50 protein-coding genes and 4 tRNA genes (2 of these 54 only partly in view) are annotated in these 56956 nt (G+C 71.6%); 23 read left to right on the forward strand and 31 right to left on the reverse strand.

Annotated elements, in window-relative coordinates; all coding sequences use genetic code 11:
• The 5 genes in view from APR04_RS10700 to APR04_RS10720 are tightly spaced (at most 9 nt apart) and all read right to left on the reverse strand, a layout consistent with a single transcriptional unit that may run on beyond the window.
• On the reverse strand, positions 1-753 hold the 5' portion of the coding sequence (locus APR04_RS10700) for a LytR/AlgR family response regulator transcription factor (protein WP_253869966.1). Its footprint begins 63 nt before the window's first position; 753 of the gene's 816 nt are visible here — the first part of the coding sequence; the start codon lies at positions 751-753; its stop codon lies off the left edge, out of view.
• A 4-nt stretch (positions 754-757) separates the two neighbouring features.
• Positions 758-2137, reverse strand: coding sequence for a histidine kinase (locus APR04_RS10705; RefSeq protein WP_253869969.1), 1380 nt, complete (start codon positions 2135-2137; stop codon positions 758-760).
• Positions 2124-3860 carry a solute symporter family protein gene (locus APR04_RS10710; protein ID WP_253869972.1) on the reverse strand — a complete coding sequence of 579 codons (1737 nt, stop codon included), beginning with the start codon at positions 3858-3860 and terminating at the stop codon, positions 2124-2126. The genes APR04_RS10705 and APR04_RS10710 overlap by 14 nt, the downstream gene beginning before the upstream one ends.
• A complete protein-coding gene (locus APR04_RS10715) occupies positions 3857-4204 on the reverse strand; it encodes a hypothetical protein (protein ID WP_253869975.1) in 348 nt (115 codons plus the stop codon). The genes APR04_RS10710 and APR04_RS10715 overlap by 4 nt, the downstream gene beginning before the upstream one ends.
• Positions 4205-4213: 9 nt before the next feature.
• Complete coding sequence (locus APR04_RS10720) at positions 4214-4639, reverse strand: hypothetical protein (protein WP_253869978.1); 426 nt, start codon at positions 4637-4639, stop codon at positions 4214-4216.
• Between the two features lie 320 nt (positions 4640-4959).
• Here APR04_RS10720 and APR04_RS10725 point away from each other — a divergent pair, with 320 nt between their 5' ends.
• The 3 genes from APR04_RS10725 to APR04_RS10735 all read left to right on the forward strand — a co-directional run bounded on the left by APR04_RS10725 (position 4960) and on the right by APR04_RS10735 (position 8751).
• Positions 4960-5307, forward strand: a complete 348-nt coding sequence (locus APR04_RS10725) for a DUF4212 domain-containing protein (RefSeq protein WP_253869980.1) — start codon at positions 4960-4962, stop codon at positions 5305-5307.
• Positions 5304-6974 carry a sodium:solute symporter family protein gene (locus APR04_RS10730; protein ID WP_253869983.1) on the forward strand — a complete coding sequence of 557 codons (1671 nt, stop codon included), beginning with the start codon at positions 5304-5306 and terminating at the stop codon, positions 6972-6974. The genes APR04_RS10725 and APR04_RS10730 overlap by 4 nt, the downstream gene beginning before the upstream one ends.
• Before the next feature lie 145 nt (positions 6975-7119).
• On the forward strand, positions 7120-8751 hold the full coding sequence (locus tag APR04_RS10735; protein WP_253869986.1) for an ABC-F family ATP-binding cassette domain-containing protein: 1632 nt from the start codon (positions 7120-7122) through the stop codon (positions 8749-8751).
• Positions 8752-8758: 7 nt separating this feature from the next.
• Here APR04_RS10735 and APR04_RS10740 read toward each other — a convergent pair whose 3' ends face one another.
• Positions 8759-9331: an NUDIX hydrolase family protein gene (locus tag APR04_RS10740; protein WP_253869989.1), complete on the reverse strand. Its 573-nt coding sequence runs from the start codon at positions 9329-9331 to the stop codon at positions 8759-8761.
• 114 nt (positions 9332-9445) lie between these two features.
• Between APR04_RS10740 and trxA the strand changes: the two genes are divergently transcribed.
• Entirely contained in the window at positions 9446-9808 is a 363-nt protein-coding gene (trxA, locus tag APR04_RS10745; protein ID WP_253869992.1) for a thioredoxin, read from the forward strand.
• A 162-nt stretch (positions 9809-9970) separates the two neighbouring features.
• Here trxA and APR04_RS10750 read toward each other — a convergent pair whose 3' ends face one another.
• From APR04_RS10750 to bcp, 4 genes are all read right to left on the reverse strand, one after another.
• Complete coding sequence (locus APR04_RS10750; protein ID WP_253869995.1) at positions 9971-10981, reverse strand: hypothetical protein; 1011 nt, start codon at positions 10979-10981, stop codon at positions 9971-9973.
• Between the two features lie 145 nt (positions 10982-11126).
• A tRNA-Leu gene (locus tag APR04_RS10755) sits at positions 11127-11208 on the reverse strand.
• A 31-nt stretch (positions 11209-11239) separates the two neighbouring features.
• The gene (locus APR04_RS10760; RefSeq protein WP_253869998.1) at positions 11240-12451 is read right to left on the reverse strand and encodes an acyl-CoA dehydrogenase family protein; all 1212 of its coding nucleotides are present in this window, start codon (positions 12449-12451) and stop codon (positions 11240-11242) included.
• A gap of 30 nt (positions 12452-12481) precedes the next feature.
• Complete coding sequence (gene bcp, locus APR04_RS10765) at positions 12482-12961, reverse strand: thioredoxin-dependent thiol peroxidase (protein WP_253870000.1); 480 nt, start codon at positions 12959-12961, stop codon at positions 12482-12484.
• A gap of 190 nt (positions 12962-13151) precedes the next feature.
• Between bcp and APR04_RS10770 the strand changes: the two genes are divergently transcribed.
• The 5 genes from APR04_RS10770 (at position 13152) to APR04_RS10790 (ending at position 19168) form a co-directional block, all read left to right on the forward strand.
• Positions 13152-13448, forward strand: coding sequence for a GroES family chaperonin (locus tag APR04_RS10770; protein ID WP_253870496.1), 297 nt, complete (start codon positions 13152-13154; stop codon positions 13446-13448).
• A gap of 102 nt (positions 13449-13550) precedes the next feature.
• Positions 13551-13626: transfer RNA gene (locus APR04_RS10775), tRNA-Lys, on the forward strand.
• A 107-nt stretch (positions 13627-13733) separates the two neighbouring features.
• Positions 13734-13806: transfer RNA gene (locus APR04_RS10780), tRNA-Lys, on the forward strand.
• 574 nt (positions 13807-14380) lie between these two features.
• Positions 14381-17899: a metallophosphoesterase gene (locus APR04_RS10785; protein WP_253870002.1), complete on the forward strand. Its 3519-nt coding sequence runs from the start codon at positions 14381-14383 to the stop codon at positions 17897-17899.
• A 30-nt stretch (positions 17900-17929) separates the two neighbouring features.
• Positions 17930-19168, forward strand: coding sequence for a HupE/UreJ family protein (locus APR04_RS10790; RefSeq protein WP_253870004.1), 1239 nt, complete (start codon positions 17930-17932; stop codon positions 19166-19168).
• An 85-nt stretch (positions 19169-19253) separates the two neighbouring features.
• Here the strand turns inward: APR04_RS10790 and APR04_RS10795 are convergent, their stop codons facing one another.
• Positions 19254-20255, reverse strand: coding sequence for an alpha/beta fold hydrolase (locus APR04_RS10795; protein ID WP_253870006.1), 1002 nt, complete (start codon positions 20253-20255; stop codon positions 19254-19256).
• Between the two features lie 87 nt (positions 20256-20342).
• Here APR04_RS10795 and APR04_RS10800 point away from each other — a divergent pair, with 87 nt between their 5' ends.
• A complete protein-coding gene (locus APR04_RS10800; protein WP_253870008.1) occupies positions 20343-20912 on the forward strand; it encodes a TetR/AcrR family transcriptional regulator in 570 nt (189 codons plus the stop codon).
• Between the two features lie 24 nt (positions 20913-20936).
• On the opposite strand, the gene APR04_RS10805 is transcribed toward APR04_RS10800, so the two are convergent.
• Genes APR04_RS10805 through APR04_RS10815 form a run of 3 tightly spaced genes read right to left on the reverse strand, consistent with a single transcriptional unit; the run spans position 20937 to position 21972 of the window.
• Positions 20937-21221 carry a hypothetical protein gene (locus APR04_RS10805; RefSeq protein WP_253870011.1) on the reverse strand — a complete coding sequence of 95 codons (285 nt, stop codon included), beginning with the start codon at positions 21219-21221 and terminating at the stop codon, positions 20937-20939.
• Between the two features lie 11 nt (positions 21222-21232).
• On the reverse strand, positions 21233-21658 hold the full coding sequence (locus APR04_RS10810; RefSeq protein ID WP_253870013.1) for a type II toxin-antitoxin system VapC family toxin: 426 nt from the start codon (positions 21656-21658) through the stop codon (positions 21233-21235).
• Between the two features lie 5 nt (positions 21659-21663).
• Positions 21664-21972: a ribbon-helix-helix domain-containing protein gene (locus APR04_RS10815; protein WP_253870016.1), complete on the reverse strand. Its 309-nt coding sequence runs from the start codon at positions 21970-21972 to the stop codon at positions 21664-21666.
• A 132-nt stretch (positions 21973-22104) separates the two neighbouring features.
• On the opposite strand from APR04_RS10815, the gene trmB reads away from it, so the two are divergent.
• The 3 genes from trmB to APR04_RS10830 all read left to right on the forward strand — a co-directional run bounded on the left by trmB (position 22105) and on the right by APR04_RS10830 (position 25057).
• Complete coding sequence (gene trmB, locus APR04_RS10820; protein ID WP_253870019.1) at positions 22105-22884, forward strand: tRNA (guanosine(46)-N7)-methyltransferase TrmB; 780 nt, start codon at positions 22105-22107, stop codon at positions 22882-22884.
• 191 nt (positions 22885-23075) lie between these two features.
• On the forward strand, positions 23076-23414 hold the full coding sequence (locus APR04_RS10825) for a DUF485 domain-containing protein (protein ID WP_253870021.1): 339 nt from the start codon (positions 23076-23078) through the stop codon (positions 23412-23414).
• 11 nt (positions 23415-23425) lie between these two features.
• Positions 23426-25057, forward strand: coding sequence for a monocarboxylic acid transporter (locus APR04_RS10830; RefSeq protein WP_253870497.1), 1632 nt, complete (start codon positions 23426-23428; stop codon positions 25055-25057).
• 68 nt (positions 25058-25125) lie between these two features.
• Here APR04_RS10830 and APR04_RS10835 read toward each other — a convergent pair whose 3' ends face one another.
• The gene (locus APR04_RS10835) at positions 25126-27450 is read right to left on the reverse strand and encodes an FdhF/YdeP family oxidoreductase (RefSeq protein ID WP_372496091.1); all 2325 of its coding nucleotides are present in this window, start codon (positions 27448-27450) and stop codon (positions 25126-25128) included.
• Between the two features lie 219 nt (positions 27451-27669).
• Here APR04_RS10835 and fdhD point away from each other — a divergent pair, with 219 nt between their 5' ends.
• Both fdhD and APR04_RS31000 read left to right on the forward strand, forming a co-directional pair.
• Positions 27670-28560 (forward strand): formate dehydrogenase accessory sulfurtransferase FdhD, encoded by an 891-nt coding sequence (gene fdhD / locus APR04_RS10840; protein WP_253870023.1) that lies wholly within the window; start codon positions 27670-27672, stop codon positions 28558-28560.
• Positions 28561-28786: 226 nt separating this feature from the next.
• Positions 28787-29773, forward strand: coding sequence for a helix-turn-helix domain-containing protein (locus APR04_RS31000; protein WP_253870025.1), 987 nt, complete (start codon positions 28787-28789; stop codon positions 29771-29773).
• A gap of 92 nt (positions 29774-29865) precedes the next feature.
• Here APR04_RS31000 and APR04_RS10850 read toward each other — a convergent pair whose 3' ends face one another.
• The 4 genes from APR04_RS10850 to APR04_RS10860 form a co-directional block, all read right to left on the reverse strand.
• Positions 29866-30420: a hypothetical protein gene (locus tag APR04_RS10850; RefSeq protein WP_253870027.1), complete on the reverse strand. Its 555-nt coding sequence runs from the start codon at positions 30418-30420 to the stop codon at positions 29866-29868.
• A gap of 177 nt (positions 30421-30597) precedes the next feature.
• Positions 30598-30732, reverse strand: coding sequence for an MFS transporter small subunit (locus APR04_RS30475; protein WP_301312354.1), 135 nt, complete (start codon positions 30730-30732; stop codon positions 30598-30600).
• Positions 30733-30734: 2 nt separating this feature from the next.
• On the reverse strand, positions 30735-32126 hold the full coding sequence (locus tag APR04_RS10855; protein WP_253870499.1) for an OFA family MFS transporter: 1392 nt from the start codon (positions 32124-32126) through the stop codon (positions 30735-30737).
• 156 nt (positions 32127-32282) lie between these two features.
• A complete protein-coding gene (locus APR04_RS10860) occupies positions 32283-33722 on the reverse strand; it encodes a serpin family protein (RefSeq protein ID WP_253870029.1) in 1440 nt (479 codons plus the stop codon).
• Positions 33723-33800: 78 nt separating this feature from the next.
• Here APR04_RS10860 and APR04_RS10865 point away from each other — a divergent pair, with 78 nt between their 5' ends.
• Positions 33801-36215 carry a Tex family protein gene (locus APR04_RS10865; RefSeq protein ID WP_253870031.1) on the forward strand — a complete coding sequence of 805 codons (2415 nt, stop codon included), beginning with the start codon at positions 33801-33803 and terminating at the stop codon, positions 36213-36215.
• A 128-nt stretch (positions 36216-36343) separates the two neighbouring features.
• The gene (locus APR04_RS10870) at positions 36344-37900 is read left to right on the forward strand and encodes a dihydrolipoyl dehydrogenase family protein (RefSeq protein ID WP_253870034.1); all 1557 of its coding nucleotides are present in this window, start codon (positions 36344-36346) and stop codon (positions 37898-37900) included.
• Positions 37901-37992: 92 nt separating this feature from the next.
• On the opposite strand, the gene APR04_RS10875 is transcribed toward APR04_RS10870, so the two are convergent.
• On the reverse strand, positions 37993-39024 hold the full coding sequence (locus APR04_RS10875) for a glycine betaine ABC transporter substrate-binding protein (protein ID WP_253870036.1): 1032 nt from the start codon (positions 39022-39024) through the stop codon (positions 37993-37995).
• A 118-nt stretch (positions 39025-39142) separates the two neighbouring features.
• Positions 39143-39964, reverse strand: coding sequence for an SDR family NAD(P)-dependent oxidoreductase (locus APR04_RS10880; protein ID WP_253870040.1), 822 nt, complete (start codon positions 39962-39964; stop codon positions 39143-39145).
• A gap of 63 nt (positions 39965-40027) precedes the next feature.
• Between APR04_RS10880 and APR04_RS10885 the strand changes: the two genes are divergently transcribed.
• Entirely contained in the window at positions 40028-40624 is a 597-nt protein-coding gene (locus APR04_RS10885; protein ID WP_253870043.1) for a TetR/AcrR family transcriptional regulator, read from the forward strand.
• A 45-nt stretch (positions 40625-40669) separates the two neighbouring features.
• On the opposite strand, the gene APR04_RS10890 is transcribed toward APR04_RS10885, so the two are convergent.
• Positions 40670-41353, reverse strand: coding sequence for an ABC transporter permease (locus tag APR04_RS10890; RefSeq protein ID WP_253870046.1), 684 nt, complete (start codon positions 41351-41353; stop codon positions 40670-40672).
• Positions 41350-42009: an ABC transporter permease gene (locus tag APR04_RS10895; protein WP_253870049.1), complete on the reverse strand. Its 660-nt coding sequence runs from the start codon at positions 42007-42009 to the stop codon at positions 41350-41352. Before APR04_RS10895 ends, APR04_RS10890 begins: the two co-directional genes overlap by 4 nt.
• A gap of 42 nt (positions 42010-42051) precedes the next feature.
• On the opposite strand from APR04_RS10895, the gene APR04_RS10900 reads away from it, so the two are divergent.
• The 5 genes from APR04_RS10900 to APR04_RS10920 all read left to right on the forward strand — a co-directional run bounded on the left by APR04_RS10900 (position 42052) and on the right by APR04_RS10920 (position 48143).
• A complete protein-coding gene (locus APR04_RS10900; protein WP_253870052.1) occupies positions 42052-43134 on the forward strand; it encodes an ABC transporter ATP-binding protein in 1083 nt (360 codons plus the stop codon).
• A gap of 67 nt (positions 43135-43201) precedes the next feature.
• Positions 43202-44098 (forward strand): ATP-grasp domain-containing protein, encoded by an 897-nt coding sequence (locus APR04_RS10905; protein ID WP_253870055.1) that lies wholly within the window; start codon positions 43202-43204, stop codon positions 44096-44098.
• 90 nt (positions 44099-44188) lie between these two features.
• Positions 44189-46291 (forward strand): MMPL family transporter, encoded by a 2103-nt coding sequence (locus APR04_RS10910; protein ID WP_253870058.1) that lies wholly within the window; start codon positions 44189-44191, stop codon positions 46289-46291.
• Entirely contained in the window at positions 46254-47513 is a 1260-nt protein-coding gene (locus APR04_RS10915) for a sensor histidine kinase (protein ID WP_253870062.1), read from the forward strand. Before APR04_RS10910 ends, APR04_RS10915 begins: the two co-directional genes overlap by 38 nt.
• Positions 47514-48143, forward strand: a complete 630-nt coding sequence (locus APR04_RS10920; RefSeq protein ID WP_253870065.1) for a response regulator — start codon at positions 47514-47516, stop codon at positions 48141-48143.
• Between the two features lie 75 nt (positions 48144-48218).
• Here the strand turns inward: APR04_RS10920 and APR04_RS10925 are convergent.
• From APR04_RS10925 to APR04_RS10960, 8 genes are all read right to left on the reverse strand, one after another.
• Positions 48219-48294 (reverse strand) — tRNA-His (locus APR04_RS10925).
• Positions 48295-48365: 71 nt separating this feature from the next.
• On the reverse strand, positions 48366-49001 hold the full coding sequence (gene orn, locus APR04_RS10930) for an oligoribonuclease (RefSeq protein ID WP_253870068.1): 636 nt from the start codon (positions 48999-49001) through the stop codon (positions 48366-48368).
• Positions 49002-49323: 322 nt separating this feature from the next.
• Positions 49324-49473, reverse strand: coding sequence for a hypothetical protein (locus APR04_RS10935; RefSeq protein ID WP_253870071.1), 150 nt, complete (start codon positions 49471-49473; stop codon positions 49324-49326).
• Positions 49474-50634: 1161 nt separating this feature from the next.
• Complete coding sequence (locus APR04_RS10940) at positions 50635-51558, reverse strand: FHA domain-containing protein (protein ID WP_253870074.1); 924 nt, start codon at positions 51556-51558, stop codon at positions 50635-50637.
• Positions 51555-52853, reverse strand: coding sequence for a vWA domain-containing protein (locus tag APR04_RS10945; RefSeq protein WP_253870076.1), 1299 nt, complete (start codon positions 52851-52853; stop codon positions 51555-51557). The genes APR04_RS10940 and APR04_RS10945 overlap by 4 nt, the downstream gene beginning before the upstream one ends.
• Positions 52854-52878: 25 nt before the next feature.
• Entirely contained in the window at positions 52879-53988 is a 1110-nt protein-coding gene (locus tag APR04_RS10950; protein ID WP_253870078.1) for a protein phosphatase 2C domain-containing protein, read from the reverse strand.
• A gap of 123 nt (positions 53989-54111) precedes the next feature.
• Positions 54112-56394, reverse strand: a complete 2283-nt coding sequence (locus tag APR04_RS10955; protein ID WP_253870081.1) for a serine/threonine-protein kinase — start codon at positions 56392-56394, stop codon at positions 54112-54114.
• Positions 56391-56956, reverse strand: partial view of a hypothetical protein gene (locus APR04_RS10960; protein WP_253870083.1) — the 3' portion only. It continues 538 nt past the right edge of the window; 566 of the gene's 1104 nt are visible here — the last part of the coding sequence; its start codon lies off the right edge, out of view — the gene reads right to left on this strand; the stop codon is at positions 56391-56393. Before APR04_RS10960 ends, APR04_RS10955 begins: the two co-directional genes overlap by 4 nt.

Genomic DNA, 56956 nt, shown 5'->3' on the forward strand with positions numbered 1-56956 from the left:
CTGCCGGTCGTTCATGACCACCACGAGAGCACCCTTGAAGTCCGGGACCAGCTCGCGCACGTGGTTCAGGTTCACCAGGTACGACCGGTGCGACCGGAAGAAGTGCCCGTGCAGCCGCCGCTCCAGCTCGTTCAGCGAGAACGTGACCAGCAGCCGCTCGTCGGCCAGCTTGAGGTACGAGTAGCCACGCGCCGCGCTCGCGTACACGATCGCCGACTGGTCCACCAGCACCGTGCGGCCGTCACGCTGCACGGGGACCCGGGCGAGCGGCTCCGGACCCGGCGACTCGTCGCCGCGCCGTCCCGCGGACCCACCGTTCGACGAGCTGCCCGACCCCGCACCGGCAGGGCTCCCCGGTCCGGGCAGACCCTCCTGCGCGTCGTCGGTGCCGGAATGCTCGAGCGCGCGCGCGACCGCACGGCACAGGCGGTCGGAGTCGAACGGCTTGACCAGGTAGTCCGCCGCGGCGAGGTCGAAGGCCTCGACGGCATGGTCCGGGTAGGCGGTGGTGAAGATGACCTTGGGCGGATGCGGCAGGTCGCGCAGCGCGGCAGCGACCTCGAGGCCGCTGCCGCCGGGCATCCTGATGTCCAGCAGCACGAGGTCGTAGGGAAGGGACCGCAGGAGGAGGAGTGCCTCCTCACCGTTCGCGGCCTCACCGACCACCTGGACCTGCCCGAGCTCCTCCAGCAGATAGCGCAGCTCGGTACGGGCCGGGGCCTCATCGTCGACGATCAGGGCGCGGGGGCGCATGCCGTCAGCGTAGCGGGACCCGCACCTCTACCACCGTTCCCCCGCCCGCCGTCGACTGGATGTCCAGGGTGAACCGCTCGCCGAACAGCGTCGTCAGGCGCTCGGAGATGTTCTGCAGGCCCACGCCGCCGCGTGCGCCCTCCTCGCCCAGGGCACCCTCGGTGCCCCGCGCCGCGCCGGCGCCGGTCCCGAGCCCGTCGAGCACGTCAGCGGCCATGCCGACGCCGTCGTCGGTCACCCGGATCGACGTCGTGCGGGTCAAGGGGTCCACCCGGGCCCTCAGCGTGACCGTGCCGCCCTCTACCTTGTTCGCCAGGCCGTGCTTCACGGCATTCTCGACCAGCGGCTGGATGACCAGCACGGGCACGTGCGCCGTGAGGACCTGCGGGTCGATGTCGTACCGCACGCGCAAGCGGTCCCCGAACCTGGCCTGCTCCAGAGACAGGTACGTGCGCACGAAGAAGTACTCCTGCGCGAACTCCGCGAGCTGCCCCTCCTGCCGCACGGCATACCGGAAGAAGTCCGACAGGCGCAGCAGCAGCTGGCGCGCCTCGTCCGGATCCGTCCGCGACTTCGACGCGATCGTGTTCAGGACGTTGAACAGGAAGTGCGGGTTGATCTGGGCCCGCAGGGCGTCGAGCCGGGCGTCCGAGGCCAGCTTGCGCTCGCGGTCCGCCTCCGCCAGCTCGAGGTGCAGCGACAGGATGCTCGCCATGTCCTCGACCTGGTCCCGTGGCGTGGGCTCGTCGTGCGTGCGGAACACGCCGATGGTGCCCACCACACGAGCGCCAACGACGAGCGGCACGACGACGCCGCTGCGCAGCGGGCAGTCCGGGTCGTCGCAACCCATGCTCGACGCCCGGCGGGACACCACGGTGCGGCCCTTGGCGATGGCGCTCCGCACGGTGGTGGCGCGCACCGGACCACCCGCCTCGTGGTGGTCGGAGCCAGGCCCGACGAAGGCCAGGTTCAGCTCCCGGTCGGTGATCACCACGGCGTCGCCGCCCAGCAGCGGGCGCAGCAGCTCGGCGGTGCGGCGCGCGGCGTCGGCGGTCAGGCCGGAGCGGAGCGGCATGCGGCGTCCGCCCGCCACGATCCGACGTCGGGAACGCTCGACGCCGCGGCCCTCGAGGCCGCGCTCCTCGGGCCCCGGCCGGGCGTCCGACCCGCCCCGCCGCCGGGACCAGCGCCACAGGGTCCCGGCAGCGCGCGGCCCGCGCAGCGCGGAGGGATAACCGAACACGAGCAGCACGGACGCCACGGTCCCCGCCGCCACGGTGGTGCCCACCCCGAGCGGCGGCGACACGAACACCTGGGTCACCAGGTACACCGCCGCCCAGGTGAGGCCGATCGTCCCGGCCAGGAGCGCGCTACCGGTCCGCATCGCGTTCCTCCTCCCGCCGGGCCGCACGGCCGCGGCCGCGCCTGCGTTGCGTCGGCTCGGCGCTCGCGATGGTGAGCCGCGCCAGCCGTTCGGCATGCCGGTCCGCGGCGGTGCCGTGCAGCACCAGCCACTGCCGTTCGACGTCGTCCGGCGGGGTCGTCGACCGCGACACGAGCCACGTGACCAGGCCGGCCAGCGGCGCGGCCACGAGGGTGGGGGTCATGAGCATCTCCCCGAGGCCCGGGCCGATCGGCAGGGCACCCACCACGAACATGGTCACCGACACCAGGCCGCCGACGACCATGCCTGCCGTAGCCCCGGCCGCGGTCGTGCCGCGCCACCAGATGGCGAGCACGAACACAGGCGTCAGGGCCGACCCTGCGATAGCGAACGACCAGGTCACCATGGCGGCCACGATCGAGGGGACGCCCGGCGTGATGTCCTCCGGCTGCATGGCGATGGCGAGCGCGCCGGCCGCGAGAGCCGCGACCACGGTGCTCGTGCGGCCGGCCCAGACTGCCTGGCGCTGGGTCGCGCGCGGGTTGATGTGCCGCTCGTAGACGTCGTGCCCCCAGGACGCGGCGGCGGCGAGCAGGAGCCCCGCGATCGTCGACATCACGGCGACCAGGGCGCCAGCGGCGACGACGGCGAGGCCGGAGTCGCCGCCGTAGATGCGGCCCAGCACGGGCAGGGCGTGCTCGGGCACGCGCAGCACGCCGTCGACGGTGAGCTCCTCGAGCCAGGGATGGCCCTCGACGGCCGCGGCGATCTGCTGCCGGGCGGCCGTGCCGAGCATGACGGCGAGCGCGTAGAACAGCCCGGCCAGGCCGAGCACCCACACCGTCGTCATGCGGGCCGCTGTGCCGGTGGGGCTGGTGAAGTACCGGTTCATGACGTGCGGCAGGCCGGCGGTGCCCATGACGAGCGTGAGGATGAGGGCGAACTGGGCCAGCGGTCCGTACGCGGCGCCGGGCTGGCCGAAGGTCGCCGGCTCGGTCGGGTCGAGCTGGTTGGTCTCGGGCTGCAGGTGCCAGCCAGCCTCGTCGTGCACCGGGTTGGCCAGCGGTTCGGCGGACAGGTCCGCGACGGCCCCGGAGTAGTGGAACCCCGACCCCGCGACGGCGACCGCGAGCCAGACGAGGGCGCCGAGCAGCAGGAGGAACTGGATGGCCTGGGTCCACGTGGTGCCGCGCATGCCGCCGAACGCGACGAGCGCAGCCACCACCGCCGTCGAGAGCAACACGCCCGTGGCGTACGCGGAGAGGCCGGGTAGCCCGTGCCCCACCAGGAGCTGCCACGTGATGCCGCTGCCCACCGCCTGCGGCACCAGGTAGGACAGGATGACGATCTGGACGACGCCGACGGCGACCAGCCGCACGCGCTCGGAGGCCAGACGCCGCCCCAGGAAGTCGGGGATGGAGAACTCGCCGAACCGGCGCAGCGGCGCGGCGACGAACAGCAGCACGGGCACGAACCCGGCGGCGAACCCGACCGCGTACCAGACGCCGTCGAGGCCCGAGACGTAGACCGCCGCCGCGACCCCGAGGAACGACGCGGCGGAGAAGTAGTCCCCGCAGATGGCCAGGGCGTTCGTGGCGACGCCGACCCGCTGCCCGGCGAGGTAGAAGTCCACGGTGGACACGCCGCGCGGCCGCATGACCAGCGTGACCAGGGCTACGGCGGCGAGGAGGATCGCCAGCGTGCCCGCGCTCGTGACGGTCACGGGAGCTCGCCGTCGGCCGGGTAGTCGTCATCGTCGTTCCGGCCGCCCAGCATGCGGGCCTCGACCGCCGACGAGAGCGTGGCCGCCGCCAGCCCGATCACCAGGAAGAACGCGTACAGCCCGAACGCCGCCATGGCGAAGCCAGGGCTCATCCCGCCGGCCAGGCGCCCGCCCGACCACCAGTCGAGCGTGAGCGACAGGGCGGGGACGCCCATCACCGCGGCGAGGAACAGCACGAAATGGGTGATCGCGACGCGCCGCAGCGTACGGAACGCCGCGTCGACCTCGGCCGGGGTGTCGTGCTCGTCGTCGTCGTCGTCGTCGTGCTCCATGGGACGATCCATGGAACGAGGCTATGCGTCGGATGCCCGGCGCAGGCGCCAGGCGGTGCGCAGCATGATCACCGCGCCGCCGGCGACCATGACGAGGCCCATGCCGGGCCACATCTTGCCCCAGGAGTCGGTGCTCGAGCTGACCTGGACCATCTGCACGATGCTCCACACGACGGCGACCGCGCCGGGTACGGCGACGACGAGGCAGTGGCCGATGGCTACCCGCCGGAACGGCAGCACCGCGCCGGCGAACGCGAGGGGCGCCACGGCCAGCGTCGCCCAGCCGAGGTAGCTCGCGTGGCCAGGGATGTGCCCCAGCGGCGTGCTGATCCAGGGCAGCACCGACCCGATCATGACGCACAGCCCTCCGATGACCATCGCCAGGCTGCCGGGGTGGAACGCGCGGCGGCGCACGGCGGTACCGGAAGTGCTCGACGTCGAGGACATAGGGCGATCGTAGGGCTGGCGGGGTCGTCCAGGGACCCCCGCAAGGGCACCGCACTGCCGAACGGCAGGTCGAGCTCCGCGAACGGTCAAGAATGCCCCCCGAACGGTCGGGTGAAGATGTCCGGCACCGTTCGCCGCCCAGAGCGACCGCTCGCGGGGTCGCGGCGACCGTCCGGCCGGTCGGCTCTTGCGCCGCGGGGGCGTCTGCCCCTTGGCTCAGGCTCGGGGGCAGTTGTGATCCGCACCACAGTGCGTCCCGGCACCGGCAGGCCGCAGAGGCCGCAGGGGTCGCACCACGACACGCAAAGGAGCGTCGAGACATGACCGACACGAACGAGAGCCCCCCCGGTGGGGCACCGCCGCCGGGCGGCGGCGGTGGCGCCGCGCTGCCGGACAACGGCTGGCGCAAGGAGTACTGGAAGAAGAACCTCCGCCTGATGGTGGTGCTGCTCGTCGTCTGGTTCGTGGTCTCGTTCGGCGCAGGAATCCTGTTCGTCGAGCAGCTCAACGAGATCGTGATCGGCGGCTTCCCCCTGGGCTTCTGGTTCGCGCAGCAGGGCTCGATCTACACCTTCATCCTGCTGATCCTCATCTACGCCCTGCGCATGGACAAGCTTGACGACCACTACGGCGTCAGCGAGCGCAACGACGACGGGAGCCGGTCATGAGTGACATCCAGACCTGGGCGCTCATCTTCGTCGCGGCGTCGTTCGCGCTGTACATCGGGATCGCCTGGCGCAGCCGGGTGAAGGAGACCAAGGGCTTCTTCGTCGCGGAGCAGAACATCCCCGCCGTCGCGAACGGTGCCGCCGTCGCCGCGGACTGGATGTCCGCTGCGTCCTTCATCTCGATGGCCGGCCTCATCGCCTTCCTCGGGTCGGACGGCTCCATCTACCTGATGGGCTGGACGGGCGGCTTCGTGCTGCTCGCCCTGCTGCTCGCGCCGTACCTGCGCAAGTGGGGCAAGTTCACGGTTCCCGAGTTCGTCGGTGACCGGTTCTCCGAGACGGTGCGGTCGGTGGCCGCCGTCGTCGCCATCATCGTGTCGTTCACCTACGTGGTGGGGCAGATGGCGGGCGGCGGCATCGTCTTCTCCCGGTTCCTTGGGGTGGAGCAGGCGGCCGGTGTGGCGATCGCGGCGGCGGTCATCTTCGCCTACGCGGTGTTCGGCGGCATGAAGGGCATCACCTGGACCCAGGTGGCCCAGTACACGGTGCTGATCGTCGCCTACCTGATCCCGGCCTGGGCCGTTGCGCACACGATGACCGGGTTCCCGGTGCCGCAGATCTCGTTCGGCGAGATCCTGGCCGAGCTGAACCGGATCGGCGCCGAGTTCGGGCTGCCGGTCTACACCGAGGCGTTCACCGCCCGGCCGCAGATCGACGTCTTCCTGGTGACCCTGTCGCTCATGATCGGCACCGCCGGCCTGCCGCACGTGATCATCCGGTTCTACACGACCAAGACGGTCCGCGGGGCGCGCTACTCGGCCCTGTGGGCGCTGGTCTTCATCGGCCTGCTCTACACGACGGCCCCGGCCGTGGGTGCGTTCACCAAGCTCAACCTGCTCTCGGGCGTGCAGGGCGCCGCCGTCGACGCCTTGCCGTCCTGGGTGCAGAACTGGATGGCGACCGGACTGGTCACCGTGGGTGACGGCGTCGACACGATCGGTACGGTCAGCAACGACCCGACCTCTGGTGCCGACCTGATCATCAACAACGACATCCTGGTGCTCGCCAGCCCCGAGATCGCGGGCCTCCCGGCGCCGATCGTCGGGCTCGTCGCGGCGGGTGGCCTCGCGGCCGCCATGTCGACGGCGGCCGGCCTGCTGCTGGTCATCTCGTCGTCGGCGTCCCACGACCTGTACTTCCGGTACCTGGACAAGAACGCCTCGGAGAGTCGCCGCCTCCTCGTCAGCCGGATCGCCATGGGAGTGGCCGTCCTGGTCTCGATCTACTTCGGCATCAACCCGCCGGCGTTCGTGGCCCAGGTGGTCGCCTTCGCCTTCGGGCTCGCCGCGTCCACCTTCTTCCCGATCCTGCTGCTCGGGATCTTCTGGAAGAGGACCAACGCGGCGGGCGCCGTCTCCGGCATGCTCGCGGGTCTCGCCTTCACCTCGACCTACATGATCTACACGCTCGAGGTGTTCGGTACGCAGGCCAACGACCACATCCTGGGTGTGAGCCCCGAGGGCATCGGCGCCATCGGCGCGGTCGTGAACCTGGTGGTCACGGTCATCGTGTCGCTGGCGACCAAGCCTCCGTCGCACGAGATCCAGGAGATGGTCGAGAACATCAGGTACCCCGCGACCACCCGTCGGACGGAGACCGCTGCCTGATCATCTCGCTGTGGGTACGTGGTACATCCGCCCCTGGATCCCCCCGCTGCGTAGCCACAGCGTCCCTGCGGTGCCCGACGCCACCCCGCGTCGGGCACCGTCTTTCCTCGACCGCTCAGCCCTGAACGGCCCGTAGGCTTGGCGGATGCACCTCGTCGCCCAGGAACTGGCCTTCGCGTACCCGGGGCGGGACGTGCTGGCAGGCGTGAGCGTCACCGTGAACGACGGCACGCGGCTCGGCGTCGTGGGGGAGAACGGGTCCGGCAAGTCCACCTTCCTGCACCTCCTCTCGGGCGACCTGCAGCCGCGGTCGGGCGCGGTACGCAGGCAGGGCACCGTCGCCCTCGTCGAGCAGGAGCTGCACCCGACGCCGGGCCAGACCGTCGGCGACGTCGTCGCGGCGACCCTCGACGGTCTGCGGACGGCGGCCGCCGAGCTGGAGGCCGCTGCCGCCGCGTTCGACCACGGGTCGGGCGACCTCGCGGTGCTGGAGCGCACCCTCTCGCTCGCCGAGCACCTCGCGGTCTGGGACGCCGACCGGCGGGTCGAGATGGCGCTCACCCGGCTCGGCGCGCCGCGCGACCCCGCCCGGCGGCTCGACCAGCTCAGCGTGGGGGAGCGGTTCCGGGTCCGCCTCGCGTGCCGCCTGGCGGAGCGGTCGGACCTGCTCCTGCTCGACGAGCCCACCAACCACCTGGACGACTCCGCCATCGAGTTCCTCACGGGTGAGCTCGTCGCGTGGCGGGGCGGCGTCGTGCTCGTCACCCACGACCGCGAGCTGCTGGACGACGTCGCCACCGCGATCCTGGACCTCGATCCCTCCTGGGACGGCAAGCCCGTGCTGTACGGACAGCCGGGCTACCTGGCCTACCGGTTCGCGAAGAACCAGACGCTGCACCGCTGGCGGCAGCGCTACCGGGCCGAGCGCAAGCGGGCCGCCGCGCTCGCCGAGCGGCTGGACGAGTCGTACGAGGGGCTGTCCGACGAGTGGCGCCCCGAGAAGGGCTCGCAGAAACATCGCCGTGCCACCCACGCCCGTATCCACGTCAAGGCTGCCGACCGGCTCGTCCAGAAGCTCGAGGCGGAGGCCATCGAGGTGCCGGTGCCGCCGGTGGAGCTCGGGTTCCCGGACCTGCCGGCGATGTCTCCGGGCTGGGACCCCAGCAACCCGGTCGTGGAGGTCCGCTCGCCACGAGTCGGGGACGACGGCGGCGCCCGCGTGGATCTCGCGGGCACGCGGATAGCGATCCCGCCGTCGGGCAGGCTGCTCATCGTGGGGCCGAACGGTACGGGCAAGTCGACGCTGCTCGGGGCGCTGGCCGGCACCCTTGAGCTGGACCGGGGGAGCCGGTCGCTCGCGCCGGGCGCCCGGATCGGCGTCGTGGGGCAGGAGAGCCTGCCCATCACCGGCAAGGCGCGCCTGCGGACGGGTTTCGAGACGTACGCCGACGAGGCGCTCCGGCTGCTCGCCTCCGGCGAGCTGGACCCGGACCACGTGGTGCCCGTCGCGGGTCTCGGCCTGCTCAGCGAGGAGGACCTGGACCGGCCGCTCGCCGAGCTGTCCGCTGGGCAGCGGCGCCGGTTCGAGCTGGCCCGCGCGCTGCTGCACGCACCGCACCTGCTGCTCCTGGACGAGCCGACGAACCACCTGTCGATCGACCTCGTCGACGAGCTGACCCGTGCCCTGCAGGTCACGCCGTGCGCCGTGGTGGTGGCCACCCACGACCGCCGCATGCGGTCGGACCTGGAGGACTGGCCGGTGCTGGACCTGACGTGATCGAGGGCTAAGGAAGTCGGCCCACGTGCCCCATCGCCTGCTTGATCAGCATGCCCTGGCCGTTCATCATCTCGGCCTGCACGTCGTCGGCGCACGCCTCCTCCGGCGTCAGCCAGGCGAGGTCCAGGGCATTCTGCTGCGGGCGGCAGTCGCCCGTGACGGGAACGACGTACGCGAGGGAGACCGCGTGCTGGCGCGGATCGTGGAACGGCGTGATGCCCGGTGTCGGGAAGTACTCGGCAACTGTGAACGGCTGTGGGGACGGCGGGACCTGCGGCAGCGCGACCGGGCCGAGGTCCTTCTCGATGTGGCGCAGCAGCGCGTCCCGGATCCGCTCGTGGTACATGACGCGCCCCGAGACGAGGGCGCGCGTCATCGTGCCCTGGGTGTTCGCCCGCAGGAGCAGTCCGACGGCGACCACGTCGCCCGAGTCGTCGACCCGGACCGGGACGGCGTCGACGTACACGAGCGGAAGCTGTGCCCGTACGACCGCGAGGTCCTCGTCGGTCAGCCATCCCGAGACCTGGGAGGGATCGCGGTAGAAGTCGTCGTCGGATGGGTAGTCGGCAGTGTCCGTCACGGGGTCCGTTCTACCAGGTCGTGCCGAGCGGTGCCGCACCCCGCGCCGCGCGTGGAATAGCCGAGGGCGCCGCTGTGCTGCACAAGGGAGACGTCCAACGAGAGGAAACGCGACATGGCCACCGTCGACATTACCGACGCCACGTTCGAGAAGACCGTCAGCGACAGCGAGATAGTCCTCGTCGACTTCTGGGCCACCTGGTGCCCGCCGTGCAAGATGTTTGGTCCCGTCTTCGAGGCGTCCTCGGACAAGAACACCGACATCGTGCACGCCAAGGTCGACACGGACGCCAACCCGGGCATCTCCTCGGCCGCGCAGGTCACGTCGATCCCCACGCTCATGGCTTTCCGTGACGGCGTGCTGGTCTTCCGCCAGGCAGGCGCACTGCCCGCCAAGGGCCTCGCCGAGGTCGTCGAGGCCGTGCGCGGTCTCGACATGGAGGTCGTGAAGAAGGACCTCGCAGCGCAGCAGAACTGACGCAGTCCGGGCCGGCACTGTCCCCGCTGACGCTGTCCCTGCAGGCACTGTCCCTGAGCGGGCCGCGGCGGCTCATCCGGTTCATGGGGTGAGCCGCCGCGGCGTCGTCCGCCCGAGTGAGGCACGCACCGCTGGGGCCGTGGGGCTGCACGGCGGAACCGCCTACCGTCGGATCGGGCGGAGCTCCGCCAGGAGGACTGCTCCCGCGACCGCTGTCGCCGTACCGGCGACGACCTGGACGAGGTCCACGAAGGGAACCACACCCGCCGTCGGCACGGACGCGGCGGGCCCTGCGAGCCTCGTGAGGAGCAGCACCAGCGAGTACGCCCCGCTCGACAGCGTGGCCCCGCCGCCGACCCAGGCGAGCACGACCGGCACCCAGGCGCGTTCTCGACCGGGTCGCCGCCGGACCAGCATGAGAAGACCCATGACCGCCCCGATCGCGAAGAGCGCCGACGTCGCATCGGCGAGCCGTTCGACCGCTCCGCGGCTCTCGACCAGCTGCGGTGTGAGCCCCCAGGTCGCGCCGAGACTCCAGAGCAGGCGCGATGCCGACACCACGGTGAGCAGAGCGACGATCCCCCAGGTGACTGGCAGGAGAGCCGGTCGAGACGGGCCGCTCGGACGGTCCGAGAGGCGTCCGGTGAGCTCGCGTCCCCAACGAGCGCGCGCATAGAGGACGAACGAGATGGTGATCCCGACTGCCTGCGCGCCGAAACCGAGATACACCAAGGGGCCGACCCACGGCGCGAGCGACCCGTCGCCCACGGACGATGGCTCCGTCGTGACGAATACCGCGACCACGGGCCCCGTGATGAGGAACGGTGCCAGCAGCCCCATCCCGATCCAGGTCGGAACGAGTACCAGCCATGCCGGTGCACGCAGACCCCAGCTGTGGGTGAAGGCGAGGATGATCGCGACCGCGAACAGCTCCATCGCCACCGTCACGAGGTTGCCGCCCTGAACCACCGCGGCGTCCAAGGGGGAGGTCTCGGCGATACCCACCGTCGAGCCGGAGATCCACATCAGCTTGAGGACCAGGTAGGGCAGGACCGCCGCTACGGCGAGATACCCGACGACGAATCTGGCTCGGCCGTCGCGTCGTGCTGTCGACGGTGAGCCCGCCCCACCACGGGGCGCCGTTGTGGAGGACGTCTTGGTTGGAGTGCTCATCTCTTGAGCCTCCACGTCCACCGTCGCCACTGCCTCACCCTCGCGGGTGAACCGGCCTGCCCCGTGCGGGTGAGCGTCACCCCGATCGGAAGCCGTCGATCCGCCGTGGCGGTGCCGTGTTCCGGCCGTGCCTGAATCTATGAGGTGCGCGAGGCGGGACTCGAACCCGCACGTCCGAAGACACCAGGACCTAAACCTGGCGCGGCTGCCAATTACGCCACTCGCGCGCGGCGGTCAGTCTACGGGTTTGCGGGCAGGTCAGCGGAATGCGGCGAGCCCCGTGATGTGCCGGCCCAGCACCAGCGTGTGCACCTCGTCCGTGCCCTCGTAGGTGCGCACGGACTCCAGGTTGTTCGCGTGCCGCATGGGCGAGTGGTCCAGCGTGACGCCGTTGCCGCCCAGTACGGTGCGAGCTTCCCGGCAGACCTCGATGGCGATGCGCGCGTTGTTCAGCTTGCCCGCAGAGATCATGTGCCCCTCCAGGCGCCCGGCGTCCTTGAGGCGGCCGAGGCGCAGCGCCATGAGCTGTGCCTTGGTGATCTCCAGCGCCATGTCGACGAGCTTGGCCTGCGTGAGCTGGAAGCCCGCGATCGGCGTGCCGAACTGCTCGCGCCCCTTGGCATAGGCCAGTGCTGACTCGAACGCGTCGCGCGCGGCGCCGACGGTGCCCCACACGATGCCGTACCGGGCCTCGTCCAGGCAGGTGAACGGGCCCGCCAGGCCGGGGTGCTCCGGCAGGAGGGCGTCGGCGGGCACGCGGACGCCGTCGAGCGTGAGGTCGCACTGCACGGACGCGCGCATCGACAGCTTCGGCTCGATCGGGACGGCCGTGAACCCCTGCGCCGACGTCGGCACGATGAACCCGCGCACCCGGTCGCGCACGCCGCCGCCGTCGGACGGCTCGGCGACCTTGGCCCAGATGATCGCGAGGTCCGCGAACGAGGCCATGCCGATCCACCGCTTGGCGCCGTCCAGGACCCACTCGCCGCCGGTGTCGCCGCCTTCGCTGCCCGGCTCGAACCGGGCCCGCGTGGTCATGCTCGCCGGGTCGGAGCCCGCGCCCGGCTCCGTGAGCCCGAAGCAGCCGACCAGCTCGCCCGTCGCCATGCGGGGGAGCCAGTGCTGCTTCTGGGCCTCGGAGCCGTGCTTGTGGATCGCCGTCATCGCGAGGGAGCCCTGCACCGACACGAAGGTGCGGATGCCTGAGTCGCCCGCCTCCAGCTCCTGCGCCGCCAGCCCGTACTCGACGGCGGACCGGCCGGCGCAGCCGTACCCGTCCAGGTGCATGCCGAGCAGGCCCAGCTCACCGAGCTCCGGGACCAGCTCCTGCGGGAAGTGGGCATCGGCGAACCAGCGGGCGATGTTCGGCCGGACACGGCGGTCCACGAGCTCGCGCACCCGGTCACGCGTGGCCAGCTCGGCGTCGCTCAGCTCCGCGTCGAGGTCGAGCAGGTCGGCGGGGGAACCCATCAGCTGTGCCTTTCTTGACCGAGTCGGAGGTCAGTCGAGCCCGAGGACCTTGCGGATGCGGGCCACGTGACCGGTCGCCTTGACGTTGTAGAAGGACTCGGCCACCGTCAGGTCCGGGTTCACCACGAACGTCGAGCGGATGACGCCCACGTACGTCTTGCCGTAGTTCTGCTTCTCGCCCCAGGCGCCGTACGCCTCCAGCGTCGTGTGGTCCTCGTCGGACGCGAGCGGGAAGGTCAGCGCCTCGGCGTCGGCGAACTTCGCCAGCTTCGTCACCTTGTCGGGCGAGATGCCGACGACGGCGTAGCCGGCGCCCTGCAGGGACGCCTCGGAGTCGCGGAAGTCGCAGGCCTCCTTGGTGCAGCCCGGCGTCGCGGCGGCCGGGTAGAAGTACACGATGACGCCCTTGTCGGCGCTGCTCGCCAGGTCGGCGAGGCGGACGGTGGCACCGTCGGCGGTGGGCAGGTTGAAGTCGGGAGCCTTGTCCCCGGATTCGAGACGAGTGGTCATGGCCGTAACGGTATCTGCCCGCGGGGCTCTCGTGTGCTGCCCCCGGGGCTCTCGTGCGCTGCCTGCAGGGCTCTCGTGCGCTGCCCGGCGGGCTCAGGTAATCCGGCCCGCCGAGTCGCGTAGCGTTGGTTCCGTGAGTACTCCTGCTGTTCCTGATTCCGCGACCAAGCCTGGCACCCTGCCGATCCGCATGCTGCACGATCGGCTCCTGGTCGAGCCCGAGACGGACTCGGCGGAGCGGCAGTCGACGGCCGGCCTGGTGATCCCGGCGACCGCCGTCGGGCCCAAGCGGCTCGCGTGGGCGACCGTCGTGGCCAAGGGTGAGCACGTGCGCCAGGTCGACGTCGGGGACCGCGTCCTCTACGACCCCGAGGAGCGCGCCGAGGTGGACCTGGCAGGCCGCGACTACGTGCTCCTGCGCGAGCGTGACGTGCACGGCGTCGCAGAACGGGACGAGGCCGACGGCTCGACCGGCCTGTACCTGTAGATCGGGCCCTGGCCGGTCGGGCTGTCGCGCAGTTCACAGGCCCGGCCTGCCCGTCCGGTTACCGGTGACGTTGCTGGTCCTGGTAGTGTTTCACTCCGTTGCGCGCCATTAGCTCAATTGGCAGAGCAGCTGACTCTTAATCAGCGGGTTCATGGTTCGAGTCCATGATGGCGCACCAGCACGGCGGTCCAGAGGCCCCCTCTCGGGGGTTTCTGGGACGGCTGCCGTGAGGCGGAGGTATTGGTGCGCCAGAGGGTCCAAGCCCTGGTAATCTTTCCGTCGCAGGCGCCATTAGCTCAATTGGCAGAGCAGCTGACTCTTAATCAGCGGGTTCATGGTTCGAGTCCATGATGGCGCACAACAACGGCGAAGGCCCCCACCGCGGTGGGGGCCTTCGCCGTTCCCGTGGGGTTGACCGCCGTCGCACACCTCCGGGCAACCGCAACTTGCGTGTCCGGGTGGCCGCTGTTCTGTGTCGAACCGCAATCTGAGCGTCCGGACAACCTCCTGTCGGCGCCGAACCGCAACCCAAACGTCCTGCCGCTGGTCCAACCGAAGGCTGCGGGTCAGTACGGGGCTCGATGCACGTCCAGCCTTCGGTTCGAGGCCGCCAGGACACTCAGCTTGCCGTTCGGCGCACTCGGGGGCCGGGATAGACGCGGGACTTGCGGTTCGGCGCCGACACCCAAACACCGACACGGAGAGCACGCCACCAGAGCCACCAGAGCCACCAGAGCCACCAGAGCCGATCCTCCCCGCTCGCCCGGACTTCACCCGCTCCGGCCAGTCCCCTGACCTGGCCATTCATCCAGGTACCGCACAGTTTGTCCGCAGGTTGCCAGATGCTTCTGTTCCGTTCATCAGCCCAGGTCAGGTTGACCCCCGGGCGTGTCCAGAGCCGCCCACCTTGACGGAACACAGGGAGGACGGCCATGCGGCCAGTCATCAGGAAACAGCGAGGTCGGCAGCAGGCCGGTCTCGTCGCAGCGGTCACGGCGGCCACGCTCGTCATGACGGGGTGGGTCGCGACGTCGTCGTCCGCCGCTCCCGGGAACGAGGACGCACCGGCCGAGGCCACGAGCAGCACGACGGCGAAGGCCCCGCACCAGCCGGAGGACCCTGCCTCGGGCGGCCCGATCCTCACGCCGGAGGACGGCGCGTTCCTCGAGGGGACCGCCGCGGTCGCGGCCGTGCCGGTCGCCCCGGGCGACGACGTCGAGAGCCTCACCGTCGACGGCACCGACGTGCCTGGCGCCACCGAGACGCTCGGCACCGCGGTCCTCGGCTACGACGTCGGCAGCAACTCCACCGAGGCGCGCTACCAGAACTACGTGTCGGTCAACGGTTCGGAGCCGATCCACCTGCCCGACGCCGCCGGCGAGCGCGTCGAGCTGGAGATCCCCAACGAGTACCTCGTGACGGGGGAGAACGTCGTCGAGGTGGTCGCGGGGACGTTCACGACGAGCTGCGGCGCGAACCACGACGACTTCGTGCTGTCCGACTTCACGCTGGAGCCGCTCGGCGAGATGGCCGACGGCGAGGAGAACGAGTACACCTACGCGTTCGGCGACGGTAGCTGCGGCACCAACACGACGCTGCTGCGCCGTGCCGAGCTGTCGTTCTTCCTGCAGGGCGACCCGCAGGACACGACAGGCCTCAGCGCCGACCTCGACACCACGACGCTGGCCAACGGCGAGCACACGATCGAGGCGCGCACCGCGTCGGGCGACGTCACGGCGCACACCGTCCGCGTGAACAACGCGCCGACCGGCGCGCCGCGCCTCACTCCGGTCGACGGCACCCTCACCAACGGCGCGGTCGTCGTCACGGGCGCCCGTCCGGCGGACGGCGACGGCGGCACGGCCGAGCTCACCGTCGACGGCGAGGCTGTCGAGACCACCGACACCCTTGGTTCGGGCGATGCGGCGTTCTCGTTCGACGTCGGCTCGAACTCCGTCGACGGGCGGGCCGCGAACCTGCTGGTCGTGAACGGGATCGAGACGCCGCTGGGTGGCTCGTACTCCAGCCGCCGCGTGGACGTCACGATCCCCAACGAGTGGCTGCGCCCCGGCGAGAACACCGTCCAGGTCGTCACGGGGACCTTCGCTGACGACTGCAACCGCGACGACTTCACCATCTCGGACCTCGCGCTGACGCCCGCAGCGGGCACCGCGTCCGGCGTCGGGCTCGAACCCACCTACAGGATGGGCGACGGCACCTGCGGCTCCAACACCTCGCTGCTGCGGGAGATCACGGCGACCTTCGAGGTCGACGCCGCCGCGCGCGGCCTGCGCGCCGACCTCGACACGGCCACGCTGCCCGACGGCGAGCACGAGCTCGCGGCGACCTCAACCACCGGCGAGACCGCCGTCCGCGCCCTGTTCACGGACAACACCGGCCCGGCGCTCGTGACGGCCACCCCGGCCGACGGCGACCGGCTCACCTCGAGCGTGCCGCTCGCGGTCTCGGTGGACGACGCCTCCGGCGTGGTGCAGGGCCCGGACATCACGCTCGACGGCGAGGAGATCACGGTCGGTGACCCGGTCGGGCCCGGCCTCTCCGCCGGCGGCCACACCCTGGCGGTCTCCGCGACCGACGGCCTCGGCAACCAGGTGACCCACGAGATCCCGTTCGTCAGCGCGGGCATCCCGGACGTGCCGGCCGACGTCGCACCGGCGTCGGGCGCCTCGGACGTGCGCCGGGCGGCGACGCTGAGCGCGAAGGTCGCCGAACCGGACGGCGGGAAGGTCACCACCACCTTCTCCAGCGCCGAGATCCTCACGCCGACCAGGGCCTGGCAGGGCGAGAGCGACGGCGTGCCGACAGACTTGCGGGTGCCCGGCCAGGAGAAGCTGAGCACCAGGGCGCTGGAGCCGGGCGACGGCAGGTCCGCGGACTCGCCGACGTCGAGCGACGTGACCTACCAGCGGTTCGACGTGCCGGTCCGCGGCAAGGTCGAGGCGCCGGTGCTGCGCTGGGAGGGCACCGCCGACCCGGCGCGCCTGGTCAGCCTGCGGGCCTGGAACCCGGACAACGGGGCCTGGGACGTCGTCGCCTCGGCGCGTGGCGCCGTCGACGGCGCCACGGTGCTCGAGGGCACCGTGACCCGGGACTACGTGGACCGGGGCAAGGTTCACGCCATGGTCACGGGCGAGGACCCCTTCGCGGACGACATCGACGCGGGGGACGGCGACCGGTTCGCGAACCCCGACGACTACGACTTCTCGATGGTCCACTACACGGACACGCAGTACCTGTCGGAGGGCGCCGTCGAGCAGGAGACCGCCGAGGAGCGGGCCGTGTGGGGCAAGGCCTACACGGGCGTCATGGACTGGATCGTCGACAACGCCGAGGAACGCAAGATCGCGTACGTGGCGCACACCGGCGACATCATCGAGAACAACATCCGGTCGCTCCCGCCGGAGCTCGAGGACCAGGTGGCGGGCGAGTTCGAGTTCGCGTCGGAGGCCCAGGGCCGGATCGACGCGGCGGGCATCCCGAACGGCGTGGTCGCGGGCAACCACGACAACCAGTCGGGTACCGACCCCGAGCTGTTCGACCAGCACTTCGGGCCGGGCCGTTACGAGGAGCTCGCCAAGGGCTGGGAGAACGCGACCTACGGCGGTTCCATGGAGCCGGGCTCGAACGAGAACCACTACGACCTGTTCTCGGCCGGCGGCCTTGACTTCGTGGTGGTGGGTCTGTCCTACGGCGTGACCAGGGACGAGGCCGAGTGGGCAGCGGAGATCTTCGACCGGTACTCCGACCGCAACGGCATCCTGCTCACGCACGACTACCTGGAGCCGTCATCGTCGCCCGACGGGCGTGGGGCGAACTTCGGCGGGTCGGACGGGCCGCTGCTGTACAACCTGCTCGTCAAGGACAACCCGAACGTGTTCATGGTGCTGGCCGGGCACCGGCACGGCGTGGGCACGAACGTGCGCCCGCCCGTGGTCGGCGACATCGGCGGCGGCGTGGTCGAGCTGCTCGCGGACTACCAGTTCTACACCGTGTCCGCTGACCAGCTGGGCCTGACGGAGATCGGCGGCTACAAGCCGACCGACCGGCTCCGGCTGGGTGCGTCGTTCTTCCGCATGCTGCAGTTCGACGTCGACCGCGGCGAGGTGTCCATCGACACCTACTCGCCGCTGCTGGGCGAGTTCGGCGCCACGGAGTACGACGAGGACCAGCGGTACAACGGGCTCGAGGACAACATGGTGCTGCCGGTCGACCTGACCTCCCGCACCACGACGCTGAGCACCGAGTCCGTGGTGCTGTACGACCCGGTGCACCAGATCGGCGAGGTCACGGTGAGCTCGGGTGAGGTCGCCTCGGTCCGGTGGGACCGGCTCAAGCCGGGCCGCACCTACGCCTGGTTCGTCACCGCCCGCACCGCGGGTGGCGGCAGTACGACGGCTCCGCCGGCGTACTTCACCACCGCGCGCCGCTAACGCCCACAACCAACACTGCATGGGAGAGACGTGAGACGGATCCTGGCGGGCCTCGTCACGGCTGTCGGCACCGCCGCTCTGCTGGCGTCGGTCGCGCCGCACGCCGCGGCGCACGACGCCACGAGCGACGTCTACGCGGAGGTGACCCCGACGGCGTCGGCCGGCGCCGCGCCCGACGACGGCGGGTCGGCGGCTGACGTCACAGCAGTGCTCGACCTCGAGTACGACCTGCTGATGAAGTCCGCGTGGCTGCGCTCCGAGGCGTACGAGGCGACGGACCGGGACGACCAGCTCGCGCAGCTCGACCAGCACGAGCGGGCCGTCGACGGGTACGTCACCGACCGGTTCGCCGTCACGTACGACGGCGAGCCGTGCGCCCCGGCGCTGTTCGCCGCCGACGTCGTGGAGCGCGGCGAGCGTCCCTACGCGTCCCTGACCTACTCCTTCGCGTGCGACGGCGAGCCGGAGGGGGTGCACGAGGTATCCAGCGCCCTGTTCCCGGACGCCGAGTCGTTCGTGCACTCCACCGAGACGATCGTCCGGTACACGCTCGACGAGGAGGACGGCTCCGCGGTACTCACCGCGGCGTCGCCGACCCTGACCACGGGGGAGAACCGCTTGCTCAAGCAGGTGGGCGAGTTCTTCGTGCTGGGGGGCGAGCACCTGCTCTTCGGGCTGGACCACGTGCTGTTCCTGCTGGCGCTGCTGATCGGCGCTCGCAGGCTGCGCGACATCGTCTGGACCGCTACCGCGTTCACCGTCGCGCACTCGGTGACGTTCCTGCTCGCGGCCCTCGGCGTGGTCTCGGTGCCCGCGATGGTGGTCGAACCGGTGATCGCGGCGTCCATCGCGGTGGTAGCGGCCGTGGACCTCTACCTGATCTGGCGCGGGCCCGGCGGTGCGCCGCCGGGCACGGTGCGCGACGGCCTGCGCTGGCGGGCCGACGCCGGGGCACGCGGTGCGCTGACGGCCTGGGAGCGGTGGCGGCTGCCCGTCGTGTTCGCCTTCGGGCTGGTGCACGGCGTGGGGTTCGCGGGGGCGCTCGGTATCGATGCGGCGTGGTCGTGGACCCTGCTGTGGTCGCTGCTGTCGTTCAACGTGGGCATCGAGGCGGTGCAGCTCGGGATCATCGCCGTGGTGTTCCCGCTCCTGGTGCTGCTCCGCGTGCGCGCCCCGCGGACCGCCCGGTGGGTGCTCGGGGCGGCGACCGCAGGGATCGTCGCGGTGGCGCTCTACTGGGTGGTGGAGCGGCTCGCGGGAACGGGGTGACAAGAGCACACCGCCGAACGTAGGAGTAGTCGCCTCATGAGCAGCTATGCGGCGACTACTCCTACGTTCGGTGGGCGGTGTGGCCTCAGGGGTGCGCCGACCAGAACTTCTCCAGCTCGGCGTCCAGAGGCCGGGCGACCTGCATGGGTAGCGAGTGCGTGGTGTCGGGCCAGATCTTGACCTGGGCGTCCGGGATCAGCCTCGCCTTCTCCGCCGCACTCTCGCCGCCGGCCAGCGACGAGTCGCTCGCGATCGCCACGTAGACCGGCATCGGCAGGTCCTTCAGCTCAGCGTCGGTCAGCGGGCTCGGACTGGGCAGGCCAGACGAGACGTAGCTCTCGGCGCCGAGGTTGATCATCCGGGCCAGCGGGTCGTCCGGGTCGACCTCCGCGTCCTCGACGCCGCCGATCTTGTTCAGACCTGCCTCCCGCCACGCTTCCGGGAGGAAAGGCAACGAGACCGGGATGCTCGCGAGCACCACCGACAAGGGCAGCGTGCCGAGGGTCAGGATCGGCTCGATCAGGGTGAGGCTGGCCAGCCGGTCCGGGTGCCGCACCGCGACGACGGCGGCCAGCCCGCCGCCCTGCGAGTGGCCCACCAGGTGGGCGCGCTCGATGTTCAGGCCCTCCATGGCCTCGTCGACCCACTGTGCCGAGTCCCCGAGGTCGCGCATCGGGACCGTCTGCTCGGACATACCCGTGTCGCCGATGGTGTCGAAGGCGTAGACCGTGCGGTGCTCCAGGTAGTGCGGGAGGTTGTCGGCCCACATCGGGGCGGCGGCCGACCGGCCGGGCAGCAGGACGACGGGGGCGGCGTCGGCCTGCTCCTCGGCGACCCAGACGTAGGCGCGGACGGTGCCGAAGCTGGTCTCGACGTCGTGCGTCTCCGTGGGCTCGGGCAGGTGGTCGAGCGCCTCGGCGTACGCGTCCTCGTAGGCCTGGCGCGCCTCCGGGCTGCGGAAGTGGCCGACGCCGGGGCCGCTGGTCGCGAGGAGCAGCACCAGGCCGCTCGTGGAGATCGCCGCGACGGCAGTGACCAGGACGACCGGCCACCGGCGTCGCTTCGGTCCGGGGTGGTTCGTGCGCATCGGAGGGTCCTCTCAGGGCAGCGGGCGTTTTGCAATACGATCGCATCGTAACAGGTTGCGATGCAGCTGTATTGCTACGCTGTGCGCATGCCGAGAATCGTCGACCACGAAGAGCGCCGCCAGCAGATCGTCTTCGCGCTGTGGCTGGTGATCGCAGAGCAGGGGATCGAGGGCGTCAGCCTGCGCCACGTGGCCGCGGAGGCCGGCGTCTCGATGGGCCGGATCCAGCACTACTTCGGCACCAAGGAGGCCCTCGTCCTTGCGGGCTGCACCGCGCTCGTCGACAGCGCGTACGGCGGGTACCTGGAGACCGCCGACGCCGCGCCGCGCGACCGGCTGCTGCACGTCGTGAGCCAGCAGATCCCCCGGGACGACGGCGGCCGCGTGGGCGTCAGCGTCTGGTACGCCTACGTGGCGAAGTCGATCAACCACACCGCCGTCCGCCAGGTGCTGGCCGAGGCACGGCGGGGCGCCGAGGAGGAGTGCGTGCGGCTGATCCGCGCCGACCGAGGTGCGGGCGCTGAGGATCCGGCGGCCCTGGACCGGGCCCGCCGTCTGCTCGCGCTGGCTGACGGACTGACCCTGCGGGTGCTGGTCAGGGACCTCGAGCCGGACGAAGCCGTGGCCATGCTCGAAGCCGAGGTCGACCGGATCTGACTGCCGACCGGATCTGACGGCGGCTCAGCCGGAGTGGTCGCTGTCGCCCAGCACACCGCCGAACAGCCTCTCGGTGTTCCGTGCGACTTCGACGTCTCGATCCATCCGGTTCGCCGCGCTGAACGGCTCGCCGGGTCGGGCCCAGGTGTCGCCGCTCACCCCGCGCCGGATCCACTCGAGGACGAGTCGCGGGCCGTCGACGCCGCGCCTGTGCACCGTCGCGGTGAGCCGCGCGAGGTCGGCGTCGGACAGCTCGACGACGATCCGGCGGCCGTCGAGCTCGACACGCGAGCAGGAGTGGTCGGTCATGGCTTCTCCGCTCAGACGTCGTCGGGGAGGACGCGGAACGCTCTGTCCTCGGTGAGCGGGCGGATGCTGCGGAAGCTCCGACGGTCGAGGGTGAGGATCGCGGTCGTGCAGTAGTCCCGGGCGGTGACCGCGATGACGGCATCCGTGAGGTCAAGGTGGAGATCGTCGTACTGGACCTGCACGCCGCGCGCCGCGCGCAGGCTCTCGGCGGCGAGCTGGGTGATGATGAATCGGCCCGACGTGGTCTGGCGGACGATCACGTCCATGAGCGTGCCGGCGACCTGGCGGCCGAATCGTCCCGTGACGAGATGGTCGAGCTCGGCAAGGACGACCGGCGGAACGAGAACGGCGCTCGCGCGGTCGATGACGCTGCGGGCGTCGGAATGTTCGGGCGCGTCGGTGTCGATCGAGGCGATGATCCCTGAGGTGTCTGCCACGACGATCATTCGGCGCTGGGCTCCGAGCCCATCGACCTGAGGGCCTCGTCCGTCCGGGAGGCGAAGGTCGGATCGCCGCTCGAGGCGATCGGGAGACCGACTGGCTCGTCCCACACGCGGTGGCGGAGAAGCGCCTGCTGCACACCCTCGCGAATGATCTCGGCCTCGCTGACGCCGCGGCGAGCGGCGGCGATCTTGAGGTCGCGCAGGTCGTTCTCGTCGAGATAGACCGTGGTCCGCTTGAGAGCCATCTGCATATGGTACGACTGCCATACGTCGACGGGCAGGTCGACAGGTGGTGCGATGGCGCGCATGTTCAGCTCCTCGGTTCGCTGGGGGTCCGGCGTCTGCCCCCAGCCTGCCGCGCGCTCCCCGCGGCGTGCGCGGCGAGCCGCGAATCCTTGCGGATACGCAATGCTCGGCCCGCACCTCGTACGCTCCTCGGTGTGAGCCAGCCAGTTCCTCCCCGACCCGACGCCGCCGACCGTCCCGAGCTCTCGGGGTTCCGGACCAAGCCGGTCTCCTTCGTGCGCCGGTCCGGCAGGCTCACGGACAAGCAGAAGCGGATGTGGACCGAGCTCCACTCCACGTACCTCGTGGACGTGCCGCGGGCGATCGCGCGCACCTCCGTCGACCCGGAGTTCGTGCTCGACACGGAAGCCCTGTTCGGTCGCAGGGCGCCACTGGTCGTGGAGATCGGCTCGGGCCTCGGCGACGCCGTCGTCGACGCCGCTACCACCGACCCCGAGCGCGACTACCTCGCCGTCGAGGTCTACCAGCCCGGGCTCGCGCACACGATCGCGCGCGCCGAGCGAGCCGGGGCGGCCCTCGGCCAGGACGGGCTGCCCAACCTGCGACTCGTGCAGGCCAACGCGGCCGAGCTGCTGGCGACCACGATTGCGGCCGGGACCGTGGACGAGCTCTGGGTCTTCTTCCCTGACCCCTGGCACAAGGCGCGCCACCACAAGCGCCGCCTCGTCACCGGGGAGTTCGCGGCGCTCGCGGCCCATGTGCTGCGGCCGGGCGGGACGCTGCGGCTCGCGACCGACTGGGCCGAGTACGCCGAGCAGATGATCGAGGTCCTGGACGCGGACGAGCGCCTCGGCAACGCGCACGGCTCCGGGAACCAGGCACCGCGGTTCGAGCGGCGGGTCCTGACGGGGTTCGAGCGCAAGGCGCACCTGGCGGGTCGTGCGATCGCGGACCTGACGTACCTCCGCCGCTGACGCTCGCTGACCGGTCCTGCCGGCCCGTCCCAGCCAGAGGGGCGGGTGAAATGTAACGACTTGGTCAAGTCGGAAAATCGTCGAGGATCTGATTGCCTCGAGTATGTGAAATAAGGAACATTGGGCGCGGTGCGAAGGGCGCACCGGGTCGCGGGCCAGTGCGCGTGTCCCCATGAGCCAATGGAGGCGTCATGAGTGACGTACCGGCCCCAGGGCCTGTCGAAACCGATTACCAACGTGTCGAGCGATCGGAAGAGTTCCAGAGCCTCCGCAAGGCTTTCCGGAACTTCGTCTTCCCGATGACCGCGCTGTTCCTCGTGTGGTATCTGCTCTACGCGGTCCTGAGCACCTACGCGCACGAGTTCATGAGCATCCGGGTCGGCGGGACCTTCACGGTCGGCCTGATCTTCGGGCTGCTGCAGTTCGTGTCCACGTTCGTGATCACGACGCTGTACGCGCGGTGGGCGAACAACAAGTTCGACGCCCGGGCACGGGCCATGCGCGAAGAGATCGAGGAGGGTCAGCTGTGAACACGATCGCCATGGCCGCTGAGGCAACGAACGTCGGCAACATCTGGATCAACATCGGCATCTTCGGTGCGTTCGTGCTGGTCACGCTCGTCGTCGTCTTCCGGGTGTCCCGACAGAACAAGAGCGCGGCGGACTTCTACGCAGGTGGCCGCAACTTCACCGGCACGCAGAACGGCACGGCGATCGCGGGCGACTACCTGTCCGCCGCGAGCTTCCTCGGCATCGCGGGTGCCATCGCCATCAACGGGTACGACGGCTTCCTGTACTCGATCGGCTTCCTCGTGGCCTGGCTCGTGGCGCTGCTGCTGGTCGCCGAGCTGCTGCGCAACACCGGCAAGTTCACGATGGCCGACGTGCTGTCGTTCCGGCTGAAGCAGCGCCCGATCCGCCTGGCCGCCGCGATCTCGACGCTCGCCGTGGTCTTCTTCTACCTGCTGGCCCAGATGGCCGGCGCGGGCGGTCTCGTCGCGCTCCTCCTCGGCGTCACCGATCCGGTCGGCCAGGGCGTCGTCATCGCGGTGGTCGGCGCGCTCATGATCCTGTACGTGCTGGTGGGCGGCATGAAGGGCACCACGTGGGTGCAGATCATCAAGGCGACGCTGCTCATCGCAGGCGCTGCTGTCATGACGGTGTGGGTGCTCGCCAGCTTCGGCTTCAGCATCACCGCAGTGATGCAGGAGGCCGTGAGCGTGGCAGGCGAGGGCGGTGAGGCCCTCCTCGAGCCGGGCAAGAAGTACGGCGTCTCGGGTATCACGCAGCTCGACTTCCTGTCCCTCGCGCTGGCCCTGGTGCTCGGCACCGCGGGCCTCCCGCACGTGCTGATGCGCTTCTACACGGTGCCGTCGGCGAAGGAAGCCCGGAAGTCGGTCGTCGTCGCGATCTGGCTGATCGGCATCTTCTACCTGTTCACCCTGGTGCTCGGGTACGGCGCGGCGGCCCTCGTCGGGCCGGAGGCGATCCTCGCGGCGCCAGGCGGGGCCAACTCCGCCGCGCCACTGCTCGCGTTCGAGCTCGGTGGCGAGATCTTGCTCGGCATCATCGCGGCGGTCGCCTTCGCGACCATCCTCGCGGTGGTGGCCGGACTGACCATCACCGCGGCGGCCAGCTTCTCCCACGACATCTACGCCTCCATCATCAAGAAGGGGCAGGTGGCGCCGGACGGCGAGGTCAAGGTGGCCCGCTGGACGGTAGTGGTGATCGGCATCGTCGCGATCATCGGTGGAATCTTCGCCAACGGGCAGAACATCGCGTTCCTCGTGGCGCTGGCCTTCTGTGTGGCGGCGTCGGCGAACCTGCCGACGATCATCTACTCCCTGTTCTGGAAGCGGTTCAACACGTCCGGCGCGCTGTGGAGCATCTACGGCGGCCTGAGCTCGACGATCCTGCTGATCATCTTCTCGCCGGTCGTGTCGGGCAAGGTCGACCCGGCCACCGGAGCCAGCCTGTCGATGATCAAGGACCCCTCGATCGACTTCCACTGGTTCCCGCTCGACAACCCGGGCATCGTGACGATCCCGCTCGCGTTCGTGCTCGGCATCGTCGGCACGTACCTGAGCAAGGAGCGGTCGCACCCGGAGAAGTACGCCGAGATGGAGGTCCGTTCCCTCACGGGCGCAGGCGCGGAGAAGGCGACGGCCCACTGACCCCTCGTCGAGTGCTGGATATCTGCGGGATCATCTGACCTGTAGATACCCAGCACTCGACGCTGTTCTCAGCTGGCCGGTTCGAGGCGGATGACTATCGACTTCGAGGCCGGGGTGTTGCTGCCCTCGGCCGTGTGGTCCAGCGGCACCAGCACGTTCGCCTCCGGGAAGTACGCGGCGGCGCACCCGCGCGCCGTCGGGAACGCGATGACGCGAAACCCAGGAGCCCGGCGCTCCTCCGTGCTCCCGTCCCGTCCGGACCACTCGCTGACCAGGTCCACCGTGTCGCCGTCGGCGAACCCGAGGGCCGTCAGGTCCTCGGGGCGCACGAACACGACGCGCCGTCCGCCCTTCACCCCGCGGTACCGGTCGTCGAGGCCGTAGACGGTGGTGTTGAACTGGTCGTGGGAGCGGACCGTCTGGAGCAGCAGGCGACCCTCCGGCACCTGGACCACCTCGAGCTCGTTCACCGTGAAGTTGGCCTTGTCGGTCGCCGTCGGGAACAGGCGGGCATCGCGGGGCGGGTGCGGCAGCACGAACCCGCCGGGCTCGGCGACCCGCCGCTCGAAGTCGTCGAAGCCCGGGATCACGCGGGAGATCGAGTCGCGGATGCGCGAGTAGTCATCGGCGAACTCCTCCCACGGTGTGCCGTCCTGGGGCCCGAGCGCCCGGCGGGCCAGGTCGCAGAGAATGGCCGTCTCGCTGCGCAGGTGGTCCGACGCCGGGGCCAGCCGTCCCCGCGAGGTGTGCACCACGCTCATGGAGTCCTCGACCGTGACGACCTGCTCGCGCCCGCCCGTGCGGTCCCGCTCCGTGCGGCCCAGGCAGGGCAGGACCAGCGACCGCTTGCCCGGCAGCACGTGGGAGCGGTTGAGCTTGGTCGAGACGTGCACCGTGAGCGGGACCTCACGCAGCGCGGCCTCGGTGACGGCGCTGTCCGGCGTGGCGGCGGCGAAGTTGCCGCCGACGGCCATGAAGACCCGCAGCTGTCCGTCGCGCAGGGCCCGGACGGTGTCCACGACGTCGAGCCCGGGGGCGCGCGGCGGCTCGAAGCCGAACTCCGTGGCCAGCGCGTCGAGGAACGGCTCGGTGGGGCGCTCCCAGATGCCCATGGTGCGGTCGCCCTGTACGTTGCTGTGCCCGCGCACCGGGCAGGCGCCGGCGCCCGGGCGGCCGACGTTTCCCCGCAGCAGCAGGAAGCTCACGACCTCGCGGATGGTCGCCACCGCCTGCTTGTGCTGGGTGAGCCCCATCGCCCAGCAGACGATGACCTTCTCGGACGCGAGGACGTCGCCCACGAAGTCCTCGATCTCCGACCGCTCCAGGCCGGTCGCCGCGTCGACGTCGGCCCAGTCGAGGCTGCGCCACGCGGCCGCCGCCTCGGCGAACCCGGAGGTGTGCTCGGCGATGAACTCGTGGTCCAGGACGCCCTGGTGCCCGGCGGTGCGGGCGTCGTCGTCGGCCTCCAGGAGCAGGCGGTTGACCGCCTGGAAGAGCGCCAGGTCGCCGGCGAGGCGGACCTGGAGGAACCGGTCGGCGAGCTTGGTGCCCTGCCCGACCACGCCGCGCACCCGCTGCGGGTTCTTGAAGGTCTGCAGGCCGGCCTCGGGCAGCGGGTTGATCGCCACGATCCGCGCGCCGCGGTCCTTGGCCTCCTCGAGCGCGCTGAGCATGCGCGGGTGGTTGGTCCCGGGATTCTGCCCGACGACGACGATCAGGTCCGCGTGGTCGGTGATGTCCTCCAGGGACACGCTGCCCTTGCCGATGCCCAGCGTCTCGACCAGGGCGGTGCCGGACGACTCGTGGCACATGTTCGAGCAGTCCGGCAGGTTGTTCGTGCCGAGCTTGCGGGCGAGGAGCTGGTAGAGGAACGCCGCCTCGTTGCTCGTGCGCCCGGAGGTGTAGAACGCGGCCTGGTCCGGCGAGTCGAGGCCGCGCAGCTCGGTCGAGACCAGGTCGAGGGCCTCGTCCCAGGACACGGGCCGGTAGTGGTCGGAACCCTCCTCGCGCAGCATCGGCTCGGTGAGGCGGCCGGACTTGCCCAGCCGGTGGTCGGTCCAGGTCGCCAGCTCGGAGATCGGGTGCTCGGCGAAGAACGTCGCGTCCGCGCGCTTGCGGGTGGACTCCTCGGCGACGGCCTTGGCGCCGTTCTCGCAGAACTCCGCCAGGTGCGGCTTGCCGGGCTCCGGCCAGGCGCACCCGGGGCAGTCGAAGCCGCCGTGCTGGTTGAGCAGGGGGAGCGTGCGCAGGCCGCTCGCGACACCCGCCTCCCCGAAGACGTGGGCCAGGCCATGGACCACCCCGGGCACACCTGCAGCACTGCTCTTCGGTGGCCCGACGCGCAGGCTCTTCTCGGGGGCGTCGGTGCGGGCTTCGTCGCTCACGTCGGTCACGCTGCCGACCCTACGCCGGAAGTGTCCGTGTCGGGAGAGGGATGCTGGTCGGGGTGGTTTGGTGGTGGACTGCGTGCGGGCCGGGCTGTTCGGTGTCGTGCCGGATGGCCCTTTCGGTGGTGCCGGGAAGGGTGGGAACCGGAGGGCCGGGCGACCGGGGGCCAGGAAGTCGGGCCGAGGCAGTCTCGCATGTGGGGGGCGGAGTGCAAGACTGGCGGCATGGGAGTCGTCACTGACCGACGGCGCGTCGTCCGCGTCCGTGACCGCGCTCGCTCGGAGCGGCCGGACACGCTGGCCGTCGAGGAGCCACTGATGGTCCGGCTGGTCGGGCCCGGCGCGCGGGCCGCAGCGCCGCTGCCGCTCGGCAGGGTGGTACCGGTGGGCGGGGTGCCGGCGGACGGCGCCGCGCCTGAGGCGCAGTCCGCCGGGACCACGCTGACCGTGACGATGCGTACTCCCGGCGACGACTTCGACCTCGTGGCCGGCTGGCTGGTCTCGGAAGGTGCGGTGGCCGCGCCGGACGACATAGCGGCGATGCGCCTGTGCCCCGACGAGGACAACACCGTCGAGGTGGCGCTCGCGCGCGGCGTCGAGCCCCCGCGGCAGCGGGCCTTCGCGACGACCAGCGCGTGCGGGGTCTGCGGGTCGGACACCGCGGTGGAGGTGCGGGCCGCGCTGCGGTGGCCGGTCACGGGTGACCCGGTGACAGTCGGCGCCGAGGTGATCACGTCGCTGCCCGACCGGCTGCGCGAACGTCAGCGCGCCTTCGAGCGGACCGGCGGCCTGCATGCCGCAGGCCTGTTCACCGCCGACGGCGAACCGCTGTACGTCCGCGAGGACGTCGGCAGGCACAACGCCGTCGACAAGGTGGTCGGGGCGGCGCTGCGCGACGGCGCCCTGCCCGCCGCCGGGACGATCCTCCAGGTCAGCGGGCGAGCGTCGTTCGAGCTGGTGCAGAAGGCCGCGCGGGCCGGTATCCCGGTGCTCTCCGCCATCTCGGCGCCGTCTACCCTCGCGGTGGACCTCGCCGACGAGTGCGGACTGACCCTGCTCGGCTTCGTGCGCGGCGACTCGATGAACGTCTATTCGCGGGCGGACCGGGTGCTCTGACTCGGTCGAGGCGGGGCGCACCTGGCTGAGACGAGGGTGCGCGGGGCGGTCTCACGTGGCCCACGCACCTCGTTGGCCGAGCAGCTGCGCCCTCAGCGGAGCAGAGGTCGTGCGGCCCGGCGGTGAGTCGCGCGGCGACACGTACGAAACTCGCTGATCGAACCACTTCTTACGACAGGGGGCAGACACCTGCCTGCTCCAGAAGCCACGCATCGACGCTCGCTCAGTGAGGGAGACTATGCTCCGGTTCCACTTCACGTCCGACGATCTCGCACGGGTCCGGATCGCACCCGGAGCCGACCCGATGTGGGAGACGCTGCTCAGCGCCCACCTGGTCAACGAGCTCCGAGAGGTCCGGACGTTCGGGGTGTGGCGCTCGCGGGTCGTCGCCGACCTGCCCCGGCTTGCTCTGCCGTACCTGCACCTGACGCCTCCCCGCGGGTACTCGCCGGACTTCCTCACGCCGGCCGACGGGACGACCGACTTCGCCGATGGGCTGGACGGCGTCCTCTTCACGCACCGGGACCGGCTGCGGACCGACATCGACCGCCTCTGCGAGCAGAAGGACGTCTCGACGTGGGCGTCGGACCTCCGGGACGGCCTGGTCAAGGCGGTGGACGGGCTGGGTGCGACGATGTCCGCCTACCACGCCCACGCGATCGAGCCGTACTGGGCACGGATCCGTGCCGCGGTGGACGCCGACCTCATGGTCCGCGCTCGGGTGGTGGCGATGAGTGGTGTGGAAGGTGTGCTGTCGTCCCTGCACTCCACCGTGACCTGGGACGCACCGGTCCTGACGATCGACAACCCGACCGTGGATCGTGACGTCCACCTGACGGGACGCGGGCTGCGGCTGGTGCCCTCGTACTTCTGCTGGCGCAAGCCCATGACCTTCGCCGATCCGGAGCTCGAGCCGGTGCTCCTTTTCCCGATCGAGCACTGCGTGAGCCTGGTCGGCGCCCCGGGGGCCGACCAGCGGGCGCCGCTGGCCAGCCTGCTGGGCCGGACACGTGCGGCTGCGCTGCAGGCGCTGGTGCAGCCGGCGACGACGTCGGGGCTGGCCCGGCGGCTCGGAGCCTCCCTGGCCTCCGCGTCGGAGCACGCGACCGTGCTGCGCAGGGCCGGGCTGATCCGCTCCACACGGTGCGGGAACCAGACGTCTCACGAGCTCACCGCGTTGGGCCACGGGTTGCTGAGCGGTTCGCCGGCCTGACTGAGCTGGTACGAGAGAGCGCGTCGCGCCCCGCGCGCCCGCGACTGGGGGGCGGGGGCGCGGGGCGCGACGTCGGCAGGTGGGTCAGAGGGTCAGCAGTTGCGGACGAACCAGACCGGGCTCCAGCCGCCGAAGTCGCCCCGGTTCACGGAGCGGATCTCGTAGGCCGTCGACGCGGGCGCGACCTGGGTCGAGCCGTTCTGGCCGTAGAACCGGGCGACGGTCCCTCTGGTCTGGTTGTTGTTGAACCCGCCGTTGCCGATCCAGTTGGACAGGGCGTACTTGTGGCAGTTGTACAGGTGGAAGATCTTCCACTTGTCGTGGCTGGTGTCCCAGGCCCAGGCACAGAGCGTGGCGTACTCGCACGTGTACTCGCCGCCGGGGTTGGCGTACGAGACGGCCACGGTCGGGCTGATGGTCGGCACCGCCATGGCGCCGAAGTCACCGCCGGACCTGGCCTCGGCTGGTGCCGGAGGCAGGACGAATGTCCGGTCCTGCGTGGAGACGTCGGTGACGCGGGTGCCGTCCGGTGCGACTGAGCCCTGGCCGGCGTCGGATGCCTGCGCCACCTGGGAGCCGCCGACAACGAGGAGGAGCGCCGTCAGTAGTCCCGACAGCGTGGTGAATGTTCGCTTCTGGGTTGTCATCCCATCTTCCGTCCTGCCCCGTGCTCACATCACCCGACCCTGTGCCGGGCTGCTGCGCGGAACACCCCGAATCTAGGAACAGAGGAGTCCCGCCGCGGCGACGTTCGGCAGCGGATGAAAGTTTCGGCGCAGGCCGAAATGCCGTCCTGCGGCGTACCAGGGTGTGCGCCGAGGCCGTTACCCCGCGAAGAGCGGGATGACGCTCCTGATCGTCTGGAACAGCCCGTAGGCCAGCGGGACGGTCACGACGAGCCAGGTGACGACCAGTCGCGGGACCTGGCTCGACGTCGGTTCCGGGGTCGGCTCCGGCATGGTCACACCTTTCCCTCGGCGAACGCGCCGGCGGAGCCTGCGGGCTCGTGGAACCGGGCCGCGACCGGCCGGATCAGGATGTTGGCCACGAACCCGACCGCGAGCACGCCCACCATGGTGAACAGCGCGGGCCGGTAGTCGGCCGCGACGAGCTCGCCCGGCGTCCCCTGCGCGTCGAGGAACCCGTTGATGATCAGCGGGCCTGCGATGCCCGCAGCGGACCACGCGGTGAGCAGGCGGCCGTGGATGGCGCCCACCTGGAACGTGCCGAACAGGTCGCGCAGGTAGGCGGGGGCCGTCGAGAACCCGCCGCCGTAGAAGGAGATGATCACGGCGGCGACGAGCACGAAGATCATGGTGGACAGGTGCCCGACGGTGGCCAGGAGGACGTACAGGACCATCCCGACGCCCAGGTACAGGACGTAGGTCGGCTTGCGACCGATGTAGTCCGACGTCGACGACCACACGAAGCGGCCCGCCATGTTGAACAGGGACAGGAACGCGACGAAGCCGGCCGCCGTCGTCGGCGCGACCGAGGACATGCCGCCGCTGCGGAAGAAGTCCTGGATCATCGGTGCGGCCTGTTCCAGGATGCCGATTCCCGCCGTCACGTTGCAGAACAGGGCGATCCACAGGAACCAGAACTGCGGGGTCCTGATGGCGTTGGCCGCCGAGACGTCGGCGGCCGACACCATGGGCTTGGCGGTCACCGCACCGGCGTCGAAGCCGGCCGGCGTCCAGCCGGGCGGCGGAACCTTCACCGTGAACACGCCCAGCATCATCACGAGGAAGTACCCGACGCCCAGGGTGACGAAGAGCGAGGTGACGGCGCTGCCGGAGGCCACGGAGGTGGGGTCGGCAGGGTCGTAGCCGCTGTCGTAGAGGGCCATGAGCTGGCGGGACAGCGGCGAGGCGACGAGCGCACCGCCACCGAACCCCATGATCGCCATGCCGGTAGCCAGGCCCGGGCGGTCCGGGAACCACTTGATCAGCGTGGACACCGGCGAGATGTAGCCGATGCCGAGCCCGATCCCGCCGAGGAAGCCGTACCCGAGGTAGACCAGCCACAGCTGAGACGTCGCGATGCCGAGCGCGCCGACCAGGAACCCGGAGGCCCAGAAGCAGGCGGAGGCGAACATCGCCGCGCGGGGTCCTGCGCGCTCCACCCAGGTGCCGAGGACCGCTGCCGACAGTCCGAGCATGACGATGGCGATGGAGAAGATGACGCCGATCGCCGTCAGGCTCGACTCGAAGTGGTTGACCAGGGCGTTCTTGTAGACGCTGGTGGCGTACGCCTGGCCGATGCAGAGATGGATGGCGAGCGCCGCCGGCGGGATGAGCCACCTGCTGTAACCGGGCTTGGCTACCGTGTGCTCGCGGTCGAGGAACGACAGCGCCACGGAGCACCTCCTCGTGCTCGGGGGATCCTGCCGCGGTAATACGGTTTCACCCGTTTTGTTTGCGCACGCTACTGGCGGTGGATGCTCCGGTCAATGGTCGGCGGCATTCGCGTCGGCGCTCGTCCGCGCCCGTCTCCTGACCTGGCGGGGTCAGTGCTGGGGGCTGCGCACGGCCGCCAGGAAGAGTGGCAGGGCGGTCTCGGTGTGGGCGATGCGCAGGAGGTACGGGCGGTCGACGACCATCCGGGCAGCGGGCGCGGTCGGCATCGCGCCGCTCGTCTCCACGCCGATCTCGGTGACGGCGGCCGCGACGGTGCCGTCCGCGTCCAGGCTCAGGTAGGCCTGCTGCCACACCTGGCTCACCTGCAGCGGTTCGGCGGTCGTGATGCCGGACAGGTCGGGCCCGTCGTACAAGCCCCCCAACCCGGCCTCCGCCAGTGCAGGGGCCAGGTCAAGGGCGGGCGGCTCCAGCTCCAGCGTCGGCATGGCGAGCTCGACGGTCCGCGGCGGCGCGTCGTCGAGGGTGCTCGTGAGCGCCGTCAGGGTCTCGGGAGAGACCTCCGCCGGATCCGTGCCGGCGGGCGGCAGGAGCACGTCCGCGTGGAACGCGTCGACGTAGGGCAGGCGGACGGCGGCCCAGCCGCCACTCTCGGCATAGGCCCACGACTGGGCACCGTGCAGCATCTCGGTGGGTTCCGTGCCGTCGGGTCCGGTGAAGTCCTCGTCGCGGGTGGCGCTCTCCTCGAACGGGGTCTCCCAGGCCGCCGCGAGCAGCACCGCGTTCTGCAGCACCAGGCGCAGCGCCGGGTCCGGCTCGAGCGCCGACTCCTCGATCAGACCGCCGGTGTGGTGGTCCACCCAGGCGTCCAGGACCGCCTTGCCCTCGTCGGTACCCAGGTCGGTGCCCTGCACACCCGCGTCGAACGCGGTGGCGAGCGCGTCGAGATAGTCCTGCTCGACGGCGAGGCCGTCGTCGAGCACCGCCTGGTTCGCCAGGTGCAGCACCGGACGGTCGGGGAGCTCGTCGTCCTGCACGACGCCCGGATCGCCGTCGTGCTTCGCGAGCGCACCCTGCAGCGCGTTGTAGGCGGACGTGCGGTCCTCGCCCGGGGCGCCCAGCGCCGCGTCCAGGGACGCGGCGGTCTCCCCGCGGGCCCCCTCTGCGAGCAGCGCCAGGGCGAAGGCCAGCGACGCCGGGGAGACCAGGGTGTTCGCGTCGGGCTCCGCGGTGGCGCCCAGCGCGAGCAGGCCGAGCTCCTCGGTGGCGCGGGCGGCGTCGGCGCTCGCGGTTGCGTCGGCGGGCGTGACGACCAGCCGCGCGGGCGTCGGAGCGCTCCATGCCCTCGTCAGGGCCGGGCCCGCAGGCGGCCAGGGCGAGGACGGCTGTCGCGACCACCGCGGTGGTCGCCGTCCTCCGGTGGTGAGGGGTGCGAGGGGTGGGGCGGCGACGCTGCACGTTTTCCTCCTGAGGTACTGGCGCTGGGGTACCGGCGCGGGTCCTGACCTGTCTGTGTGGTGACCTGGCCCGGCCTTGCAGCGACCCGCGCGTACCTGGCGCCCAGGCCACCGGGATGTCCCGGCGGCTGACACGCACTGCAGGATGCGACAAGTGTCAGTGGTGCCAGGCACAATCTGTCCCGACCTTCTACACGTGAGGCAAGGAACAAAGTGGCAAGCATCAACCGGCGGATCGCCGAGGAGCTGGGTGTTCGGGACGGGCAGGTGACGGCGGCGGTCGACCTGCTCGACGGCGGCGCGACAGTGCCGTTCATCGCCCGCTACCGCAAGGAGGCCACTGGCACGCTCGACGACGCGCAGCTGCGCACCCTCGAGGAGCGGCTGCGGTACCTGCGTGAGCTGGAGGAACGGCGCGCGGCGATCCTGTCGTCGGTCCAGGAGCAGGGCAAGCTCACGGACGAGCTGCGCGCCCAGATCCTCTCGGCGGAGACGAAGTCGCGCCTGGAGGACATCTATCTCCCGTACAAGCCGAAGCGGCGCACCAAGGCGCAGATCGCGCGCGAGGCCGGCCTGGAGCCGCTCGCCCTCGCGCTGCTCGGCGACCCGGCGCTCGACCCGGCGACGGCCGCCGGACCGTACGTCGACGCGGACAAGGGCGTGGCCGACACAGACGCGGCGCTCGCCGGCGCCCGCGCGATCCTCGTGGAGCGCATGGGCGAGGACGCCGACCTGATCGGCACGCTGCGCGAGCGGCTCTGGAAGCGGGGGCGCATGCTGTCCGCCGTCCGCGACGGCGCGCAGGACAAGGGCGCCAAGTTCTCCGACTACTTCGAGTTCTCCGAGGCGCTGTCCAGCCTGCCCTCGCACCGGGTGCTCGCTCTCTTCCGGGGCGAGAAGGAGGACGTGCTGGACCTGACGATCGAGCCGGAGGAGGGCATCGAGGCCGGTGTGCCGACGTCGTACGAGGCGACCATCGCGCACCAGTTCGACATCGCGAACCAGGGTCGTCCGGGCGATCGCTGGCTCACCGACACCGTGCGCTGGGCCTGGCGCACCAAGATCCTGGTGCACCTCGGCATCGACGTGCGGCTGCGGCTGCGCTCGGAGGCGGAGGACGAGGCCGTGCGCGTGTTCGCGGCCAACCTGCGCGACCTGCTCCTTGCGGCACCCGCCGGCACACGGGCCACGATGGGCCTCGACCCGGGGCTGCGCACCGGCGTCAAGGTCGCTGTCGTGGACGCGACGGGCAAGGTCGTCGAGTACGCGACGATCTATCCGCACGTGCCGGCGAACCGCTGGGAGGAGTCGCTCGCCACGCTGGCGGCCCTGGCCAAGAAGCACGACGTCGACCTGGTGGCGATCGGCAACGGGACGGGGTCGCGCGAGACCGAGCGGCTCGCCGCCGATCTCATGAAGAGGGCGCCGGAGCTCGGCCTGACCAAGGCCATCGTGTCCGAGGCGGGGGCGTCGGTGTACTCGGCGTCCGCCTACGCGAGCGCGGAGCTGCCCGACCTCGACGTGTCCATCCGGGGAGCGGTCTCCATCGCGCGCCGGCTGCAGGACCCGCTCGCCGAGCTCGTGAAGATCGACCCCAGGTCGATCGGCGTGGGCCAGTACCAGCACGACATCACCGAGACCAAGCTGTCGCGGTCGCTGGACGCCGTGGTCGAGGACTGCGTGAACGGTGTGGGGGTCGACCTCAACACCGCCTCCGTCCCGCTGCTGTCGCGTGTCTCGGGCATCACCTCGACGCTCGCGGAGAACATCGTGTCGTTCCGCGACACCAACGGTCCGTACTCGTCGCGTGCGGGGCTCAAGAAGGTGCCGCGGCTGGGACCCAAGGCGTTCGAGCAGTGCGCGGGGTTCCTCAAGGTCTCGGGCGGCGGCGAGCCGCTGGACTCGTCGTCGGTGCACCCCGAGGCGTACCCGCTGGCGCGGCGCATCGTGACGGCGTCGGGTGCCGACGTCCAGGCCCTGATCGGCAACGGCAGCGCGCTGCGTACGCTGCGGCCCACCGACTTCGTCGACGAGACGTTCGGGCTGCCGACGGTCACCGACATCTTCGCCGAGCTGGAGAAGCCGGGCCGCGACCCGCGCCCGGCGTTCACCACCGCGTCCTTCGCGGAGGGTGTCGAGACGCTCGGCGACCTGGTGCCAGGCATGGTGCTCGAAGGACAGGTCACGAACGTCGCCGCGTTCGGCGCGTTCGTGGACATCGGGGTGCACCAGGACGGTCTCGTGCACGTCTCGGCGATGTCCAAGAACTTCGTCAGCGACCCGCGGGAGGTCGTGAAGTCCGGGGACATCGTCAAGGTCAAGGTCATGGACGTGGACCTGCAGCGCAAGCGGGTCGCCCTCACCTTGCGCCTTGACGACGAGATCGGTGCGGACACCGGCGGTCGTACGTCCGGCGGATCCCGAGCCGGCGGGCAGGGCTCCCGGCAGGACGGCCAGGGCGGCGGTGGTCAGCGCGGCGGACGCCAGGGTGGTGGACGGCCGGGCGGTGGCGAGGGCCGTGGCCGGGACGGGCGCGGTCAGGGCTCGGGCGGGCAGGCCGGCCGCGGGCGACCCGCGCCCGCGGACACCGCGATGGCGGACGCGCTGCGCAAGGCAGGCCTCGCCTGACTGGTCAGGCGCCGCGGCCGGGTCAGACGCACTGGTCATCCGAGTGAACCGTACGTCTGACCGATTCGTAAGGTTCCGAGCTGGCGTATCCCCTGGCGACCGGCCCGCCAGGGGGCCACGATGACGACATGAGCCTTTCTGAAGAGTCGTTCGACGTCATCGTGATCGGCGGAGGGCCGGTGGGGGAGAACGCGGCCGACCGCGCCTCGCGCACCGGTCTCTCCGTCGCCCTGGTCGAGTCGGAGCTCCTGGGCGGTGAGTGCTCCTACTGGGCCTGCATGCCGTCCAAGGTGCTGCTGCGCGCGGGCGCGGTCCGCGCTCTCGCGCGCGAGACGCCTGGCCTGCGGGATCCCGGCGCGCCCGACATCGCCGCCGTCTTCGCCCGCCGCGACGAGATCACGAGCAACTGGGACGACTCCGGGCAGGTCTCCTGGGTCGAAGGTGCCGGCCTGACGCTGGTGCGCGGGCACGGCCGACTGGCCGGCGAGCGGCTCGTCGAGGTCACGGTGCCGGAGAGCGGTGCCGCCTCCGAGAGCGGTCTCGGGGAGGCAGAGGCGGGGGCGACCCCGGTGACCCGGCTGCTGCGGGCTCGGCACGCGGTGATCGTCGCGACCGGCAGCGTGCCGGTCCTGCCGGACACCCCGGGGCTGGCGGAGGCGGCACCCTGGTCGAGCCGCGAGGCGACGTCGGCGGAGGCGGTCCCCGAGTCGCTGGTGGTCGTCGGCGGCGGCGTGGTCGGTGTCGAGATGGCGAACGCGTACGCGGACCTCGGCGCGCAGGTGACGCTGGTGTCGCGCGGCGGGCTGCTGTCGGGCGCGGAGCCGTTCGCCGGTGAGATGGTCGCCGAGTCGCTGAGCGGGCTGGGGGTGGACGTCCGCACGGGCACCGAGGTCGGCTCGGTCGAGCGGCCCGGCGTCGGGCTCGAGGGCGGCGTGCCGGGCCCGGTGACCGTCACCCTGTCCGACGGCGGGAAGATCACCGCCGCCGAGATCCTCGTGGCGACCGGCCGCGTGCCGCGCACGGGCGACCTCGGCGTGGAGAGCGTGGGCCTGGACGGGTCGGCGCTCGGCCGTGGTGGAGCCCTGGTCGTCGACGAGTCGATGCAGGTCAGCGGCGTCTCGGGCGGCTGGCTGTACGCGTGCGGTGACGTAACGGGCCGCGCGCCGACCACCCACCAGGGCAAGTACCAGGCGCGCGTCGTCGGCGACGTGGTCGCCGCGCGGTACGGCACGGAGGTGGGGGACCGCAGCCCCACGAGCGGCGACCCGGAGCCCGCCGTCGGGCAGGAGGGCAAGGCCTGGTCACGGTATGCCGCCTCCGCCGACCGCACGGCCCGTGTGCAGGTGGTGTTCACGCGGCCGCAGGTGAGCTGGGTGGGGCCGACGGAGCACGAGGCACGCGCGGCGGGGCTTCCCGTGGAGGCGGTGTCGTACGACCTGTCCTGGGTGGGCGGGGCGAGCGTGGAGTCGCCCGGCTACTCGGGCCGGGCCCAGGTGCTGATCGACACGCAGCGACGGGTCCTCGTGGGCGCGACCTTCGTGGGCCCCGATGCCGGGGAGATGCTGCACGCCGCGACCATCGCCGTCGTCGGAGAGGTGCCGCTGGACCGCTTGTGGCACGCGGTCCCCGCCTACCCGACGGTCAGCGAGGTCTGGCTCCGCTTCCTGGAGTCCTACGGCCTCTGACCTTCGAGGCCTAAGTTTCTTCGTTCTGGAGCCGTCCAGAGCGAAGAAACTTAGGCCTCGAAGAGGGTCGGGCGAGAGGTCGGGCGTGGTGGCTACTCGGTCGGGGTGAGCGAGCCGTCCGAGCTGAAGACGAGGCCGAGCGTGACCTCGCCCTGCTGAAGCGCCGACTTGGTCAGCGGACCACCAGCGTCGAGCGAGCGGAACTCCGCGAACTCCAGGCCGTAGGTCTCCACGAGGCCCGGCTGGCAGAACGGACGCTCCGTGCACTCCGGCGGGCCGCCCAGCACGAGCCCGCCGCAGGCCTCGGCGAGCTCGCTGAGCGTGGCGACACCGTGCTCGTCCGCGAAGGCCTTGGTCACGGCGAACGCGTTCTGGTCCTGCGCGGGGGAGGGCTCGCCGAACACGAGGCCGATCTCCTGGCCCAGCCCGGTGAGCGCCTCGACGGTGGCGCCGAGGTCGCTGCTCGCCACCGCCGCGGCGTCGGCCCCGTTGACGTCCTTGTTGATGAACTCCGTGAGGGTGCCCACGTACTCGGGGATCACCTGGACCTGCTCGCCGTCCTCCAGGGCGGGGAGGTAGGCCTCACGGTTGCCGATGGTGGTGACCTCGGCGTCGTAGCCGGCGGAGTTCAGCACCGTCGCGTAGATGGTGCCGAGCGTGGCGCTCTCCGCGAAGTCGGCGGCGCCGACGACGATCGTGCCGCTGCCGCTCTGCTCCGGGTCGTCGAGGCCTGCCTCGGCCACGAACTCCTCCGCGACCTCCTTCGAGGTGCGGCGCTCGACGTCCACCGCCTTGTTCAGGCCGATGAGGGTGTCGGTGTCGAGTGCGGCCGAGACCGTGTCGAGGAGCGGGATCAGCGTGTCGTCGCCCTCGACGGCCGCCGCGTTGACCGCCGGGATGATGTTGTCGACGGTCTGCAGCTGCTTGTCGTCCTCGAGCACCACGAGCTCGTCGCCGGGTACTGCCTCGCAAGCGGCAGCGCTCGAGCCGCTCGTCGAGGCGCTGCCGACGGTCCCTCCGGCTGAGCCCGGTTCGCCGCAAGCGGTCAGGAGAGTGAGGCTGACGACGGCTGCTGCGGCGCCGAGCGCCCTGGGCAGGGACACATGCGTACGGGGGAACTTCATCGAAATATCTCCGAACGTGGGTGACGTACAGCTGTTCTACGGCTTTGATCGCTCCCATTCGACCCCGGCGGACGGGCGATGGCAAGGGGAAAACCCGCTCGTGAGGATGTCGTTACATTCAGTGGTGTGCTGCGGCGATCCCCGCGTTGCGCGAGCGGGCGCCGAACGAGCCGGAGAGGAGCACGGCGCGGCGTCGGGTGAAGAGACGCCCCAGCTCGGAGGCGATCGCGTTGCCCCGGCCCGAGACGACGCTGGGCCGGCGGTTGCCGCGGTCCAGTGAGCGCAGGCCCGTCTCGACGACCTGCCCGGGCGTCTGGTAGCTGCCGTTGTAGGCGCCGCCCGCGAGGTCGTCGAAGAACTCGGTGCGGGTCAGGCCCGGGGCGAGGGACAGCACGCGGAGACCGTTCGACCGCGACTCGTACCACAGCGCCTCGGTGAAGCTCAGGACGAAGGCCTTGGCGGCCGAGTAGACGGCCATGTCGGGCCCGGGCAGGTAGGCGGCCATGCTCGCGACATTGACCAGGACCCCGCGCCCGGACTGCCGGAGGGGCTCGATGAACGCGCGGGAGATGTCGACGAGGTTCGCCACGTCGACGGCGATCTCGTCCTGCAAGCGATCCGGGTCCTCCTCGTGGAAGGGGCCGTCGGTGCCGAAGCCGGCGTTGTTGACGAGGCCGGTCACGGTGAGACCGCGCGTCGCGACCTCGTCGGCGAGGGCCTGCCCGGCGCCGCGCACGCTGAGGTCAAGGGCGATCGGGGTGGCGCGCACGCCGTGGTCGCGTTCGACCTCGCTCGCGAGCTCTTGCAGGCGGTCGAGGCGGCGGGCGACCAGGATCACGTCGGAGCCGCGCTTCGCGAGGGCTCGTGCGAAGGCGGCCCCGATCCCGGAGCTGGCGCCGGTGACGATGGTGGTCTGCGAGGTGAAGTCGATGTCGGCCATGCTGCACTGTAGGCAGAGTGTTGCACTGAGTGCAAGCATTAGCACCGAGGGTAAGATCACCACATGGACTCGACTCCCGTCACCCCGAGCCTGCGCGAGCGAACGCGCAGGGCCGTCCATGCCGAGATCACGGACACGGCCCTGCGCCTGTTCGCGGAGCAGGGCTTCGAGGCGACCACCGTCGACCAGATCGCGGCCGCGGCGGGGATCTCGAGGCGGTCGTTCTTCCACTACTTCGGGAGCAAGGAGGACGTCGTCCTGGGTGACCTCGAGGCGCTCGGGCTGCGCGTGCGCGACGCGCTCGAGGCGCGCCCGGCGGCGGAGACGGCCTGGGAGGCGCTGCGTGCGGCACTCAAGACCCTGCAGGGCCCTGACACCGACGCCGTGACGGAGCTGCAGATCGCGGGCATGTACGCGGACGCGCCGTCGCTCCGCGCGAAGCACCTCGAGAAGCACCTCCGCTGGCAGGAGCTGTTCGCCCCGGAGATCGAGCGTCGTCTCGGCATCGCACCGGGCGCCACGGCCGACCCGCGCGCCCGTGCCGTCATCGCGGCGGCGCTCGCCTGCCTCGACATAGCCGTCGAGGCCTGGCGGGAGTCGGGCGGCACGGCTGATCCCGTGGACCTGTTCGACGCGGCAGTCGCGGCGGTCCGGGCCTGACGCCAGGGGTCCCCGGCGCCGCGGCCCTGACCGGCGCCGAGGCCCCTACCGCACGCCGGCCCGCAGCGGGGCCGGGGTGGCCAGGCGCTGCCCGATCGCGAGCACCGCGTCGATCGCGAGGCAGAGCGCAGCGACCAGCACGCCGCCCGCCAGCACCTCGCCGTACCGCTGCGTACCCATGCCGAGCGCGATGATCTGACCCAGTCCACCGCCCCCGGCGAGCGCCGCGAGCGGGATGGTGGCGACCACCTGCACGATGGTGGTCCGCAGCCCGGCGGAGACGAGCGTGGTGGCGAGCGGCAGCTCGACCTGCAGCAGGATGCGGCCACCGCTCATGCCCATGCCGCGGGCCGCGTCGCGGGCGTCCGGGTCGGCGCCGCGTACGCCCTCGTAGGTGTTGACCAGGAGTACGGGCACGGCGAAGAACGCGGCGGCGATGACGGTGGCGGTGTTGCCGAACAGCCCGCCGGCGGCGAGCAGGAAGATGATGCCGAGCGTCGGCAGCGCGCGGGAGGCGTTGGTGAGCCAGACGACCAGGCCCGCGCCCCGTCCGCTGTGTCCCAGCCAGGCACCCAGCGGGATCGCCAGCGCGGCCGCTGCAGCGGTGGCCGCTGCGGTCATGAGCAGGTGCTCGCCGGTCAGCTCCAGCACGCCGCCCGGCTCGGTCCAGGTCAGCGGATCGTTGAGCCACACGAGGGCTTCGTCGACGACGCCGGTGGTGGCGCTCATGAGGTCCTCCCGCGCAGCCAGGGGGTCAGGGCTCTGCCTGCCGCCCAGAGCGCGAGGTCCAGCACCAGGGCGAGCAGGATCGTCGCGAGCGTGGCCGTCATGATCTCGGCCCGGTAGAAGTTGTTGCGGAAGCCCTGGAACATGAGCTGTCCCAGCCCCCCGTACCCGACGATGACGCCGACGGTGACCAGCGCGACGGTGGACACGGTGGCCAGCCGCAGGCCGGCGACGATGCTCGGCAGCGCGCTCGGCATGGCCACCTGGACGAGCAGCCGCGCCGGCCCGTAGCCCAGGCCCCGGGCGGCGTCGATGACGGCCGGGTCCACGGTGGCGAGCCCGGCCACCGTGTTGCGCAGGATGATGAGCAGGGCGTAGACCACGAGGCCCACCAGGACGGGCGTGCGGCCGATCCCGAGCAGCGGCGCGAGGATCGCGAACAGGGCCAGCGACGGCACCGTGTACATGACGGCGACCGCGCCGAGCACCGGCCCGGACAGCCACCGGGACCGGGAGATCAGGACCCCCAGCGGGACGGCGATGGCCGCGGAGATCGCGACGGCCTCGATGGTCAGTCCGGCGTGCTCGACGGTGCGCTGCCACAGGAGGGGCGCGTTGTCGACCACGTAGGACCAGGAGAACCAGGGATTACCGGGCATGCCTGAGAACCTACCGTGGTGACACCCGGTAGGTTCTCAGGCATGGCTGCCCGAACCGTGATCGAGCTGGATTCCGTCCGTAAGGCATACGGGGACGGCACCGTAGCTGTCGAGGAGCTGAGCTTCGCCGTCCGCGAGCACGAGGTGCTCGCGCTGGTCGGCCCGTCGGGCTGCGGCAAGTCCACCACGCTGCGCATGGTCAACCGCCTGGTGGAGCCGACGTCCGGCCGCATCCTGCTGAACGGCGAGGACGTGACCACCGCCGATCCAGTGGCTCTGCGCCGCCGGATCGGGTATGTGATCCAGAACGTCGGGCTGTTCCCGCACCGGACCGTCGAGGCGAACATCTCGACGGTACCTGCCCTGCTGGGCTGGGACCGCAAGCGCACGCGGGCGCGCGTCAGCGAGCTCCTCGACCTGGTGGGTCTGCCAGCCGCGACCTACGCGAAGCGGTACCCGCACGAGCTGTCCGGGGGCGAACGGCAGCGCATCGGCGTCGCCAGGGCCCTGGCCACCGACCCACCGGTGCTGCTGATGGACGAGCCGTTCGGCGCCGTCGACCCGGAGTTCCGCAGGCATCTGCAGACGGAGTTCGCGCAGATCCAGGCCGAGACCGGAACCACAGTGATCCTCGTCACGCACGACATCGACGAGGCGGCTCGCCTCGGTGACCGCATCGCCGTGCTGTCGCGCGGCGGACGGCTCGAACAGGTGGCGAGCCCGCTCGCGGTGCTGGCGCACCCGGCGTCGGACCGGGTGCGGGACTTCATCGGCGACGGGTCCGCCTCGCGCATGCTCGCTCTCGCCCAGGTGCAGGCGAACGATCTGGAGAGCGCGGACCGGATAGTCCAGCCGGCTCCGGCCCCCGTGCGGCTCGGCGCACGGCTCACCGACGCGTTCGAGGCGGTGGCGGCGCTGCCGGGCTCGGCGATGGGCCGCGTGCCGGTCGTCGGCGAGTCGGGCAGCATCTTCGGGTCGCTCACCGCTGACGGGATCCTCGGCGCGCTGCGGCGGGCCGCGGACGCCGCGGCGGCCGACCCGGGCGCCGCGATCGCCCAGGACGCGAGAGAAGACGCGACGGAGGACGCCGTACAGGACGAGCCCGGCCGCGAACCGGCAGTGTGACGGACGCCGCGTCTCGCGGGTGGGCGGGCCGGGACCTCGCGGAAGCGGTCGGCGATAGTCTCGGTGCGTGACCAACGCCCGTGTAGCCCTCGCGACCTGCTCCCAGCTACCCGACCTCCACAAGGACGATGTGCCGCTGATCGCCGCGCTGGCCGAGCGCGGCGTGACCGCCGAGCCCGCGGTGTGGGACGACCCGGCAGTGGACTGGTCGGCGTACGACCTCGTCCTTGTCCGCTCCACCTGGGACTACTCGCCGCGCCACGACGAGTTCGTCGCGTGGGCACGCGCCCTGCCCAAGGTGGTCAACTCCGCCGACGTCATCGAGTGGAACACCGACAAGCGGTACCTGCGGGAGCTCGACGCCGCCGGCGTCCCGGTGATCCCGACGATCTGGCTCGACCCCGCGCGGCACCTGTCCAAGCGCGCGGTGCACACCCGGATGCCCGCGTTCGGCGACTTCGTCGTCAAGCCGGTCGTGAGCGCGGGCGCTCGGGACGCCGGCCGGTACCAGCCCGTCTCCGCCGAGTCGCGGGGGCGCGCCATCGCGCACGCCGTCCGGCTGCTCGACGAAGGCCGCTGGGTGATGATCCAGCCGTACGTCACCTCCGTGGACACGGCCGGCGAGACCTGCCTGATCTTCATCGACGGTGAGCTCACGCACGCGGTGCGCAAGAACGCGCTGCTCACCGGCCCGGCCGAGGACTCGGGGGAGCTGTACGCGGCCGAGGAGATGTCCGCCTTCGAGGCCACGCCGGCGCAGATCGAGGTGGCGCAGCGCGCGCTCGCCGTGGCCAGGGAGGCGACCGGCTCCGACCTCACCTACGCGCGCGTCGACCTGGTCTCCGGCGACGACGGCGCGCCCATGGTCATCGAGCTGGAGCTCACCGAGCCGTCGCTCTGGATGAAGTACGGGTCGGGCGTCGAGGACAAGCTCGCCGACGCCGTGGTCAAGCTGCTGGGCTGATTCGCGGGGGTCTCTCCATCGAATGGTTGAGACGAGAACCGAACTCTTCGGCGATGCCGGAGGCCCTGCCTGGTTGATGAAGTTGCTGCCATGGCAGAAACACGCGTGCGTGCACGCTTCTCAGACCGGTTGACCTCCCGCAGGGGTGCGTGGCTCTCGATCGGTATCGCAGTGCTGGTCCTCGTCACGCTGTTCGGTGCGTTCGGTCAGGCGACGGCACCCACGGGGAATGACGCCGCCCCGCCCGACTCCGAGTCGGCGCGGGTGAGCGAGCTGCTCGCGCAGTTCCCGGACGCCGACGAGCAGTCGGTGCTCGTCGTCGCCTCCCGCGCCGACGGCGGCGACCTCACGGACGCCGACATGCAGTCGCTCGACGGGCTGGTGCCGGTGCTCGACGAGCAGACCGGCCTGTCGACGTCGGGCCCCCTGCCGAGCGAGGACGGAGCGGCTGCCGTGCTGATCGCCCCCGTCACCCTCGGCGCGGACAACGCGGAGACGGCAGACGTCATCACGGACCTGCGGGCGGAGCTCGCCGCCCACCCCGTGAGCGGGCTGGACCTGCAGGTCACGGGCGGCCCGGCGTTCGGGGCCGACGTGACCTCAGCGTTCGACGGGGCGGACTTCACGCTCCTCGCCGTCACCGTCCTCATCGTGGCCGTCCTGCTCGTGCTCACGTACCGCTCACCCGTGCTGTGGCTGGTCCCGCTCGTGGTGGTCGCGCTGGCGGACCGGCTCGCCGGCCTCGTGACGGCGTCGGCCGGGTCGGCACTGGACCTGCAGTTCGACTCGGGCATCATCAGCGTGCTGGTCTTCGGCGCCGGGACGAACTACGCGCTGCTGCTGATCTCCCGGTACCGCGAGGAGCTCCTGACGCACGAGGACCACCGCACGGCCCTCGCCGTGGCCTGGCGCAGGACCGCACCCGCCATCGTGGCGTCCAACGTGACGGTGGTGCTGTCCCTGCTCACCCTGGTGCTCGCCGTCATCCCCGGTACCAGGGGACTGGGCATCACGTCCGCCGTCGGCCTCGTGATCGCGCTGGTCGCCGTCCTGCTCGTGCTGCCGCCCGTCCTGGCCGTCTGCGGCCGCAGGGTGTTCTGGCCGTTCGTGCCGAGGCCGGGCATCGCAGCCGGCCACGGCAGGGCGTGGCGAGCCGTCGCGGTGCGCGTCGTACGCAGGCCGCTGGTCGCGCTCGGCGCCGGCGCCGTGCTGCTCGCCGTCATGGGCACGGGGCTGATCGGCACGTCCGTCGGCCTGGACCAGACCGAGAAGTTCCGGGTCCCGTCCGAGTCGGCCGCGGGCCTCGAGGTGCTCGCCGACCACTTCCCGCCCGGCGAGTCCCAGCCGATCTTCGTGGTCGCGAACACCCCGGGCGCCCAGGACGTCGCCGACGTGGCCGCGGGCCTCGACGGCGTCGTGCGGGCCACCGTGGTCGGGCAGACCGACGACGGCGACCTCAGCAAGATCATGGTGACCGGCCAGTACGCCCCTGGCACCCCGGAAAGTCTCGACCTCGTCGCCCAGCTGCGCGACCAGGTGGACACCGTTCCAGGGGCCGACGCCCTCGTGGGCGGCGCCATCGCCACCGACCTCGACGCGAGGGCCGGCAACGAGCAGGACCTCCTGCTCGTGGCGCCGCTCGTGCTCGCCGTGAGCTTCGTGGTGCTGCTCGTGGTCCTGCGGTCCGTCGTGGCGCCCGTCGTCCTGCTGCTGGTCAACGTGGCCAGCGCGGCGGCGGCGATCGGCGCGGGCGCCTGGCTCAGCCGGATCCTGTTCGACCAGCACGCACTGGACCTGCAGGTGCCGCTCCTGTCCTTCCTGTTCCTGGTCGCGCTCGGCATCGACTACACGATCTTCCTGGTCCACCGGGCACGGACCGAGGCGGCGGCGCACGGGACACGGGAGGCCATGGTGCGCGCCGTCGCCGGGACGGGCAGCGTCATCACCAGCGCAGGGATCGTCCTCGCCGGCGTGTTCGCCGCGCTCGGCCTGCTGCCGCTCGTGACACTCGGCCAGCTGGGCCTGATCGTCGGCATCGGGGTGGTCGTGGACACCCTCGTGGTCCGCACCGTCATCGTGCCCGCACTGTTCAGCCTGTTCGGCGACCGGATCTGGTGGCCTCGTGCTCCACGGCGGAAAGACGGAGAATCAGCGCATGAGCACCGCGCAGACCACCCCGCACTCGTGGGGTGACACCGGCAGGACGCCGCGGTCGAGGGCGCCCGCCCTGCGTTCCATGCAGGTCGGCCAGCACGTGATAGCGGCCGTCCTGACCGTCGTCGGCGCCGCACGGGCGATCGCGATGGGCACCCCGATCGCCCCGGCCCTCGCCGCGGCGGTCGCGGTGATCGTCTGGTACGCCGCAGGCATCACAGCGGCGCCCGGCGTGCGCAGCGCCCGCGCCGCGCGGTGGTGGCTCATCGGGCTCGCGGTGGTGTGGGTGGCCGCCGTGGCGGTCTCCGAGGAGTTCGTGTGGGTGGCCTTCCTCATCTGGCTGCTCGCCGGGCACCTTCTGCCCCCGTGGCCGTCCGTCGGTTTCTCCGTCCTCGTCCTCGCCGTCGTCGCGCTCGCCCCGGTCGTGCACGACGGCACGCCCAGCTATGCGGGGTTCTTCGGCCCGCTGATCGGCGGGGTGTTCGCCCTCGGGATCTCTCGTGGCTACCTGGAGCTGCTGCGCGACGCGCGCGAACGAGAACGGCTCGTCGCCTCGCTGCGGCAGACCCAGGACGAGATGGCGGCCATCCAGGAGGAGCTCGCGCTCACCCAGCGTCAGTCCGGCGCCGTCGCGGAGCGGACCCGGCTCTCCCGCGACATCCACGACACCGTCGCGCAGGGCCTCTCGTCGATCCGCCTGCTCGCGCACGCCGCGGCGGACCGCACGTCCGACGTCGACGCCGGCCGGGCCCTCCAGCAGGTCGAAGGGCTGGCCGGGGACAACCTCGTGGACGTGCGCCGGATCGTCGCGGCGCTCGCGCCGTCCGAGCTGGAGGACGACGCGCTCGCCGCGGCGCTCCGGCGCATGCTGGACCGGCTGCGCGCCGAGACCGGCCTCACCGCCGACCTGCGGGTCGACGACACCGTCCCGCCGCTCCCCACGGCAGCCGAGGTGGCGCTCCTGCGCACCGCGCAGTCGGCGCTCGCGAACGTCCGCCTGCACGCGGCCGCCGACCGGGTGGTGGTGAGCCTCGTCGACGCCGACGACACGGTGCGGCTCGACATCCTCGACGACGGGCGTGGGTTCGACGTCGACGCGTGGAACGCCACCGCCGCGACCGGGGGTTCGAGCTACGGCCTGCACTTCATGCGCTCACGGCTGCGGGAGCTCGGCGGCGGGCTCGACGTCGAGAGCACGCCGGGCGACGGCACGGCACTGTCGGCCTACCTGCCGCTCGGACCGACCCCGAAGGAGATCTGAATGGCGGTCACCGTGCTGCTCGTCGACGACCATCCTGTGGTGCGCACCGGCCTGCGTGCCGTCTTCGACGCGCGCCAGGACGTCACCGTCGTCGGCGAGGCGGCGACAGGGGAGGAAGCGGTGCTGCTTGCCGAGCACCTGCACCCCGACGTCGTCCTGTGCGACCTCCGGCTCGGTGAGGGGATGGACGGTGTGACCGCTACCGGAGCGCTCCGCGCGCTGCGGCCCGCACCCGCCGTCCTCATCCTCACGACGTTCGACCGCGACGCGGACATCCTCGGCGCCATCGAGGCCGGCGCGGCCGGCTACCTCCTCAAGGACGTGCCACCGGACACGATCGTCGAGGCGCTCCACACCGCTGCGGCCGGGCAGGTGTTCCTCGCGCCCGATCTCGCGACCCGGGTGATGAGCGGGATGCGGCAGCCGAGGCCGCGCCTGACCACGCGCGAGCTCGACGTGCTCGGGCACCTCGTGACGGGAGCGTCGAACAAGGAGATCGCGCGTGCGCTCTTCGTCACCGAGGCGACCATCAAGAGCCACCTGGTGCACATCTTCACCAAGCTCGACGTCGACAGCCGGGCCCGGGCGATCCACGTGGCCCGGGAGGCCGGACTGATCCGGGAAGGGTGATCCCCGGGCTTTACCAAGGTGGACGAGAAAGCGGCAGGCCCGGGAGCATTTCTGCTACCTGACCTGCCGCTTTGCTGGGGTGAGCGACGGGACTTGAACCCGCGGCCCTCGCGACCACAACGCGATGCTCTACCAGCTGAGCTACGCCCACCATGTCCGCCGATCTGGACCGGCGACCGTCGAAAAGCATACATGGTCAGCGGCCCCGGACCGAACTGAAAGCTACGGGGCGACCTGCTTGGTGACGGACGTCTCGGCCACACGCTCCGCCGCGGCGCGCGAGGTCGCGGTGTCGGGGCCGGGCTGGGCCGGGAACAGGACCTCGCGGTAGTAGCGCAGCTCGTCGATCGACTCGAGGATGTCGGCCAGCGCGCGGTGCCCGCCGCCCTTCTTCGGCGAAGCGAAATAGACGCGCGGGTACCAGCGTCGCGCCAGCTCCTTGATCGACGACACGTCGACGATCCGGTAGTGCAGGTGCTCCACCAGCGCAGGCATGTGCAGGTCGAGGAACGACTTGTCCGTGCCGACGGAGTTGCCGGCCAGCGGTGCCTTGCGAGGTTCGGGTACCCACTCGCGGACGTAGGCCAGGATCTGCTCCTGCGCCTCCTCGAGGGTCAGCCCCCCGTCGAGCTCGTCGAGCAGTCCGGACGTGGTGTGCATGGTGCGCACGAAGTCGTTCATCTGCGCCAGGGCCTCGGCCGGAGGTTTCACGAGGACATCGACACCGGTGCCAAGGACGTTGAGGTCGGAGTCCGTGACGATAGCCGCGACCTCGACGAGCGCGTCAGCACGCAGGTCGAGTCCGGTCATCTCGCAGTCGATCCAGACGATGCGCTCGTTGGGGTTGGGAAGGCTCACGCTGCTCAGCCTATTCCGTCCGGGGCCGAGGGGCTGACGCGGACGGTGCTGCGGGCACCCACCCGACGGCCGAAGCCGGTCGGATCCGTTCCTGAGTCGTGTTCAGCAGGCTTGGAGGAGCTCTGATGACCGGCTTGGCGGTTGCCTGGAGCCTGCTGAACAGGAGTCAGTTCCCCCGGGCCGGGCCGGGCCGGGCCGGGCCGGGCCGGCCCGGGCCGGGCCGGGCAACAGAAAGGCCCTCCCGCAGGGCGACCGGAGTCGTCCGAGGAAGGGCCAGGATGTTCGACGCCGGAGGTGCTGGGCCGGGCCGATCAGCTGTCGGTCAGATCAGGCGGAGTCGCTTGACGCGCTTGTTGGTGTGGCGCTCGGGGCGCTCACGCAGCGCGCGCTCCTGCGCACCGACGATCTCCGCGCGACGCGCGATCTCGGCAACCTGGGCGCGGCCGATGTAGTACGCGGTCTGGGCATGCATGTCTGGGGTTCCTTCCGAGGGGTGGGGAGAGAGTGACGGTGCCTGGGGAGCTCACCGGCCGGGTCGCGGCTGGTGTCCCGCACTGTTTCCGTCGTGTTACATCCTCCCAGATTCCGGAAATCACGCGCAAGGCGGACAGCCGTGATCTGCGGCACCATTCCGGGCATCGCGGCCTCTCGCGAGACCATTTCCGGTGTTTTGGCTCAGTGCAGTGACGTGGGCCACTGAACGGACGGCGCCGAAGCAGAGCGGGTGCGGTACACGCGCTCTGCTTCGGCGTCCGTGGGGGTCATGCCGATCGCGCGCGCAGGGCAGGTGCCTGTGCGCGGCTGTCGTTGCCGTGTGCGGCGCCGGCCTCGGCCTTGCGTCGCTTCTGCTCCTGACGGAGCGTGCGTGAACGCCGAAATTCCTCGGCGTCGCGGAGGCGGTCCCGGTGAAGGGAGAGCGCCAGGTCGTACTCGGTATGCACGTGAGTGCCCTTCGTGACGCTGGAGGTGTCGGTCTCCCGACATGGGTCTGGCCGGACCCTGTCCACCGCCCGGTATGGGACCGGACGGACGTCACCGCGGTGTGCCCTGAGCCTCCCAGGTAGCACTCGGGCGGCGCACGGCTTTTTCTCGCAGGCCATCGATCTAGTTTCCTTGCGCAAGTTTCCTTTAGCGTCCTCGTCGCACTGCGCCTACGAGACGAGCCCGCCATCGGCTCCTCGAGCCAGGTGTGATGTCCAGGGAGATCGTTCCTGGGGCTGGGGCTGGGGCTGGGGCTGGGGCCGGGGTGCGACGGCGGCGAACCGCAGCTTGCGTGTGAGGTGAGCGCCCAGGGGCGCCGAGCCGCAGGTTGCGTGTGACGTAGGCCGTCCGGGAGCGCCGAGCCGCAGGTTACGAGTCGCCGTCGGTGCCGAGCCGCAAGGAACACGTCCACCGGACCCCGCATCGACTCGTAACCTTCGGCTGGCGCCCACCCCGACGCGTAGGTTGCGGTTCGGCGCCCCTGGGACGGCTCCCGGACGTGCAGCTTGCGGTTCGGCAGCCCTAGAGCGTCCCCAAGGGGTGCAGCTTGCGGTTCGGCACCCGCCGGAGCGATCCACGAGACGCGCAGGTTGCGGTTCGGCGCCGGAATCGCAAGCCAGCCGCTACCGAAGAACCTCCCTGGACATCACAGCTACGCCTCGCCCGGGAGCGCCTTGCGGATGACCAGGCGCGTCCAGGCACCGATGAAGATCCGGTCGCCCTCCTCGATCTCCTTGCGTACGCCCTGGGTCAGCGGGGTGTCCGGCAGGGGGTCGCCCGTGGCAGCGACGAAGGTGCCGTTCGACGACCCCAGGTCCTCCACCCACCAGCGCAGCCCGTCGGTGGTCAGCTGGCAGTGGCGCCGTGACACTCCTGGGTCGCTGCCGCAGTCGACGTCGGGCCGGATGCCGCGGGACTGCGACGGCCGCCCCACCAGGAGGCTGCGCTGCCGCAGCGTGACCAGGCCGGGCAGGCCGGCGGACGGCATCGGGTCCTCTGGCCGCTCGTGCGCGTACCAGTCGGGATCGACCCAGATCTCCGCCACCCAGGTGTCGTCGCCCGGCACCGGCGGCGCGCTGAGCCCGGCACCGCCCGGCGACGGCGCGGGCGCGCTGCCCGACGACGGTGTGGGCGCACCGCTCGGCGGCACCGGCCCACCCGACCGGTGGTCGAGCCCGTCGAGACCTGCGGCCTGCGGCGGTGCCGCGGGCCGAGACACCGGTGCGGGCACGCTCGACGACGGCGGGGCTGCTGCCGGCGGGGCCGCGCCCAGGTCCAGCACCGACGACGGCGGCGGTGCGGGCGCGGCCGGTGTGCCGGTGGTGAAGTCGTACCCGCAGTTCTCGCAGAACAGCGACCCGGCGGGGGAGGGCTCGCCACAGTTGGGACAGGTCACGGGGCCGCCGGACGAGGCCTCGGACGGAGCCTCGGACGAGGTCTCGACCGGCTCGGCCCCCGGTTGCCCGGGCCCGGCTCCTGGCCCGGCCGCCGACGCCCCGGCGGGGATGGGCGTGCCGCACACGTCGCAGTAGTCCGTGGCCGTGCTGTTGTGGCCTTCCGGGCAGGTGACCGTCATGCGCGCCGTACCCGGGTCGTCTTGGTGGATGCGGTGTCGAGTGCCATCTCGTCCAGCTTGGCGGTATTCCGCTTGAGCCGCACGGTGCCCTCCTCCACGTTCTCCACCTCCACGATCTTGCGCAGGCGCGAGGTGGCGTCGTCGTTGCCGGTCTCGGCGGCGAGCTGGACGGCGCGGCCGAGCTTCACCGTCGCCGTCGCCTCGTCGCCGGCGGCCTTCGCGGCCAGGCCCTCCTGGATGGCCGAGGCGAGCTCCGCCTGGCCCGTGTAGTGCGCCACCTCGGGGCTGATCCGGGCGGTGAGCGTCGAGTCGTCCGACCACTTTGCCTTGACCAGGCCGGACGCCGTCACGTCGGCACCCACGGCGACCTGGACCCGGGCCGCGAGCTGCTCGGAGCCCACCGGCTTCGACGGCACGCGGACCGCCACGTGGTACTCGCGGGTCTCGTCGGCCCACGCGCCCGTCGGGTACGCGCTGGTGAGGGCGTTCACCTCGGTCCGGCGGCCGGTGAGGTCGTCGACCTCCGGCGCGACCTGCCGGACGAACAGGACCTGCGAGCCCTGCGGTGCCCACACGCGGAGGTCCACCGAGGCGACGCCGCGGGCCATGGACTTGCGCACCAGGGCGGCGAAGTCCTCGGCGATGTCCTCCGGCCGCGCGATGAGGTCGACGGTGCCGAGCAGGGCGGTCGAGATCTTGCGCAGCTCGTCGACCACCCAGCGGTCGCCGACGCCGCGGGCGTCGCACTGGAAGTGCCCGGTGACTTCCGCGATCATCTGGTTCAGGTGGGCGGACGGCTCGGACTCGTTCTTGCCGTCCGTCAGCAGGATCAGGTGCTTCTGGGCCACCGGGACGGCAGCGAAGAGGTCGTCGGCGAGGCGGAGCCAGGACGAGATGGCGGTGCCGCCGGCCGCCGCCATGGTGGAGATGGCGCGCTTGGCCTCGCTGCGGGCGCCGGGCTCCATCGCCACCATCGGCACGCGCGCGTTGGGATACGGGAAGATCCGGGACGCCACGTGCGAGCCGCCGATGATCGCGAACAGCGTGCCGTCGGGGATCTGGTCCACGGCGACGGCCGCGGCGTGCTTGGCGGCCTCCATGTTGCGGCCCTGCATGGACCCGGAGGTGTCGACGGCGACGATCTCGGCGACACCGTCCGCGCCGGCGTCCGCGCCGGCGACAGCGCGCTGGGTGGTCCCGGCGCCCGTGCACGTCACGGCGACGACGGCGTGCACGTCGGTGGCGCCGTCGGACAGGAACTCGTTCTGGAAGACCTCGGCGGAGAACTCGGCCACGGTGGCTCCTCTCGGTAACGGCAGGCTATCGCTGCTCGGTGACAGTGGGGGAGACACGGGCGAGCGCCGCGGTGATGTTGTCCCGCCCGCCCTGTGCGTTGGCCCAGCGCACGAGCGCCGCGGCCGTGGTGTGCGGGTCGCCGGAGCCGGCGAACCGCCGCACGAGGTCATTCATCTCGTGCGCGTCGGAGCAGTAGTTCCACAGGCCGTCCGAGCAGACCAGCAGCCAGCCGGGCCCGGAAGGGACGGTCGCGGCACAGCGGGCGTCGGTGTCCGGGGCGTCGGGACCGAGCCACCGCGTGATGGCGTGCGCCTGCGGCGACGTCTCCGCCTGCGCCCGCGGCACGCCCGCCGCGATCATCTCCTGGGCCCAGGAGTCGTCGACGCTGAGCTGCTCCGCCTGGCCGGAGTCCGGCAGCCAGTACACGCGGGAGTCGCCCAGCCAGCCGGCGACCACGAGACCCTGGTCCACGACGGCGGCCACGAAGGTGCACGACGGCGGGTCGTCCGTCACGTCCTTGCCCTTCGTCGCGGCGAGCTGCTCCGCCGCACCCCGCACGGCCTGGCTCGCGGCGCGCGACGCGGCGACCATGGCGTAGGTCCACCCGGCGACGCGGCGGCTGGTCGCGCCCTCGACGGAGCTCGACCCCTCGGGCCCGTAGGCCACCAGCACGTCCCGTGCGGCCCGGCTCGCGGCGAGCGAGGCGATGTCGGAGTCGGGTGCGCTCGACACGCCGTCGCACACGACGAGGGCGGCGAAGGTGCCGCCGGCGGCGAGCGCCATCGCGTCCTCGTTGCGGGCGTGCCGCACGCCCCGGTCGCAGACGCCGGCGACCCAGTCGGCAGGGCGTTCCTCGAAGTGGTCGCGCTCGGACTGGCCGGGCGTGCCGCAGTCGGCGCAGTACCCGTCCGGTGCGATGGTGCCGCCGCAGGCGCCGCACCGGCGTGCGGAGGAGTCGCCCGTCGCGGGGTCGGGGTCCACCACCGTGGGAGCCGGCTCGAGGGTGACCTCGGAGGGAGCGGTCCCCTCGGCGCTGCCCAGCGGTGTGCCGCAGTTCTCGCAGAATCTGGCGCGGGGCGCCGCGTTCTCTCCGCAGTTGGGGCAGCGGGCGAGGCTACTGTCGTCGGCGCTCATGTCTGGGTCGGTCTCCTTGCGTCCGTCAGGGCTCGCACCCCGCGACTGTCTTTCAGCGGATCACCGTGAGCGGTTCACCGTCCGGCTGTTGGTGTGCGCCGGGTTCCGGGTCGGGCGTACCGCTCAACGCATCGTCCACCGCCGTACGGAGTTTGCCCGGTCGACGAGCGCCACGCGCTCCGAGCGGTCGTCGGTGAGGTGGGCGAGGTCGCGCAGGGCGACCTCGAGGCGGTCCCGCAGCTCTGGCTCGCTGGCCTCGGCGCCGGCCACCCGCACGCTCGGGTCGGGTCCGCCGCGGGTGACCAGGCCGAGCGCGCCGGAGAGGGCGTCGACGGTGACAGCGGCCTTGGGGCGGTCGGGGACGTGGGCGGCATCGAGCCCGGCGACGGCGTCGGACAGGTCGACCAGGGTGCGCCGTGCGCCGACCAGCAGGTGGGCCCGCCGCAGGCGGGCGTCGGGGAACGAGCCTCGGGTGGGGCCCACCAGGTCGAGGGCACGGAGGGCGCCGTCGAGGTCGCCACCCGACGACCGCACGCGGGCGAGGCCGAACGCGGCGGCGCCGGTGTAGTTGGCGTCGGCTCGCGCGATGGTGCTGTACAGCTGCTCCGCGACGCCGGGCTCGCCCGAGACCTCGCAGACGGTGGCGAGGGCGAGCTTCGGCGCGGGCTCGCCGGGAACCTGCCCGTAGACGGCGTTGAAGGACGCGCGGGCCGAGGCGGGGTTGCCGGTCGAGAGGTGCCCGAGGCCCTCCATCCAGGCGGCGCGCCACTCCCACGGGTCGTGCTCGAGGATCTGTGCGACGGTGGCACGCAGCCGGTCGTCGTCGCCGGCCTCGATGGCGGCGCGCGCCATGGCGAGCCGTACCTCGACGGTGGCCTCGCCGGCTCCGGCGAGCGCCACCATGCGGGCCGCCGGGTCGGCGACGTTCACGCCGGCCAGCCAGGACGCCAGCGGGTCGGTGGAGTCCACCTTCAGCAGGGGGAGCTCGTGCCAGCCCAGGGCACCCTCGGCGCCGTCGAGCGGCGGCACGCCGAACAGGACCGACTCCGCCGACGTCGTGGCGGTGTACCCGCGGCCCTTGTCGGTGGCGACGACCTCGCGGAGCACCCCGAGGAGCTGGACGCGGGCCTCGTCGACCCCGGCGAACCGGTCGGCGGGCTCCGGCGCGCACGCCTTGGCGAGCCAGCGGTAGAACGAGTCGTACTTCTGGAAGACGGGTGTGTCGGCGACCGGCGGGAAGGACGCCTGGTACACCGTGGTGTTGCCGCGGAAGTCCAGCACGAGGGAGGCCAGGGTGCGGCCGAGCGTGAAGATGTCGGACGCGACGGACGGCCCGATCTCGGCGACCTCTGGCGCCTGGTAGCCGACGGTGCCGTAGATCGCGGACTGGAGGTCGTCGGTGCGGCGTACGCCGCCCATGTCGATCAGCTTGACGCCGTCGCCCTGGGCGATGATGTTGTCCGGCTTGAAGTCGCAGTAGAGCAGGCCGCGGTCGTGCAGGTAGCTGAAAGCGGGCAGCACCTCGAGGAGGTACGCGATGGCCTGGTCGACGGGCAGCGGCCGGGCCTGCCCGGCACCCAGGTCACGGCGTTCCTTGAGCACGTCCTTGAGCGACTTGCCGCCCACGAACTCCATGACGGTGTAGCCGAGACCCTCGTGGAGCACGAAGTTGAAGATCTCGACGATCAGCGGGTGCTCGACCTCTGCGAGGTACTGCCGCTCGGCGACGGCAGCCTCGTACGCCTCCTTGTCGCCCGAGTTGAGCAGGCCCTTGAGGACCACCCAGCGACCGCTGACGTTGCGGTCGCGGGCCAGGTAGATCCAGCCGAGGCCACCGTGGGCGAGGCAGCCGACCACCTCGTACTGGCGGGCCACGAGGTCACCCGCCTTGAGCGCGGGGGCGAAGTCGTATCTTGCGCCGCAGTGGCCGCAGAACCCGGCGATGCGGCCGGGCACGCCCTCCCTGGTCCGCCCCACCGGCTGCCCGCACGTGGGGCAGTACCGCTTGCTCTCCGCGAGCTCCGGCGTGGCCATGACGGCCTGCAGCGGGTCGGCCACCGGGGTGTGCGGCACCGTGGTGAGGCCCGCGCCCAGCCGGTGCCCGCGCAGGCGCGTCGAGCCGGTGCCCACCCGTCGCGTCTGGTAGGTGCCCGGCGCCACGCGGGCCGAGCCGAGGGCCGTCGACGCGAGGCGGGACGAGCTGGTGCGCCCGGTGGAGGGCTGCTCCATGGCTCCGGGCAGCCCGTCAGAGGAACGCACCGTCGTGTCGTCGGCACCCCACGCTGCCGCGACCGCCGCGAGCGCACCACCTGCGGGGTTGCCGCCCGCCGGCGCCCCGCACACGTTGCAGTAGCCGTCCTCGATGGTGCCGCGGCAGCCCGGCTCGGCGCACGTCTGTGTCGTCATCGGTTTCCCTTCGGAAGATCGCGCACGAGCATCTCGAGCTGCTCGGTGAAGTGCCGTGCCATGGCGAGGTCGCAGGGCGCGGCGTCCAGCGCTTCGCGCGCCTCGTCCTCGCCCGCCTTCACGGTGGACGACGTCGCCCGGCCGTTGCCCTGGGCCTTCGTCATCAGGTTCTTGACGCGGTAGCGCAGCTCGGCGCGTTCGCGCAGTGGTGCGGTGTAGGCGTCCTCGACCCGCTCCATGGCCCGTTCGACGGCGCCCAGCCGCTGGACGTAGGTCGTCAGCCGGTCGGGCTCGTCCGGGACGTCACCGAGGCGGGTCACGTCCGGGACCGCGAGCCGCGGCGGGTCCGTGATCTCCCTGCGGCAGCGTTCCGCCACGCGGGTGAGCACGGGCGTCCGGTCCGCCAGGGTGGTGCGCAGCGCGACGGCGCGCTCCCGGTCCTTGGCGAGCGACCGGCGCCTGGCGGTCGCCACGATGAGGTCCCGCTCGGCGCGGGCGACGTCGTCCTCGAGCGCGCCGAGCGGCCCGGTCACGTCGGCTCCGCGGGCGGCGTCGGAGGTGA

It is taken from the genome of Promicromonospora umidemergens, assembly GCF_024171995.1.
GTDB lineage: Bacteria > Actinomycetota > Actinomycetes > Actinomycetales > Cellulomonadaceae > Promicromonospora > Promicromonospora umidemergens.

Bases quoted from the DNA above. Each gene is read 5' to 3' on its own strand.
- APR04_RS10705 (WP_253869969.1), bottom strand. From the start codon at position 2,137: ATGCGGACCGGTAGCGCGCTCCTGGCCGGGACGATCGGCCTCACCTGG.
- APR04_RS10715 (WP_253869975.1), bottom strand. From the start codon at position 4,204: ATGGATCGTCCCATGGAGCACGACGACGACGACGACGACGAGCACGAC.
- APR04_RS10720 (WP_253869978.1), bottom strand. From the start codon at position 4,639: ATGTCCTCGACGTCGAGCACTTCCGGTACCGCCGTGCGCCGCCGCGCG.
- APR04_RS10725 (WP_253869980.1), top strand. From the start codon at position 4,960: ATGACCGACACGAACGAGAGCCCCCCCGGTGGGGCACCGCCGCCGGGC.
- APR04_RS10730 (WP_253869983.1), top strand. From the start codon at position 5,304: ATGAGTGACATCCAGACCTGGGCGCTCATCTTCGTCGCGGCGTCGTTC.
- APR04_RS10735 (WP_253869986.1), top strand. From the start codon at position 7,120: ATGCACCTCGTCGCCCAGGAACTGGCCTTCGCGTACCCGGGGCGGGAC.
- trxA (WP_253869992.1), top strand. From the start codon at position 9,446: ATGGCCACCGTCGACATTACCGACGCCACGTTCGAGAAGACCGTCAGC.
- APR04_RS10750 (WP_253869995.1), bottom strand. From the start codon at position 10,981: ATGAGCACTCCAACCAAGACGTCCTCCACAACGGCGCCCCGTGGTGGG.
- APR04_RS10760 (WP_253869998.1), bottom strand. From the start codon at position 12,451: ATGGGTTCCCCCGCCGACCTGCTCGACCTCGACGCGGAGCTGAGCGAC.
- bcp (WP_253870000.1), bottom strand. From the start codon at position 12,961: ATGACCACTCGTCTCGAATCCGGGGACAAGGCTCCCGACTTCAACCTG.
- APR04_RS10770 (WP_253870496.1), top strand. From the start codon at position 13,152: ATGCTGCACGATCGGCTCCTGGTCGAGCCCGAGACGGACTCGGCGGAG.
- APR04_RS10785 (WP_253870002.1), top strand. From the start codon at position 14,381: ATGCGGCCAGTCATCAGGAAACAGCGAGGTCGGCAGCAGGCCGGTCTC.
- APR04_RS10795 (WP_253870006.1), bottom strand. From the start codon at position 20,255: ATGCGCACGAACCACCCCGGACCGAAGCGACGCCGGTGGCCGGTCGTC.
- APR04_RS10800 (WP_253870008.1), top strand. From the start codon at position 20,343: ATGCCGAGAATCGTCGACCACGAAGAGCGCCGCCAGCAGATCGTCTTC.
- APR04_RS10805 (WP_253870011.1), bottom strand. From the start codon at position 21,221: ATGACCGACCACTCCTGCTCGCGTGTCGAGCTCGACGGCCGCCGGATC.
- APR04_RS10815 (WP_253870016.1), bottom strand. From the start codon at position 21,972: ATGCGCGCCATCGCACCACCTGTCGACCTGCCCGTCGACGTATGGCAG.
- APR04_RS10825 (WP_253870021.1), top strand. From the start codon at position 23,076: ATGAGTGACGTACCGGCCCCAGGGCCTGTCGAAACCGATTACCAACGT.
- APR04_RS10830 (WP_253870497.1), top strand. From the start codon at position 23,426: ATGGCCGCTGAGGCAACGAACGTCGGCAACATCTGGATCAACATCGGC.
- fdhD (WP_253870023.1), top strand. From the start codon at position 27,670: ATGGGAGTCGTCACTGACCGACGGCGCGTCGTCCGCGTCCGTGACCGC.
- APR04_RS10850 (WP_253870027.1), bottom strand. From the start codon at position 30,420: ATGACAACCCAGAAGCGAACATTCACCACGCTGTCGGGACTACTGACG.
- APR04_RS30475 (WP_301312354.1), bottom strand. From the start codon at position 30,732: ATGCCGGAGCCGACCCCGGAACCGACGTCGAGCCAGGTCCCGCGACTG.
- APR04_RS10870 (WP_253870034.1), top strand. From the start codon at position 36,344: ATGAGCCTTTCTGAAGAGTCGTTCGACGTCATCGTGATCGGCGGAGGG.
- APR04_RS10875 (WP_253870036.1), bottom strand. From the start codon at position 39,024: ATGAAGTTCCCCCGTACGCATGTGTCCCTGCCCAGGGCGCTCGGCGCC.
- APR04_RS10880 (WP_253870040.1), bottom strand. From the start codon at position 39,964: ATGGCCGACATCGACTTCACCTCGCAGACCACCATCGTCACCGGCGCC.
- APR04_RS10885 (WP_253870043.1), top strand. From the start codon at position 40,028: ATGGACTCGACTCCCGTCACCCCGAGCCTGCGCGAGCGAACGCGCAGG.
- APR04_RS10890 (WP_253870046.1), bottom strand. From the start codon at position 41,353: ATGAGCGCCACCACCGGCGTCGTCGACGAAGCCCTCGTGTGGCTCAAC.
- APR04_RS10895 (WP_253870049.1), bottom strand. From the start codon at position 42,009: ATGCCCGGTAATCCCTGGTTCTCCTGGTCCTACGTGGTCGACAACGCG.
- APR04_RS10900 (WP_253870052.1), top strand. From the start codon at position 42,052: ATGGCTGCCCGAACCGTGATCGAGCTGGATTCCGTCCGTAAGGCATAC.
- APR04_RS10910 (WP_253870058.1), top strand. From the start codon at position 44,189: ATGGCAGAAACACGCGTGCGTGCACGCTTCTCAGACCGGTTGACCTCC.
- APR04_RS10915 (WP_253870062.1), top strand. From the start codon at position 46,254: ATGAGCACCGCGCAGACCACCCCGCACTCGTGGGGTGACACCGGCAGG.
- APR04_RS10920 (WP_253870065.1), top strand. From the start codon at position 47,514: ATGGCGGTCACCGTGCTGCTCGTCGACGACCATCCTGTGGTGCGCACC.
- APR04_RS10935 (WP_253870071.1), bottom strand. From the start codon at position 49,473: ATGCATGCCCAGACCGCGTACTACATCGGCCGCGCCCAGGTTGCCGAG.
- APR04_RS10940 (WP_253870074.1), bottom strand. From the start codon at position 51,558: ATGACGGTCACCTGCCCGGAAGGCCACAACAGCACGGCCACGGACTAC.
- APR04_RS10950 (WP_253870078.1), bottom strand. From the start codon at position 53,988: ATGAGCGCCGACGACAGTAGCCTCGCCCGCTGCCCCAACTGCGGAGAG.
- APR04_RS10955 (WP_253870081.1), bottom strand. From the start codon at position 56,394: ATGACGACACAGACGTGCGCCGAGCCGGGCTGCCGCGGCACCATCGAG.